The 57671-nt window shown below is 60.4% G+C and carries 49 protein-coding genes (2 of these 49 running past the window's edge); 13 read left to right on the forward strand and 36 right to left on the reverse strand.

Going from position 1 to position 57671, the window contains the following annotated elements:
• From clpB to rluD, 3 genes are all read right to left on the reverse strand, one after another.
• Positions 1–1156: the 5' end (the start) of an ATP-dependent chaperone ClpB gene (clpB, locus tag D3879_RS01150; RefSeq protein WP_119952311.1), read on the reverse strand. It extends 1409 nt beyond the left edge of the window; the window shows 1156 of its 2565 coding nt (coding positions 1–1156); the start codon lies at positions 1154–1156; its stop codon lies beyond the left edge, outside the window.
• A gap of 222 nt (positions 1157–1378) precedes the next feature.
• Complete coding sequence (gene pgeF, locus D3879_RS01155) at positions 1379–2116, reverse strand: peptidoglycan editing factor PgeF (protein ID WP_119952312.1); 738 nt, start codon at positions 2114–2116, stop codon at positions 1379–1381.
• Between the two features lie 10 nt (positions 2117–2126).
• Positions 2127–3101 carry a 23S rRNA pseudouridine(1911/1915/1917) synthase RluD gene (rluD, locus tag D3879_RS01160; protein ID WP_119952313.1) on the reverse strand — a complete coding sequence of 325 codons (975 nt, stop codon included), beginning with the start codon at positions 3099–3101 and terminating at the stop codon, positions 2127–2129.
• 146 nt (positions 3102–3247) lie between these two features.
• On the opposite strand from rluD, the gene D3879_RS01165 reads away from it, so the two are divergent.
• Both D3879_RS01165 and D3879_RS01170 read left to right on the forward strand, forming a co-directional pair.
• A complete protein-coding gene (locus tag D3879_RS01165) occupies positions 3248–4264 on the forward strand; it encodes an outer membrane protein assembly factor BamD (RefSeq protein WP_119952314.1) in 1017 nt (338 codons plus the stop codon).
• A 106-nt stretch (positions 4265–4370) separates the two neighbouring features.
• Positions 4371–5593 (forward strand): IS3 family transposase gene (locus D3879_RS01170; protein ID WP_119952315.1). Its coding sequence is split into 2 segments (ribosomal slippage): positions 4371–4722 and positions 4722–5593, totalling 1224 coding nucleotides; the frame shifts between segments, so codons are not numbered across the junction.
• Between the two features lie 160 nt (positions 5594–5753).
• Here the strand turns inward: D3879_RS01170 and D3879_RS01175 are convergent.
• A complete protein-coding gene (locus D3879_RS01175; protein WP_119952316.1) occupies positions 5754–7385 on the reverse strand; it encodes an NAD+ synthase in 1632 nt (543 codons plus the stop codon).
• 180 nt (positions 7386–7565) lie between these two features.
• Here D3879_RS01175 and D3879_RS01180 point away from each other — a divergent pair, with 180 nt between their 5' ends.
• From D3879_RS01180 to D3879_RS01190, 3 genes are read left to right on the forward strand one after another with little or no spacing between them, the layout of a single operon-like run.
• A complete protein-coding gene (locus D3879_RS01180; protein ID WP_119954845.1) occupies positions 7566–7802 on the forward strand; it encodes a PP0621 family protein in 237 nt (78 codons plus the stop codon).
• The gene (locus D3879_RS01185) at positions 7792–9384 is read left to right on the forward strand and encodes a sensor histidine kinase (protein WP_218567806.1); all 1593 of its coding nucleotides are present in this window, start codon (positions 7792–7794) and stop codon (positions 9382–9384) included. Before D3879_RS01180 ends, D3879_RS01185 begins: the two co-directional genes overlap by 11 nt.
• 2 nt (positions 9385–9386) lie before the next feature.
• The gene (locus D3879_RS01190) at positions 9387–10727 is read left to right on the forward strand and encodes a sigma-54-dependent transcriptional regulator (RefSeq protein ID WP_119952318.1); all 1341 of its coding nucleotides are present in this window, start codon (positions 9387–9389) and stop codon (positions 10725–10727) included.
• A 184-nt stretch (positions 10728–10911) separates the two neighbouring features.
• On the opposite strand, the gene thiO is transcribed toward D3879_RS01190, so the two are convergent.
• The 13 genes from thiO to D3879_RS01255 all read right to left on the reverse strand — a co-directional run bounded on the left by thiO (position 10912) and on the right by D3879_RS01255 (position 25054).
• A complete protein-coding gene (thiO, locus tag D3879_RS01195; protein ID WP_119952319.1) occupies positions 10912–12027 on the reverse strand; it encodes a glycine oxidase ThiO in 1116 nt (371 codons plus the stop codon).
• A 60-nt stretch (positions 12028–12087) separates the two neighbouring features.
• Positions 12088–12504, reverse strand: coding sequence for a type IV pilin protein (locus D3879_RS01200; protein WP_119952320.1), 417 nt, complete (start codon positions 12502–12504; stop codon positions 12088–12090).
• Entirely contained in the window at positions 12501–15839 is a 3339-nt protein-coding gene (locus D3879_RS01205) for a pilus assembly protein (protein WP_158592051.1), read from the reverse strand. The genes D3879_RS01200 and D3879_RS01205 overlap by 4 nt, the downstream gene beginning before the upstream one ends.
• 16 nt (positions 15840–15855) lie before the next feature.
• Positions 15856–16374 carry a pilus assembly PilX family protein gene (locus D3879_RS01210; RefSeq protein ID WP_119952322.1) on the reverse strand — a complete coding sequence of 173 codons (519 nt, stop codon included), beginning with the start codon at positions 16372–16374 and terminating at the stop codon, positions 15856–15858.
• 11 nt (positions 16375–16385) lie between these two features.
• Complete coding sequence (locus tag D3879_RS01215; RefSeq protein WP_119952323.1) at positions 16386–17417, reverse strand: PilW family protein; 1032 nt, start codon at positions 17415–17417, stop codon at positions 16386–16388.
• Positions 17418–17427: 10 nt separating this feature from the next.
• Positions 17428–17865, reverse strand: coding sequence for a type IV pilus modification protein PilV (gene pilV / locus D3879_RS01220; protein ID WP_119952324.1), 438 nt, complete (start codon positions 17863–17865; stop codon positions 17428–17430).
• Complete coding sequence (locus tag D3879_RS26850; protein WP_119952325.1) at positions 17865–18329, reverse strand: GspH/FimT family pseudopilin; 465 nt, start codon at positions 18327–18329, stop codon at positions 17865–17867. Before D3879_RS26850 ends, pilV (D3879_RS01220) begins: the two co-directional genes overlap by 1 nt.
• A 337-nt stretch (positions 18330–18666) precedes the next feature.
• Positions 18667–19206 carry a GspH/FimT family pseudopilin gene (locus D3879_RS01230; protein WP_119954846.1) on the reverse strand — a complete coding sequence of 180 codons (540 nt, stop codon included), beginning with the start codon at positions 19204–19206 and terminating at the stop codon, positions 18667–18669.
• 14 nt (positions 19207–19220) lie between these two features.
• On the reverse strand, positions 19221–22220 hold the full coding sequence (locus D3879_RS01235) for a pilus assembly protein (RefSeq protein ID WP_238474189.1): 3000 nt from the start codon (positions 22218–22220) through the stop codon (positions 19221–19223).
• Between the two features lie 146 nt (positions 22221–22366).
• Positions 22367–22861 carry a PilX N-terminal domain-containing pilus assembly protein gene (locus tag D3879_RS01240; protein ID WP_119952327.1) on the reverse strand — a complete coding sequence of 165 codons (495 nt, stop codon included), beginning with the start codon at positions 22859–22861 and terminating at the stop codon, positions 22367–22369.
• Positions 22858–24000: a PilW family protein gene (locus tag D3879_RS01245; RefSeq protein ID WP_238474190.1), complete on the reverse strand. Its 1143-nt coding sequence runs from the start codon at positions 23998–24000 to the stop codon at positions 22858–22860. Before D3879_RS01245 ends, D3879_RS01240 begins: the two co-directional genes overlap by 4 nt.
• Positions 23997–24581, reverse strand: coding sequence for a type IV pilus modification protein PilV (gene pilV / locus D3879_RS01250; protein ID WP_238474191.1), 585 nt, complete (start codon positions 24579–24581; stop codon positions 23997–23999). Before pilV (D3879_RS01250) ends, D3879_RS01245 begins: the two co-directional genes overlap by 4 nt.
• A gap of 2 nt (positions 24582–24583) precedes the next feature.
• A complete protein-coding gene (locus D3879_RS01255) occupies positions 24584–25054 on the reverse strand; it encodes a type IV pilin protein (protein WP_420800894.1) in 471 nt (156 codons plus the stop codon).
• Between the two features lie 280 nt (positions 25055–25334).
• Between D3879_RS01255 and D3879_RS01260 the strand changes: the two genes are divergently transcribed.
• The gene (locus D3879_RS01260; protein WP_119952329.1) at positions 25335–25850 is read left to right on the forward strand and encodes a GspH/FimT family pseudopilin; all 516 of its coding nucleotides are present in this window, start codon (positions 25335–25337) and stop codon (positions 25848–25850) included.
• A gap of 200 nt (positions 25851–26050) precedes the next feature.
• On the opposite strand, the gene ispH is transcribed toward D3879_RS01260, so the two are convergent.
• The 6 genes from ispH to murJ form a co-directional block, all read right to left on the reverse strand.
• Positions 26051–26998: a 4-hydroxy-3-methylbut-2-enyl diphosphate reductase gene (gene ispH / locus D3879_RS01265; protein WP_119952330.1), complete on the reverse strand. Its 948-nt coding sequence runs from the start codon at positions 26996–26998 to the stop codon at positions 26051–26053.
• Between the two features lie 236 nt (positions 26999–27234).
• A complete protein-coding gene (locus tag D3879_RS01270) occupies positions 27235–27687 on the reverse strand; it encodes an FKBP-type peptidyl-prolyl cis-trans isomerase (protein ID WP_119952331.1) in 453 nt (150 codons plus the stop codon).
• A complete protein-coding gene (gene lspA, locus D3879_RS01275) occupies positions 27680–28189 on the reverse strand; it encodes a signal peptidase II (RefSeq protein ID WP_119952332.1) in 510 nt (169 codons plus the stop codon). Before lspA ends, D3879_RS01270 begins: the two co-directional genes overlap by 8 nt.
• The gene (gene ileS, locus D3879_RS01280; protein WP_119952333.1) at positions 28182–31013 is read right to left on the reverse strand and encodes an isoleucine--tRNA ligase; all 2832 of its coding nucleotides are present in this window, start codon (positions 31011–31013) and stop codon (positions 28182–28184) included. Before ileS ends, lspA begins: the two co-directional genes overlap by 8 nt.
• Positions 31014–31023: 10 nt before the next feature.
• Positions 31024–31962 (reverse strand): bifunctional riboflavin kinase/FAD synthetase, encoded by a 939-nt coding sequence (ribF, locus tag D3879_RS01285; RefSeq protein ID WP_119952334.1) that lies wholly within the window; start codon positions 31960–31962, stop codon positions 31024–31026.
• Between the two features lie 138 nt (positions 31963–32100).
• Positions 32101–33639 (reverse strand): murein biosynthesis integral membrane protein MurJ, encoded by a 1539-nt coding sequence (murJ, locus tag D3879_RS01290; RefSeq protein ID WP_119952335.1) that lies wholly within the window; start codon positions 33637–33639, stop codon positions 32101–32103.
• A gap of 281 nt (positions 33640–33920) precedes the next feature.
• On the opposite strand from murJ, the gene rpsT reads away from it, so the two are divergent.
• A complete protein-coding gene (gene rpsT / locus D3879_RS01295; RefSeq protein WP_119952336.1) occupies positions 33921–34199 on the forward strand; it encodes a 30S ribosomal protein S20 in 279 nt (92 codons plus the stop codon).
• A gap of 124 nt (positions 34200–34323) precedes the next feature.
• On the opposite strand, the gene ltrA is transcribed toward rpsT, so the two are convergent.
• From ltrA to rplU, 6 genes are all read right to left on the reverse strand, one after another.
• Positions 34324–35745 (reverse strand): group II intron reverse transcriptase/maturase, encoded by a 1422-nt coding sequence (ltrA, locus tag D3879_RS01300; protein ID WP_119952337.1) that lies wholly within the window; start codon positions 35743–35745, stop codon positions 34324–34326.
• 469 nt (positions 35746–36214) lie between these two features.
• Positions 36215–36688, reverse strand: coding sequence for a CreA family protein (locus D3879_RS01305; protein ID WP_119952338.1), 474 nt, complete (start codon positions 36686–36688; stop codon positions 36215–36217).
• Between the two features lie 34 nt (positions 36689–36722).
• Positions 36723–37841, reverse strand: coding sequence for a glutamate 5-kinase (gene proB, locus D3879_RS01310; RefSeq protein ID WP_119954849.1), 1119 nt, complete (start codon positions 37839–37841; stop codon positions 36723–36725).
• Between the two features lie 98 nt (positions 37842–37939).
• Positions 37940–39160 (reverse strand): Obg family GTPase CgtA, encoded by a 1221-nt coding sequence (gene cgtA / locus D3879_RS01315; protein ID WP_119952339.1) that lies wholly within the window; start codon positions 39158–39160, stop codon positions 37940–37942.
• Between the two features lie 202 nt (positions 39161–39362).
• The gene (gene rpmA / locus D3879_RS01320) at positions 39363–39620 is read right to left on the reverse strand and encodes a 50S ribosomal protein L27 (protein ID WP_119952340.1); all 258 of its coding nucleotides are present in this window, start codon (positions 39618–39620) and stop codon (positions 39363–39365) included.
• Positions 39621–39658: 38 nt separating this feature from the next.
• Positions 39659–39970 carry a 50S ribosomal protein L21 gene (gene rplU, locus D3879_RS01325; protein WP_119952341.1) on the reverse strand — a complete coding sequence of 104 codons (312 nt, stop codon included), beginning with the start codon at positions 39968–39970 and terminating at the stop codon, positions 39659–39661.
• Positions 39971–40213: 243 nt separating this feature from the next.
• Here rplU and D3879_RS01330 point away from each other — a divergent pair, with 243 nt between their 5' ends.
• Complete coding sequence (locus D3879_RS01330) at positions 40214–41182, forward strand: polyprenyl synthetase family protein (RefSeq protein ID WP_119952342.1); 969 nt, start codon at positions 40214–40216, stop codon at positions 41180–41182.
• Between the two features lie 129 nt (positions 41183–41311).
• The gene (locus D3879_RS01335) at positions 41312–41572 is read left to right on the forward strand and encodes a PA4570 family protein (protein ID WP_119952343.1); all 261 of its coding nucleotides are present in this window, start codon (positions 41312–41314) and stop codon (positions 41570–41572) included.
• A gap of 75 nt (positions 41573–41647) precedes the next feature.
• Here D3879_RS01335 and D3879_RS01340 read toward each other — a convergent pair whose 3' ends face one another.
• The 6 genes from D3879_RS01340 to D3879_RS01365 all read right to left on the reverse strand — a co-directional run bounded on the left by D3879_RS01340 (position 41648) and on the right by D3879_RS01365 (position 47055).
• Complete coding sequence (locus tag D3879_RS01340) at positions 41648–42265, reverse strand: BamJ family beta-barrel-assembly machinery protein (RefSeq protein ID WP_119952344.1); 618 nt, start codon at positions 42263–42265, stop codon at positions 41648–41650.
• 201 nt (positions 42266–42466) lie between these two features.
• Positions 42467–42766, reverse strand: coding sequence for a DUF6482 family protein (locus tag D3879_RS01345; RefSeq protein ID WP_119952345.1), 300 nt, complete (start codon positions 42764–42766; stop codon positions 42467–42469).
• Positions 42767–42906: 140 nt separating this feature from the next.
• Positions 42907–43401 carry a TIGR00645 family protein gene (locus D3879_RS01350; protein ID WP_119952346.1) on the reverse strand — a complete coding sequence of 165 codons (495 nt, stop codon included), beginning with the start codon at positions 43399–43401 and terminating at the stop codon, positions 42907–42909.
• Between the two features lie 224 nt (positions 43402–43625).
• Complete coding sequence (locus D3879_RS01355; RefSeq protein ID WP_119952347.1) at positions 43626–43967, reverse strand: PA4575 family protein; 342 nt, start codon at positions 43965–43967, stop codon at positions 43626–43628.
• A gap of 208 nt (positions 43968–44175) precedes the next feature.
• Entirely contained in the window at positions 44176–46635 is a 2460-nt protein-coding gene (locus D3879_RS01360) for a Lon protease family protein (RefSeq protein ID WP_119952348.1), read from the reverse strand.
• A 96-nt stretch (positions 46636–46731) separates the two neighbouring features.
• Entirely contained in the window at positions 46732–47055 is a 324-nt protein-coding gene (locus D3879_RS01365) for a TraR/DksA family transcriptional regulator (protein ID WP_119952349.1), read from the reverse strand.
• A gap of 164 nt (positions 47056–47219) precedes the next feature.
• Between D3879_RS01365 and D3879_RS01370 the strand changes: the two genes are divergently transcribed.
• Positions 47220–49073, forward strand: coding sequence for an Lnb N-terminal periplasmic domain-containing protein (locus tag D3879_RS01370; RefSeq protein WP_119952350.1), 1854 nt, complete (start codon positions 47220–47222; stop codon positions 49071–49073).
• A 466-nt stretch (positions 49074–49539) separates the two neighbouring features.
• Here the strand turns inward: D3879_RS01370 and ettA are convergent, their stop codons facing one another.
• Positions 49540–51207 carry an energy-dependent translational throttle protein EttA gene (ettA, locus tag D3879_RS01375; RefSeq protein ID WP_119952351.1) on the reverse strand — a complete coding sequence of 556 codons (1668 nt, stop codon included), beginning with the start codon at positions 51205–51207 and terminating at the stop codon, positions 49540–49542.
• 443 nt (positions 51208–51650) lie between these two features.
• Between ettA and D3879_RS01380 the strand changes: the two genes are divergently transcribed.
• The 3 genes from D3879_RS01380 to D3879_RS01390 form a co-directional block, all read left to right on the forward strand.
• The gene (locus D3879_RS01380) at positions 51651–55790 is read left to right on the forward strand and encodes a bifunctional diguanylate cyclase/phosphodiesterase (RefSeq protein WP_119954850.1); all 4140 of its coding nucleotides are present in this window, start codon (positions 51651–51653) and stop codon (positions 55788–55790) included.
• A gap of 303 nt (positions 55791–56093) precedes the next feature.
• Positions 56094–57347: a serine hydroxymethyltransferase gene (glyA, locus tag D3879_RS01385; protein WP_119952352.1), complete on the forward strand. Its 1254-nt coding sequence runs from the start codon at positions 56094–56096 to the stop codon at positions 57345–57347.
• Positions 57348–57456: 109 nt separating this feature from the next.
• Positions 57457–57671 carry the 5' end (the start) of an IS1182 family transposase gene (locus D3879_RS01390; protein WP_119952353.1) on the forward strand. Its footprint extends 1210 nt past the window's final position, so the window shows 215 of its 1425 coding nt (coding positions 1–215); its start codon is at positions 57457–57459; its stop codon lies beyond the right edge, outside the window.

Genomic DNA, 57671 nt, shown 5'->3' on the forward strand with positions numbered 1-57671 from the left:
ACTGGCGGTCGGTGATGTAGCGGTGGCTCAACTTCGCCGCTGCAATGATCGCGCCGTCGGTAATCGCCACCCGGTGGTGCACCTCGTAGCGCTCCTTGAGGCCACGCAGGATGGCGATGGTGTCCTCCTCGCTGGGCTCATCCACCAGCACCTTCTGGAAGCGCCGCTCAAGGGCCGCATCCTTTTCGATGAACTGGCGGTACTCATCCAGCGTGGTGGCGCCGACGCAGTGCAGCTCGCCACGCGCCAACGAGGGCTTGAGCATGTTACCGGCGTCCATCGCACCCTCGGCCTTGCCCGCGCCGACCATGGTGTGCAGCTCATCGATAAACAGAATGATCCGCCCTTCCTGCTTGGACAGCTCATTGAGCACCGCTTTCAGGCGCTCCTCGAATTCACCGCGGAACTTGGCGCCGGCGATCAGCGCGCCCATGTCGAGCGAGAGCAGGCGTTTGTCTTTCAGCCCATCCGGCACCTCGCCGTTGACGATCCGTTGCGCCAAACCCTCGGCGATCGCGGTTTTGCCGACGCCCGGCTCACCGATCAGCACTGGGTTGTTCTTGGTTCGCCGTTGCAGCACCTGAATGGTCCGGCGAATTTCATCATCGCGGCCGATCACCGGGTCGAGCTTGCCTTCTTCGGCACGCTTGGTCAGATCGACGGTGTATTTATCCAACGCCTGGCGCGCCTCCTCGACGTTCGGATCATTCACCGCATCGCCGCCGCGCAGGTTGCTTACCGCGTTCTCCAGGGCCTTCTTGCTCACGCCCTGACCGAGCAGCAGCTTGCCGAGCTTGGTGTTCTCGTCCATCGCAGCGAGCAGCACCAGCTCACTAGAGATAAATTGATCGCCCTTCTGCTGCGACAGGCGATCCGCCTGATTGAGCAAGCGCGCCAAGTCCTGCGACAGGTTCACATCGCCGGTCGGGCTCTGGATCTTGGGTAGATGGTCGAGTTCCTTGGCCAGTGCCTGGCGCAGGCTGTTCACATCGAAGCCGACCTGCATCAGCAGCGGCTTGATCGAACCACCCTGCTGCTCAAGCAACGCCTGCATCAGGTGCAGCGGCTCGATCGCCGAGTGATCGAGGCCGACCGCGATGGACTGGGCATCGGACAACGCCAGTTGCAGCTTGCTGGTTAAACGGTCAATTCGCATAGAGTCATCCTTCGTTTAAGAGCAGGCCGGCACGATGAGCGTGCCTCTGACGAAAGCCTGCCGAGATACCAGTCTAGATGAGGACGATTGTGCGGGATTCAAGGCGAATGGGACTGTTCGAGAGCAATCGTAGGCTGGGTAGAGCGTAGCGAAACCCAGCCAGGCCCTATGCTGGGTTTCGCCGAAAACGGCTCTACCCAGCCTACATAAGAGAGGGAGGATTCAGGAAGTCAGCCAGACCAGCGAGGCGAAACGACCGGTACGCACACTGCGCCGGTAGGAATAGAAGCGTGGATCGCTGACGGTGCAGAAGCCGCCGCCATACACCGCGGTGACGCCACGCGCAGCCAGCCGCAGACGCGCCAAGGCATAGATATCCGCCATAAAGCGCCCGGCATTCCGACTCGGCAAGAACGCCGCCGCAGTTTGCGGATGAACCGCGACAAAAGCTTCACGGACTTCCGCGCCGACTTCGAAGGCTTGCGGGCCAATCGCCGGACCCAGCCAAACCAGCACCTCTTCGGCCGGCAGCGCCAGCGTATCCAGCGTCCCCTCCAGCACCCCACCGACCAACCCACGCCAGCCGGCATGCGCCGCTGCCACACGGCTACCGGCGCGATCGCAAAACAGCGCCGGCAAACAATCGGCAGTCATCGCCGTACAGGCGATACCCGGTGTAGCCGTCCAACTGGCGTCGGCTTCAGCGACCAGGCGCGGATCAGCCTCCGCCACGGCAATCCCATGCACCTGACGCAACCAGGCGGGCTGGCAGCCCAGTTGCGCAGTCAGACGCTGACGGTTTTCTGCAACGGAGGTGGGATTATCCTCGACATGCTCGCCGAGGTTGAAGGTATCGAATGGGGCAACGCTGACGCCACCCGCGCGCGTGGTGACGCAGGCCTTGACCTGGGCTGGCGCAGGCCAGTCCGGGGTCAGCCAATCGTTCGCCCAGGCGCTCATTCAGCACCACTCAGCCGACAAAGGCTTCGCGATCCTGACGCAACAGCGTCAGCAACCAGACGAAGTCATCCGGCAAGGGTGATTCCCACTTCATGCGCTGGCCGGTGACCGGGTGATCCAGCTCCAGGAAGCGCGCGTGCAGGGCCTGGCGTGGGAAATCCTTCAGCGCCTGAACCATGGTCGGGCTCGCGGCCGGCGGAATGCGAAAACGCCCACCGTAGGCCGGATCGCCGACCAGGGGGAAGTTCACATGGGCCATGTGCACACGAATCTGATGGGTCCGCCCGGTTTCCAGCTTGACCCGGGTATGGGTGTGCGAGCGGAAGCGCTCCAGCACACGGAAATGACTGATGGCTTGCTTGCCACCCTCCATCACCGCCATCCGCTGGCGCTGCTGACCATGCCGCCCAATCGGCGCGTCAATCTTGCCGCCCGCGGTGATCACCCCGATTACGATGCACTCGTAGATCCGACTGACCGAACGCTTCTGCAGCTGATCGACCAGGTTGGTCTGCGCCTGCAGCGTCTTCGCCACGACCATCAGACCAGTGGTGTCTTTGTCCAGACGATGGACGATGCCTGCACGCGGCACGTTGATCAGCTCCGGGATGTGGTGCAGCAGCGCGTTCAGCAGGGTGCCGTCCTGATGCCCGGCCGCCGGGTGTACGACCAGGCCAGCCGGTTTGTTCAGCACCAGCAACTGGTCGTCTTCGTAGACGATATCCAGCTCAATGTCCTGGGCGATCCATTCACCTTGGGCTTCCTGCTCAGCTTCCAGCACCAGCACGCTGCCGCCATGCACGATATCTCGCGGGCGCAACACCGCACCGTCGACCGTCAGGCAGCCGTCTTTGATCCAGGCGGAAAGGCGCGAACGAGAGTGCTCGGAGAAGAGTTGTGCGGCGACTTGATCGAGACGTTGCCCGCCCAGCTCGGACGGCACCTCGGCGCGCAGTTGAATCGCTAGTTTATTAATCGGAGGCATGCTCGGTAACGGCGGGGCGTAGCCTTTGGTTTCAGCTACGCGCTTGTGGTTAAATACGGCGTCTTTGTCCCGGGGTAACCGGGGCGCTCATCATAACAGGACGGCTCTGCTCAAGACAGCCAGCCGTCACAGGGACGCAAGCCGCCATGCAAGTGAAACACCTGCTGCTGATCGCCATCCTCGCACTCAACGTCGCTTGCTCGTCCAATGATGTGGTCGATGAAAACCTGAGTGAGACCGAGCTGTACCAGCAGGCACAGACCGATCTGGACAATAAAAGCTACACCAGCGCAGTCAGCAAGCTGAAGGCTCTGGAGTCGCGCTATCCGTTCGGTCGCTATGCCGAGCAGGCACAGCTGGAACTGATCTACGCCTACTACAAAAACATGGAGCCGGAGGCCGCCAAGTCCGCCGCCGAGCGTTTTATCCGCCTGCACCCGCAGCATGCCAACGCCGATTACGCCTATTACCTGAAAGGCCTGGCCGCCTTCGATGAGGATCGTGGCCTGCTGGCGCGCTTTCTACCGCTGGACATGACCAAGCGTGATCCGGGCGCGGCGCGCGATTCTTTCAACGAGTTCGCCCAGCTCACCAGCCGCTACCCGAACAGCCGCTACGCGCCAGACGCCAAGCAGCGCATGATTTACCTGCGCAACCTGCTGGCCGCCTACGAAATACACGTTGGCCATTACTATCTGAAACGTCAGGCCTATGTCGCCGCCGCCAACCGTGGCCGCTATGTCGTCGAGAACTTCCAGGAAACTCCCGCCGTCGGCGATGGCCTGGCGATCATGACCGAGGCTTACCAGCGCCTGGCCCTGAACGACCTCGCCGCGACCAGCCTGGAAGCCCTGAAGCTGAACTACCCGGATCACCCGAGCCTGGTCGACGGCCAGTTCGTACCGCTGGAAGAGGAAGCCGACAATCGCTCCTGGCTGAGCAAAGCCACCCTCGGCCTGATCGAAAGCGATGCGCCGCTGCCACCGGGCGAAACCCGCGCCAGCCAGGACGTGATCAAGCAGTACGAAGATGCCCAGGAAGAAATCCCGGACGAGTTGCAGCCGGAGAACCAAGGCGCAGAGGCAGAAGAACAACACGAGGCGGAAGGCAACAATGACGACCGCTCCTGGTTCAGCCGTATGACCTTCGGCCTCTTCGATTGAGGTAGCACGGAACAAAAAAGGGAGGCCATCGGCCTCCCTTTTTATTTTGCTTTTGTCTCGTCCTGAATAAGGTTTACACCTTCTGACCTATTTTCAGGAGGATGCAATGGATTCGGGGGAAAGGCGCAGTCAGCGCGATTACACACTGACTTTTAAATTGGCGGTCGTCGATCAGGTCGAAAAAGGCGAACTGAGTTATAAAGAGGCTCAAAGGCGCTACGGGATTCAGGGCAAGTCAACGGTGCTGGTGTGGCTCCGCAAGCATGGTCGGCAGGACTGGAGCCAAGGTGCTTCCATTCGCATCCAGAGGAACTGCCCCATGGGCGAGCCAAATCTTCCGCTGACACCTGAGCAGCGAATCAAAGAGCTTGAAGAGAAACTCGCGCTGGCCAACCAGAAGGCCCAGTTCTTTGAAGCCGTCGTTGACGTTTTGAAGAACGATTACGGTGTTTCTGTCGTAAAAAAGCGACCCGGCAAGTCCTCTCCCAAGGGCAAGTCAAAGACCTGAGCATCACCAGGGCTTGCCAATTCATGGGGATCTCCCGTCAGGCGTATTACAAGCGCAACCGGGCTTATGACGCTCGAGTCAGCCATAACCAGCAGGTGATGGGGTTTGTGCTGGAAACACGACGTCAGCAACCAAGGCTCGGCACTCGCAAGCTGCACAGCCTCATGCACGCTAAACCCGATGCGGCCTTGAAAGTCGGTCGGGATCGGCTATTCGATATTTTGAGAGATTGCCGGCAATTGGTTCCCCGCAAGCGGGCGTACCACAAAACTACCGACAGCCATCATCGCTTCCGCCGCCACCCCAACTTGCTCAAGGCGGGCCCGGAGCAAGTCGTCGCCACGGGCCCCGAGCAAGTCTGGGTGGCCGACATAACGTACCTGCCGACCCAGCAGAGCGTCGCTTATCTAAGCCTGGTAACCGACGCGTACTCGCGCAAGATCGTGGGGCATCATGTGCACGAAAGCCTGCACACCACCTCCGTAATCCAAGCGCTGAAGAAAGCCCTCAAGCAGAGAAGAACCGGCCAGCCGTTGATGCATCACTCGGATCGAGGTGTTCAATACTGCTCCGAGCTTTACCAGCGGCTGCACGCCAAACATGGCATCACATGCTCGATGACAGACGGCTACGACTGTTATCAGAACGCTCTGGCCGAGCGAGTGAATGGGATCTTGAAAACCGAGTTTCTGCTACACCGGCCGAAGGATCTCGCGGAGGCAACCCGGATGATTGATGAGTCAGTGTTGATCTACAACAGCAAACGGCCCCATCTTGCTTTGCAATACAAAACGCCCGATGCGGTGCATCGGGCGTTTTGAGTGACGCAGGTGTCAACCTATTTCAGGACTAGACATTTATTCGTAGGGTGGATAGCCGTAGGCGTAATCCACCATCAGCCGATACGGGGCGCTGCCTGGCGGCAGCGTTGGCGGGTTACGCCGCTGCGCGGCTAACCCGCCCTACATAACCGCTCCAAGCTCAGTCGCCCAAGCGCCAGCCGGAAGTAATCGGATAGCGCCGGTCGCGGCCGAAACCACGCTGAGTCACCCGCACGCCCACCGCCGCCTGCCGGCGTTTGTATTCATTGATATCCACCAGGCGCAGCACGCGATTGACCGTGTCTTCATCAAAACCCTCGGCGATGATGGCATTGGCCGACAGGTCGTACTCGATATACAGCTTCAATATCTCGTCGAGCACCGGATAAGCCGGTAGCGAGTCCTCATCCTTCTGATCGGGCGCCAGCTCGGCAGACGGCGGACGGTCGATCACCCGCTGCGGGATCACCGCACCGAGCGTGTTGCGGTATTCGCAGAGGCGGAACACCAGGGTCTTCGGCACATCCTTGAGCACATCGAAGCCGCCGGCCATGTCGCCATAGAGGGTCGCGTAACCCACCGCCATCTCGCTCTTGTTACCGGTGGTCAGCACCAGATAGCCCTTCTTGTTGGAGATCGCCATCAGCAGAGTGCCGCGGCAACGGGCCTGTAGATTTTCCTCGGTGGTGTCGCGCGCCAGCCCTTCGAAGACTGGCGCCAACGTGCCCATAAAGGCCTCGACCATCGGTGCTATCGGCAAGACGCGGTAAGTCACCGCCAGCGCTTTTGCTTCGGCTTCGGCATCTTCCAGGCTGATTTGCGCGGTGTAGCGATACGGCATCATCACCGCCTCGACCCGCTCGGCCCCGAGAGCATCGACCGCCACCGCCAGGGTCAGCGCCGAGTCTATTCCGCCGGACAAGCCCAGGATGACGCCCTTGAAGCCGTTTTTCTGCACATAGTCTCGCACCCCCACGACCAGCGCCTGATAGACGCTGGCCTCCAGCTCCGGCAGCGGCGCACAACTGGCAGGCCGTGGCGTCACTTGCTCACCATCGAAGGTGAGGTCGACCGGATACAGGCCCTCACTGAAGGCTGGCGCGCGCTGACTGATCCGCCCATCGGCGGTCATGACGCAGCTGCCACCGTCGAACACCAGTTCATCCTGACCGCCAACCTGGTTGACATAGACAATCGGCATGCCACTCTCGCCAACCCGCTCGACCAGCACTTCCTCACGCTCGCGCTGCTTGTCCAGGTGGAAGGGTGAGGCATTCAGGCTGAGCATCAGCTTGGCGCCGGCAGCCCGCGCTTGCGCCACCGGTTCGGCAAACCAAATGTCCTCACAGATCGTCAGCGCCAGCGGAATGCCTTTGATCTCCAACACACAGACCTCGTTACCGGGGACGAAATAGCGCTTCTCGTCGAACACCCGATAATTCGGCAGCTTCTGTTTGTAGTAAGTCGCCAGCAACTCGCCGTCGGCGATCGCGGCGCAGGCGTTATAGCGCTGCTCGCCGTCCAGCCAGGGGTAGCCCACCACCAGGTAAATGCCGCGCACCTCGTCTTTCAGGCGCTGCAGGCCCTGCTCAATCCGCCGCTGCATGCTCGAGCGCAGCAGCAAATCTTCCGGCGGATAGCCGCACAGGGCCAATTCCGGAAACACGATGACATCCGCTTTCCACTGATCGCGGGCGCTACAGGCGGCCTCGATGATGCGCTCAACATTGCCGTGTACATCACCAACTCGCAGATTCAGCTGGGCCATTACGACCCGCAGGGTTTGGCTCATCACCCGCCTCCACAGATAAAGTTGCACGCACTCCTCATCCATTGGACAAGTGCACGCTACAGATCTGTCATTCTCCCGCATCAACACTAGCGGAAACAACGCACAGCATGTGCCTTTGCCGTCTGTGCTGGCGCCCCGTCCTTGGCTAAACTGCCAGCCTTTAGATAAGAAGAGAGTGCCATGGGCCTGTTCCGCCTGCTGTTCTGGGTCGCCGTGATCGCCGCCGCTATCTGGTTATGGCGCCGCTTGAGCCGTCCCGCTCAGCGCCCCACCCCCAAGCCAGACAACACTGTGCCCATGGTTCGCTGCGCCCATTGCGGCGTGCATGTGCCACGCGAGCACGCCCTCCACCAGAACCAGCAGTGGTTCTGCAGCCAGGCCCACCTCGAGCAAGGTGCCAAGCACGGTGATCGCTGAAGCACTAGCCCTGAGCGGCAACCAGGGCCGACGGATTCTGCGGCTGTATCACCTCTACCGGCTGGTCATTGGCCTGGCTCTGGTGCTGTTGATTTCCAGCAACCTGGACGATCAACTGCTCGATCTGGCCAATGACAAGCTGTTCCGCTATGGCAGCTGGCTCTATCTGGGCCTGAATTGCGTAGTCGCGGTACTGGTGCGCCGGCCCCAGCACTTGCTGCAAGTCTTCAGCCTAGCCCTGGTCGACGTCACCCTGCTCTCGGGGCTGTTCTACGCGGCCGGCGGCACACCCAGCGGGATTGGCAACCTGCTGATTGTTGCGGTAGCCATCGCCAACATCCTGCTCCGCGGGCGGATCGGCCTGCTGATCGCCGCAGTCGCGGCCATTGGCCTGATCTATCTGACCTTCTACCTCAGCCTGAGCAATCCGGCCGCCACCGCTCAATATGTGCAAGCTGGCGCGCTTGGCGCGCTGTGCTTTGCCGCCGCACTCTTTGTTCAGGGGCTGACCCGCCGCCTGCACGTCAGCGAAAGCCTGGCCGAACAGCGCGCCGCCGATGTCGCCAACCTGGAAGCACTCAACGCGCAGATTCTGCAACGCATGCGCACCGGCATCCTGGTAATGGATGCCCAGCATCGCGTGCTGCTGGCCAACCAAGGCACGTTGAGCCTGCTGGGGCGCACCGAACTGGCCGGTAAAATTCTCGATCCACTCTGCCCGGAACTGGTTAAGCGCCTGCAACAGTGGCTGCATAACCCGACACTGCGCCCGGCAAGCCTGCAAGCGTTCCCCGACGGCCCGGTCTTGCAACCCAGCTTCGTCACCCTCCAGCGCGGCGAGCAACGCCACACGCTGGTGTTTCTCGATGACATCTCGCAAATCGCCCAACAAGCGCAGCAGCTCAAGCTCGCCTCGCTCGGCCGCCTGACTGCCGGCATTGCCCACGAGATCCGTAACCCACTCGGTGCCATCAGCCACGCCGCGCAATTGCTACAAGAATCCGAAGCACTGGAAGGGCCAGACCAGCGACTGGCGCAGATCATCCAGGATCATTCGCGGCGCATGAACCTGGTCATTGAAAACGTCCTCCAACTCTCGCGCCGCCGCCAAGCCGAACCGCAGCTACTGGACCTGAAATACTGGCTGCACCGTTTTGCCAGCGAATTTCGCAGCTCTACCACCGCGAATCAGCTACTGCATCTGGAAACCACCGGCAGCACCATCCAGACCCGCATGGACCCGCATCAACTGACCCAGGTGCTTACTAACCTGGTACAAAACGGCTTGCGCTACAGCGCGCTACAGCACCGACAGGGCCAGGTCTGGCTAAAGCTATTTCGCGACCAAGACAGTGACCTGCCCGTGCTCGAGGTACTGGATAATGGCCTCGGCGTGCCGCCCGAGCAGCTGCAGCATATCTTCGAGCCCTTCTACACCACGGAAACTAAAGGCACCGGACTGGGCCTGTATATTTCTCGTGAGCTGTGCGAAAGCAACCAAGCCCGACTTGACTACAAAACCCGTGAAGTCGGCGGCAGCTGCTTCCGCATCACCTTCGCCCACCCGCGCAAACTGAGCTAACCATGACCGCACGGCAAAGAGCCCTGATCGTCGACGACGAGCCCGATATCCGCGAACTCCTGGAAATCACCCTAGGCCGGATGAAGCTCGACACCCGTAGCGCGCGCAACGTCAAGGAAGCCCGCGAGTGGCTAGCCCGCGAACCCTTCGACCTGTGCCTGACCGACATGCGCCTGCCGGATGGCACCGGCCTGGAGCTGGTACAACATATCCTCCAGCGTCATCCGCAGGTGCCCGTGGCGATGATCACCGCTTATGGCAGCCTGGATACCGCGATCAATGCCCTCAAAGCCGGCGCTTTCGACTTCCTGACCAAGCCGGTAGACCTTGGCCGCCTGCGCGAACTGGTCGCCACGGCCCTGCGCTTGCGCCCCCAAGCCGGCGAAGAAATGCCGGTAGACAGCCGCCTGCTCGGGGACTCGCCGCCCATGCGCACCCTACGCAAACAGATCAGCAAACTCGCCCGCAGCCAGGCACCGGTGTATATCAGTGGCGAATCCGGCAGCGGCAAAGAGCTGGTCGCGCGCCTGATCCACGAACAGGGGCCACGCACCGAGCAACCGTTCGTACCGGTGAACTGCGGCGCGATCCCCTCGGAGCTGATGGAAAGCGAGTTCTTCGGCCACAAGAAAGGCAGCTTCACCGGCGCCATCGAGGACAAACAAGGGCTGTTCCAGGCCGCCAATGGCGGCACCCTGTTCCTTGACGAAGTGGCCGATTTGCCACTACCGATGCAGGTCAAGTTGCTGCGCGCCATCCAGGAAAAGGCCGTGCGCGCAGTTGGTGGTCAACAAGAGTTGGTGGTGGACGTGCGCGTGCTCTGCGCCACCCACAAGGATCTCGCCGGCGAAGTCGCCGCCGGACGCTTCCGCCAGGATCTCTACTACCGCCTGAACGTGATCGAGTTGCGCGTACCGCCACTGCGCGAGCGCCGCGAAGATATCGCCCAGTTGACCGAAGTCATGCTCAAACGCCTGGCCGTAGGTACCGGTCTGGCAGCCGCCAAGCTCGACACTGAGGCCTTGGAAAAGCTGAAGAACTACCGCTTCCCCGGCAACGTCCGCGAACTCGAGAACATGCTGGAGCGCGCCTACACCCTTTGCGAGGATGACCAGATCCAGGCCAGCGATCTACGCCTGGCGGACACCCCCTGCGCCGTCGATGCCGGCGAAGCCAGCCTGGCGCAAATCGACAACCTCGAGGACTATCTGGAAAGCCTCGAACGCAAACTGATCGTGCAGGCCCTGGAAGAAACCCGCTGGAACCGCACGGCAGCTGCTCAACGCCTGGGCATGACGTTCCGCTCGCTACGCTACCGACTGAAGAAGCTGGGCGTCGATTGAGGCTTTCGCCGGTAGATACCGTCGCTCTCCTGTAGGAGCGGGTTTATCCGCGATGAGGCCTTCCGACCAACGCGGCCGTCGCAGCGGAAGCCCCCTCCACAAAAGCTACGCAGGTATCCTTCTGTGGGATCAGCGCCATTTTCGAGCCCGGCTTCGCGGGTAAATCCACTCCTACAAAAGCCCCTCAGAGCGGAGCCTGGCAAGGGGGTAAAGCAATCCGCGCCTGTGGCGCATAGGGTGCAGGATCGACAATCGGCTCGCGCCCCAGCATCAAGTCCGCCAACAGCTGGCAAGATGCCGGGGCCAAGACCAACCCATTGCGGTAATGCCCGCAGTTCAACCAAAGCCCGGCCAAACCAGGCACAGGGCCAATAAAGGGAATGCCCTCCGGTGAACCTGGCCTTAACCCGGCCCAATGCCCCACCACCTCGGCATCGACCAGTGCCGGCAAGAGCTCAACCGCCGAAGCCTTGAGGCTGGCCAACGCATCTTCGGTAGGCGTCTTATCGAAGCCGGCATGTTCCAAGGTGCTACCAATCAGGATGTGCCCATCCTTGCGCGGAATGGCATAACGCCCTTTGGCCAGCACCATGCTCGGCAGAAAATCCTCGGCGCACTTATAGAGGATCATCTGGCCCTTTACCGGCTCCACCGGTAACTCGATCCCCAGACTGGTCAGCAGTTCACCACTCCAGGCTCCAGCTGCGACCACCACCCGATCAGCATGGATATCCCCGTCAGCGGTACGCACACCACAGATACGCGCACCCTCGCGAATAAAACCGCTAACCGCACACTGCTCGTGCAGGGTCACGTTCGGCATGCGCAACAACGCCTCACGCAACGCCTTGGTCAACCGTGGGTTGCGTACATTGGCCACACCAGGCATATGCAGCGCACGGGAGAAACCCGGCCCCAGCGGCGGCACCGCCTCGTGCACCGCGCCGATATCCACCGAATGTAGCGGCCGCCCCTCTCGTACTGCCCACGCCAAGGCCTCTGCCTCGTCGTCCAGATCCAGCCAATACAAGCCGGTGACATACACTTCGGGATCGATCCCTGTCTCGGCCAACAACTGCTCAGCCAAGCGCGGATAGAAATCCTGCGACCAATGTGCCAAGGCCGTAACTGCCGGACTGTAACGCCAAGGGTAAAGCGGCGAAACGATACCGCCGCCGGCCCATGAGGACTCCCCTCCCAGCGCTCCCTGATCCAGTAGGCACACCTCGGCACCGGCCTCGGCCAATAACCGCGCCGACAATAAACCGATGGCGCCGCCGCCAACCATCAAGATCCGCATATATCCTCCAAAACAAACGGGCCGCATAAGCGGCCCGTTATACGACAGCCCGGCGGTCGTCTACCAGCACTGAGCTACTGTACGAGTCGCATTTACCAGAGTGCGCTCACCGGTGTGGCTGATCTGGAAATCGCCGCAAGGGTCATCGGCCATGCTGTTAGCGCGGGTCGCGCGCAGTAGATAACTGGTCGCCGTCGGCGCCCCTTGTGCAGCCAGGGCGTAGTTGGCAACCCCTGAAGCCGGGGACTGAGTGGCGAATACTGCTGCAAAGTTGTCATCCGCATCCAAGTAGGAACTATGGGTCGAGTAATAGCGCTCCAGCGCTTGCGCCCCTTCCATCAAGGCGGCTTTTGCCTCGGCACGTTTGCCCTTCCTCACATACTCCGCGTAGTTGGGATAGGCAATCGCGGCGAGGATGCCGATCACAGCCAGCACAACCATCAGCTCGATCAGGGTGAAAGCTTTGCTACTTCTCATCGAATCTGGTTCCAGGATTGACGACCTTCAAGAATGTTCAACGTATTGGCGGCAGGGATGCAGTCCCCAATCCCGGTGCCGTGGCAAAGCCAATATTTCTGCGGGTCGATCAGGTCGAACGAGCCGGTCGGTATACCATCGGAGGATCCGATCCCCGAAGGGGGAAACTTCTGGTCGCCCACGCTGACCATATCCGCCTCGTTGAATTTGCCATCCTTGTTCAGATCCAGAAGCACGTAATTCAACCGCCCACCCGTTGCCAGATCGACCACCATGGTCCAGCCGGAACCGCCGGCCAGGCAGGGATCCGCGGAGGGGATAGCGGTTTCGAACACCAGGCGATTCAACAGAATTCGCGGTGCAAAGATCACCCGCTCACCCTGCGCACCGCTGACCGGTGATCTCAAGTCGAGGTACCAACCGCGCTTGCTGCTCCAGTCGATACCATCGGCGCTCTGCGGCGCATCCAACACCCGCACGTTGCGCTTGAAGGCCGCGCCCTCAAAAATAATCGAGCGCTGCTCAAGCGCCGAGCGACCGGTAAAGGCGATGGACGAACCGTCACTCGTCTTTTTATCCCAGACGCCATAGAACGTCTGGGGACTCTGGTCGCTCACATCGCCTGAGCTGTACATGCGGCCGGTGCCGAAGTAGATCACCACACCACTGGCGTCACCACTCGGGTGATAGGCGATTTCCGGTTTGACCGTGATCGGCTGGCGCTTGCCCTGTGCATCAGCCGCCACATACAAAGGTTGCGGCGCATTACCCGACTTGAGGCCGACTTCAAAGTCGCCAACCCCTGCGCCGTTGCTCTTCAGGTTGAACTTCCAGAGATTGCCGTTCAGATCACCGGCATAAACATCCTTCACATAGATGTTGCCAGCGCTATCCACGGCATAAACGAAGGAGGGGCTGGACAGACCACCCGTAGCGGTTCCCGCTCGGACCTTGTTCACCGCGCCGGTTTCCAGGTTAACAATGAAGAGCACCGAGTCGTCGCTGCTGCTGCCATAGCCGTTGCCGAAAATGGCGGCCCAGCTGCCATCCTTCATCCGCCCAACCAGAGGCTCGCCGAAATTAAAACCGAGATCGGCATCGTCCTTGACTTCCCAGAGCACCTTGTCGGCTGCGAAGCCTGTGCCCGCGGCATCGGTTACATCCAGAGCGAAGACGCTTTTACCGCCAGCCCCCAGGCTGCCCAGCAGAACGCTGCGCCACTGGTTATTGAGCACGGCATCGCGCACATGCAACTTGCCATCGACATAATAGCGGTGTCTGTAGTCGCTGCTGGCCAGATCCTTGACGTTCGGCAAAACCCCATTGGGCATATAGGCAAAAAGCTCATTCCCGGTATTGGCGTTAAACGCATGCAAGAAACCATCATTGGCACCGACGAACAGAGTCGGCGCGTGGCTCGCCTTACTCGCGACAAACTGCGAGTAAGTTTGGTTACTACCCGGGGTTGGTACCCGGCCATGGAAGCCCCAGTCCTGCTTGTTAGCAATCACCAGGGTGGAGTTGACAATATCGCCGAGCAGGGAGGAACGCTTGCGATACTTGAGGCCGGCTGGCGCCTCGTTACCGCGGCTGCCCATCAGGTAGTCGAACAGCGCCTGATTATTGTTGAAATGAGCCTGCATGCCCGTCGACAAACTGCCCCAGCTCAACGTCAATCCATGACCTGCACCCACGGCGCCATCATGAGAATAGAGACGGCGCGCGCCGCTCTTCAACTTCTGCCCTGCCTCCCAGACCTCTTCGAAGACAATCCCGGCACTGGTCTGGATCGGCTTCTTGGCCAACAACTTACCGGACCAATCGGCACTGGTGTAGAAGGCCTCGTAGACCAGGGTATTGCTGTCCAGCCGACGCGCGTTGGGTACGGCGGAGGTATTCGAGCCGGTGCGATCCGCAATCGAAGCCAGGGTATCGCTCAACGCTGTGGTGAACTGCTGCGGATTCTGTGCACTGAAGAAGCCGCCACGGCTATTGACCGCCGCATGCAGCAGATCATCAAGCTTGGCCGGCTCGCTCTTGGCGGGGTCGGGCCAATTGACGGAAGCGCCGGTCTTGACCGCCTCGAAGGCCGTATCCGGGTCAACCGAACCGCTCATGCCCAGGCCGACGCCAAAGGTCACCATGTGCTGCCAGAAGGCCGGATTCGCCGGGGCTGGCGGTACCCGGTTGGCCAGGTCGGTATGCAGATCACGCTTCCAGTAATACATGGCGACGTCAGCTAGCGTGTTCTTGTGGCTATCACTGAAAGGCGCCTTGGGTACATATTTATAAGATTGTCCATCTGGGCCAGTAATGTCCAAGCCATTGCTGTTATCCACGTGCTCCCGGGCACCGGGTTGAGACGCCTCAGCACCGTTCCAGTAGCCGTCCGTGGTCAGGATGGTGTAGCTCTGCCGGCAGGAATACTCCTTGCCCCCAGTCTGCCCAGGGGTCGAGCTCCAGGGGCCTTGCTCATCGGTTCGGCTGAAATATTCGCCGGCATCACCCAGGGCTTTGCGCAAGGGGGTGCCACCGCTTGCACTTACCCCGTACAACCATTGAAAAAAATTACTGCGGGCGGTGCTCTCGAAGCGCCTGACGCCGTCGACAACCGTTCCCGAGCGGTTGATTGCCCCATAGCCAAGCCGAATGTCGCCTGACTGCTTATCGAAGGCACTCCCTGTTCCCGCTTTCGCCGCCATAAGACGGGTACGGTAATAGGAATACCAGTTTGCAAAATTCTGCTTGTCGGCCTCTGCTATCGACTCTCTGACATAACAAGAATCACTAAAAACATCCGTGCACCCTGCGACTTTCCGATAATAAAACGCCGCCCGTGCACTCCCCACATAAAAGTAATCCATCCGCCCATTCGTATAGGCATCGCGATGGAAAATCATCTGAAACGCATTGGAAAGATCAATAACCGAGCTGATGCTTCTATATCCATCGACCTTAGCGGCGGTAAAGCTAGCTGGAGAAAAGCCCGGAGGGGGGGCATAAGTTGCAGCCGGGTCGAAGTAAATCTTATTTACAGCAGCAGAAAATAAATAACTCCTGGAGCTCTCCGAGCACCTATAGAAATAATCGCTATCGCTCCGAGAAAGGAACTCGCAGTCATTCCTGGAAATATCTATTTTAAGGTCATCAGGCATATACCCCCATTCCATCGAGCCTGAGTCATCCAGCAGGAACATGATATTGGGCTCGACCTGGCCGCCCAGAGCCAACGGCACCTGAGAGGGCACGAAAGCCGCCATGGCGCTATGACTAAACGCCGCAGTCAGCAAGCCCGCAGCCAGTGCCCGCCCTACAAACAAGAGTTGCGATATCATCTCAGGCTCCCTCTGATCAGTTCTGGCTACGAATGGCAATGGCAACGGTGGAACGCAGATGAACCTCGACATCGCCGCTGCCGTAACCGGTAGCCTCGACGTTGAACAGATAGGTTCGGCTCAGGCAGTCGAATGCCCGATTCTCGGCAATCGAGCCATCTGTTTCGCAAACAAAGGAGGTTGCTCCGCCCGAGTTGCCGTAGAAATTGCTTACTCGACAGATTGGCTGCTTCGGCTTGCTGTGCAGCTCGGCCGGCGCCGACCACTGCGCCGCGGTGACCGCCGGGCAGTCCGTACGGGCCTGGAACAGTAGGGTCGGGTCCGCGCTGGCCTCGACCTGCTGGCGTACATACGCCTCACCAACCCGCAGCGAAGCCTCGGCAGCCTGAAACGCCACGTTATAGTCCCGCGCCCCACCCGCCATGCGTTCCTGCAGGGTGCTCCCAGCCATTGACGTCACACCCAGTACCGTCAACACCAGGAGCATGATGAGGCAGACCAGCAGCACCGCCCCTCTTTGCTTTTGAATGTTCATCCTTCGCCTCGTTAATCGATCCGGTTACGCAGGGCCACCACGGTGCTGAACACCTGGCGCAAGCGACCATCCGCCGCCACCGCAGCGCCATCAAACTGAATGGCCTGATCCTGTGCGCCGGGTGCTCGCTCAGCAGTCACCAGCAGCAGATCGATCTTCACCGTACGCACATCGCCCCAGCGATTGGCCGCCTCTACCTCGGTGGCGCTCAAATAGGTCTGCACCCCGACACTCCCCGCCGCCGCAACGCCATAGTGGGTCCGCATGGACTCCACCCCCTCGACGATCTCCGTGCTTTGCGCCGGAATTTGCGCTACATCCCGCACAAACAGCGCGCGTATAGGCTGCCCCGTCACTGCGGCTCTATCGGTATCGGCCACGTAGAAGGTCTTGTGGCTGAAGCCCACCACGCGCGCCGGGCTGGTAAAGGCGATATCGGAAAACTTGAAGCCGCCACATTTCGCATCCTTGTTGTTATTCCCCGCGGCATGGGTCAGCGTCACTTGACCGGAGCCGGAGGAGTTCGGCTTGTTGCTGACGCGGATAATCACCGCCTTCTCCATGTCCAGCACCATCACGGCACGGTCCTGCTGCATGCTCGGGCAATAGGCGGTGACCTTGATATTCGCGTTAGCGCCAGGCTTGAGCAGCTCGCCTGCCGTGAGGAACGACTCGCAGCCATCATTCACGAACATCGATAGCTGATCGGTGCCCACTGCTCCGAGAGCACCGTTCGCAGTGATCCGCTGCCCCCAGATCGGCCGATTCATCGCATTCCACTCGGCCGCAGCACCACCGGTGGCGACCACGCAAATGCTCTCCTCGTCCAGACGGGCCCCAAGCCCAACACCGACTGGGCGGAGCTCCGCCGCCAGGTACTGCAGAGCGAAACGACCGTTTTCCTGCAGATGACTGGCCGCCCCCTGCATCACAAAGGTGTTTTTGTTGCTGATGAAAACCTGCATCACAGCCAGGCTGATCACCAGGCCGATCGCCATAGCCACCATCAGCTCGACCAAACTCAAGCCCTGTTGCTTACGCATAGGTACCCCGTCAAATCTGCGTCACGAATGAGAACTGCTGGGTGGCACCGCCCCCCACCCGCTCTTCGTTCCATTGGACGATGATGGTGAACAGATTGCCGTTCTGAACAACGCCACCGCTGCCGCCAGGCAATTGCCTGGCTAGGTTGTTGCGCCATTCGGCCAGGTCACGCTGAAAAGGCAGGCAGGTTTCCGCTGAGGGATTGCAGGGCAATGCAGCAGCGATGCCGAGGTTGTAAAACCCCGCCTGCGCATCCCCCCGCGCCGCTCGCATGCGATCAGCCATTTCATAAGCCAAGAAAGTCGCATGGGAACGAACGGAGGCCGTCTGGTTAGCCTTCAGCGCCGTCAACTGCATGGCGGCCAGGCCAAGCAACCCGATGGAGAAAATCAGCACCGAGACCATGACCTCCACCAAGGAAACACCCCGCTGGAATTTTCTGTTCATCAGCAGCCCGCCTTCTTAAGAGAAATCGCACCGGACAGCTCAATGGATACCGAGCGATTGAAGGTGGCGCAGGCGATGGAGGAGTCCTTTACTACCAGGTCGAAAGTGACCTTGGCCGCACTCACCAGACGACCCTGGGCATCGAACAGAATGCTTTGCTGGCCGGCAGGATCGACCACGAAGGATGACGAGGGGGCAAATCGGCGCAACTCCAGGCTGTCTCTATCCCTGAGCACCTGCCAACTGCCATCGGCCAGCAGCGGTCCCTCAAGCTTGACTGTCTGCGCGCCTTGCACCGCCTCGCGGCGTGCATAGTTGAGCATGCCGGCAAACGTATTCAGCTCAGCCGTTGCTCGGTTATCACGCAGCAACTGGGAAAGATTCGGCGCTGCCAAGCCAATCAACACCGCGAGCACGACGAGCGTGATCATCAGCTCGATCAGCGTGAAGCCTTTCTGCGACATACATCCACTCCATAGACGGCTCTAGACAGCGAACAAGGACCACGGAGCTCCCTCCCTGCTAACGCCCATCCATGGACAAACGGTCGAAAAAACCGACCAGCGACCTTTATCGCGCGACCGCATAGTAACTGAGGCGAACGTACGTTTTAAATTTTATGTGGCGAAAATTGGGACGTTGACCGCACTAAAAGCGCGGCGATCAAACCACTGGGAGGGAGACAAAGGCCCAGGATAGGCCTAAGAGGGAGGGAGCCAGCTATTTAACTGGCGAATCCAAGAAGGGAAAGCTTCGCGCACCAAATTAAGCCGAATCTACAGCGATGCGCGAAACGTCCAGTCACGAACAGCTTGCGTTTGTGGTCTTGGCTACCGAAGTGCGCCCGGTAAGACTGATGGTGACCACTCGCTCCTGACTGCCCACGCTCGGCGTTGCGCGACACACCGTAAACGTCGGAACAGCGGGGGTCGGCGTAACCCCAACACCTGTCGACTGAAAACTAAAGCTGGTATCCGCTGAATTGATATGAAAACCACCCGCAGCAGCGGGATGCTTCAGGATCACAGTGCCGTCCGAGCTGATGACAATCCAGCCAGCAGCCCAGCCTCCCGTGCAGGAAGTACCATTACTGGAAGCACAGAGGGTCACCGCCTGATTGCGCTTGATCGCCTCACTGCGCGCCAGTGTGGCTCCAGCCACCAGATCATTAGCCTGAGAACGCAACTTGCTCCCCAAGGTGACATCGGTGAAGGACGGTATGGCAATCCCCAGCAGAACCGCCATCACCGCGATAGTGACCATCAATTCGATCAGGGTGAAGCCGCGCTGCCGGGCTGACCGAGATGCAGGCAAGCTGGACAACTGCCGAGCGAACTTCATGGCCGTTGTCCAGGTCATTGCTCGATATTCCAGAAAACTCTCGATTTGGGCTGGCTAGCCACCGCCGGGGAAGGTGGCTCCCCACCTTCCAGTGCCGAGTTTGGATCGCCGCCGATCAGGAAGGGCACAGTTGACCCATCATCCAGCGTTACCATGCCGGCCACCGGTGAAGGCGGCAACCCGTCCCCGGCGATCCGCTCATAACGCTCGGTGGTGCCATTCTGGCTACTGGCATCCGTGTACTTGACGTTATAGACGCGGGCAGTCCCCAGAGTTGTACATTGACCTCCCTCTGGAGGGGTGGGCTGATGGGTGCTGAACGTCACCGTATCGAACACTGTCACCGCCGAAGTCACCGCCTGCTCGGCATCCTGTAGCGCCAGATACCAGCCTTTCTTGCCCGTCAGGTCAGTGGTGCTCGGGTTGGAGCTACCGATAGGGGTCAACGACGCCAGGCAGAGCCAGTTAGCGCCGCACCTAGTGTTCTCGCTAGTCAACCAGGAGCCATTGGTTGGCATGTCCTTCAGCATAAAGAAATGGTTATCCACGGCTCCGGCCGCCGCGTGACTGGCCAACGGCTTTTCCCGATCCCCCGAGCCGAGCATCAGGTGGTAGGTGGAGCCATCCTCCACCACGCTGGGCGCGAACATGAACTTGCGGTTAGCCGAGCAACTGCTCGAACCACCGCTGCACCCCAGGGACGCAATCTTGGTGATAGTCCAGCCCTCCTCTGCAGTCTTAACAAGGGCAGGAGGGGTACTGCCAACCGGTACATTCGCGGAGCCCCCGGAAATCCGGTAGACGTTCCCGCCCAGGTCAACGGCATAGGCGTACTTGATCAGCCCGGCACTATCCGGCACCACCACGACATCCGCCACCACGCCGCGCTCGGTATCAAAAGACTGCTTCAACGTCCCAGTTTGCGCGTCCAGCAAATAGATCCTATTGCCTTTGTTTGCAGAGGTGCAGTTGTTATTGGCCGCGCCGTTGTCGGTGTCCTCGCAAGGATCGTAGCCACCGCCCATGATCAGCATCGGCGTGGCGCCCGCGCCAGAACCAGCGGCTTTCACCACTTTCGGCGCCGACCAGGTTTGCCCGATTTCATCAAACCCGGTAGTGCAGCCGGTATCGCTGCAACCTTGGCGCCAGAGCAGACTTGGACTCCCCGGGGTACTGACATCGAACGCATACACATGCCGCCCGCCACGACGCATGGTGGCGTAGATCCAGGCATTGGAGCCTTGTTTATAGGCGGTCACCGGGCCATCCATTCCATAATCCTTGGCTACCGGTGCGGGCTCACCCTCAGCGACGCTGATGCCCGGAAAATCAATTTTCGGCGCATTGGTCATCAGGCGCTTTGCCTTGGCATGGAACTCGGGCGGCATAAAGGACCACAACTCCTGCCCCGGCAACTTGCCGCCAACGGCCGTACTGTCCTGATCCTCGCGATTGCCCTGCACGGCGTGCAGCAAACCGTCGTTACCACCGTAGAACACCACGACCTGACGCGAGCCGGCGGCATCGCCACCATAGTTGATGGCCACCGGGCGCGAATGCACGATGTCACCATGGACGGTAGGCCGCATTTCACCCAAGGTCACGCCGTCGCCTGCGGCGCTACCTGGCACACGATCTTCATCCAGCACATCGAGGCCACGGGCATAATTGATGATGGCCTCATGTTCAGTGTCGTTGCTTGCGCCAACATCAGCCGCAGAAACATTGTCGTTATTGAAGATCGGCAGCACTCCAGTGGGGCAACTGCTCAAACCACAAGTAAGCACTGTCCGCCCCGTCACGCTGGCGGCATCGCGAAGCTTGTAGGCCTGCGCGCCCTTCTCGACGACATTGCCGTCTGGCGAATTCGACGGGTCGGCGCCTGGCACCTTCATACAGCCGCCCAGGGGATCGAAGGCCCAATAGGTGTCCGTCCCCGTGGGTGTCCAGAAACTGCGCGCGCACTCGGTAATGAACCCGGTGCCATTGTTCACCGCACTAGTACCGCCAGCATCCAGAAGCTTCAAAACACCTCCGTCATAACCCAGCTTGTACTGCTTGAGATTGCCTGCCCAGCGCGGCCTGGCCTGCCCATCCGGCCGGAACATACCGATATAGACCTGATTCAGGTAGGTACCCTGGGTGTTCACGCTGACCGGCAAGCTCACCGAGGCAAACACGCTGTTGTGCGACTGGATTTCGGAAAAAACGGCGTTCAGCGCTTTGCTGATATTTTCCGTGGATGGATCGGACGAGACATCGAAATACTTGCCGCTACTGGCCCGAGCCATGCTATTGAGCAGCGCACTCCATCCCGGACCTTGTCCGCCGGTAGCCTTGACCACCTCGATCGTATAGGTGGCAATGCCCAGGCTGCTTTTCTTCATGAAACGCGCCCACTCGTCCGCCATATTTTCCTGCGAGCCTGTGGGGGAGAGGGGAATCGTAGTCGTACTGCCGCCGGCTACCTTCAGCGCTTCGCTCGCCTGCTTGGCGTCATTCTCGTTGTCCTGAGCCGCACTGTTACTGATGTAAATGACAAAGTTCTTCGCACAGCCATCGACAATTGGGCTCGTATAGGCTGCTCCATTCTTGGCCAGCAGCGCGTTGTCCCGCAGGGCATACACGGCGTTTGACTCGGTAGTTCCAGCGGCATTGCCCAAATAGTCGGTTTTTACCTTCTGGTTACCTGCGTGGGGAGCCCCATGGGAAAAATAGAGATAGGCCTCCTCCATGGTCTTGCCGGCCTTGCCGCCGTTCGACTTGTCATCATTGACATCGAAGTTGGTGATCAAACTCCCATAGAGAGGCTTGTTGGTCGCACTCATCGGGCGAATAGCGGCTCGCACATAGCCACCGTCATTTCCTTGATTGCCCTTACCTGTTTCCGTGAACATCATGAGGCCGACCCGGAACTTGTCCTCCGGCAGCCCGGCCACCACGGAAGCCAGCGCATTCATCTCCGCGGTGAATGCCTGGCTCCAGTTGGCCGTGTTATCCACGACAATCAGCACATTCGGCGCGACACCCTCTCCAGGAGGGTTGCCGACAAACAGGTCGATATCTTCGGCCTGAACAGTGGATTGACTGGAGAACGCCAGAGCCGCGAACAGACTGTAGTAAACGGACTTTTTCATCGCTATTCCTTTCTATCAGCCCGTCAGGGGCACACGGCATTCTTTTGCGCCTGGGTCAGCAGAACCCGGACACCACTACGCACCACAGAACTGGCCCCACTGGCTGGGTCCGTCACAGTCGCGCGCAGTTCCCAGACGGTGTTCCAGGTGTCGCTCGGGCACACCATGCCCACTTCACACTTGGGCGCGGCACCGGACACCACCGCCCGAATACACTCGGGCGTAGCAACAATAACGGTGTAATCATTCGTACCGTCATTGTTGACATCGAACGTACCCGTCTCACCCACTGGGGGCGTCGTTGTAGAGGCTTTGAGCATCGAACCCAGCACGCGCTCCATGATACTGTTCGCCGCCGCCAACGCCTCTTCGCGCATCTGCATATTACCCACCGACTTGAGGTTGACCGTGCTCAGGGTAAAGGCTCCGGAAACCATCAAGGTCAACAACAGCAGCATGATCAGTCCAACCACCAGGGCGGCCCCGCGCTCGCCCATCGCACCCGGTTTCTTGATCATGGCGTTTCCCTTCGTGCCGAGACATTGTTCAGGCGCACAGTTGTGGAATACACATGACGCTTGAAACCATCATTGAAAGGCCCGAGGGTGGTACTGCCCAAGGCGTAGGTCTTGCCGTCGGAATATCCAGACGTCGCCTGCAGGCTGCGCACCAACACATAGACCTTCACGGCCACCACATTGGCCAGCTGACCCACTGTGCAGGGTGACGCCGTCGTGCAACGCACAAACGCCCCGTCAGGAGCTCCATCACCTCGATTGGTCGGCGAGGTCTTGTTCAGCGGATTGGCCCAGCTGACTGCTGCGTTGTAGTCAACTGCGGCGCCGGTATCACTGCGATTGTCGATGCCCAGTTCTACCGCAAAGCCCTCGACGCCCTCGATTAGAGGCTGCACGCTCCACTCCGTGCCACCCGCACCGCCAAACTCGGCGCGCATCAGGGTGTTGTCATTCCGGATGAAATAGATATTCGAGACATACTTACGTCGGGCTGTCGGCTCACTGGCCAGACAGCTTCTCTTCTGCAGGGTGAAACCGGACGTGCCCAGCACATAGGCATAGGCAGATGCGCTTGCACACAACGAAGGCTGGAAATACACCTTGGGGGTGGCAGTCGCGACAGTATCGGCCTCACAGTTGGCCGCCCCCGGCAAACAGGTGTCGGCATGCCGGAGCACCAACACATCCGTCGCCGTCTTCTGGCTCTGCACCACCGTTGAACAACCCGATGGAGCAGCCTCATAGGTTTGAACCGGAATACCCAGGAGGGCCGACCGGTAGGCAACATCCCAGGAAGCAAATGCAAGGCACGGATCGGGTACTGCTGCCGGATAGTCTGCCGGCACATCCGTCGACGTCAGATCATCGAATTGCGGGACAAAACCATCCCAAAACCCGCCATGCACCAGATCATTGGCGATCAACTGGATGGCGAAGCGGCCATTTTCGATCTGCGCATTGGTCTTGGTCATTTCATCATTGGTGCGAGACACATCGAGGAACAACTGCAGAACGGCCACCATCATTAGCAGACTGATGGTGATGGCCACCATCAACTCGATCAAACTGAAGCCCACCTGCCTAACGCGCGCGCCGCCCAGCTTGCCGGCAGCACTGCCATACACCGCCATGTTCTTCATAGAGTGGCCACGCGCACTTTAGTGGTTACAACCCGGCGGCACTGGTCATTCGTACAAGCCGCTCCATCGTCATACTTGTCTACCCCGCAGGCGACGCCCGCAGGCGGAGCCGCCAAGCGAGTCAAACCCTGCCAAGCCACAGTGACCAGATATTCCCCCGAGCCGCCGCCTCCCAGCGCTACCACGCAGCCACGCCCTCCAATCATGGCGCCGACCATGACTTTGCTGGTGCCGGTGCCGCTGGTTTCGCCAGCGCCCTGCAAGGCATTGCACCACTCACTTTTATCGCGCTCCAACTGCGTAGAAGTAGCAGTGGCGGTCGGACAGGTCATGCCCGCACCGAGCGGGCCGGCGCTTGTGACATAGCTCGCAGCGGCGTTGCGATTGAGCGCAATGCGATTGGCCATGTCATTGAGCAGCAGCAGCGCCTGGGCACGCTGGTAGGCTTCCATCTCGGACTGCTGCAGGCGCGACTGCAGACCCGCCATACCCAGCAGACCTACGGCGAGGATGAAGATGGTCACCAGCACTTCGATCAGCGTCATGCCACGCTGGCTTCGGGTGAGAGGTCGCATTTGCATGATCACCACTTTCCTGTAGGGCCTTTGACCCCTGCACTGGTGAGCGTCAGGTCGCCATCGCTGACCTGGTTCCCTATCGCCGTGAAGGTGATGGTGTAGGACGGCACCGGCGCAGCAGTCGTAAGCGCAGGTACCGTGATGACGTAGCTGTAGTTCCTGCTCACCTCCGCCGGCAGCCTGTAACCACTGGCTTCAAGCGTGTCTTTGTCGGCATACGCACGATTGGCGAGCAGCAACTGCTGCTCGCGGTTGGCGATGTCCATCATCTGCGCCTGGGCGGCGGCACGTTTGCCTCTAATGACGTATTGCTGGTAACTGGGATACGCAATCGCCGCCAGAATGCCGATTATCGCAACGGTAATCATCAGTTCGATAAGGGTAAAACCGCGCTGTTTCGTTTGTTTCACAGACATCACCTTTTTACGAACCGAATTATCAGACTTCCCTGCCCAGAGAGCCGAACCATCGCGCATTGCCGTTAATTATTCACGGGCCCAAGCATTACACCGTCGAGTCGATCAGGAGAGTGGGTACTCGACGACCGGCTTATTCACCATTACAACCGGTTCTATTTCACCCCAGGGCATGACACATCAGGCCTACGCCCTGAGCTCGATGAGCCACTACCTCGGCTCATGGCCTTGCCAATCATGACTGAGCCAATACAACCACAAACTGATTAAACTCGGACGACGACAAGTTCACACCCTGCAGGATGCGGGGATTTGCTCCACACCATGAGGCACGGATGCCATGCTCAACTACGCTCGCGGCTTCACCTTGATCGAAGCACTCATCGTGCTTGCGCTACTCAGTCTACTGATCGGCATGGGGGCACCAGCACTTACTCATTTGCTTCAGAGCCAGCAACTGAGGACTGCCAGTCAGAATTTGGCTTCCAGCTTTACCCTTGCACGGCAAGCATCAATCACCCAGCGACGCCCTGCCCTGATTGACAATAGTGACGGCCGCTGGGAAAACGGCTGGCGGGTATTTGTCGATGCGAACTCAAACGGAATTTTCGACTCAGGCGAGCATGAACTGCAGCGTCATGGCTCCCTGCCGGCAGGTATACGGGTTGCTGCCAACTCCCCGGTACGCCTTTATATCCGCTATATGCCAACCGGACAGGCAAAATTGCGTAGTGGTGCATTTCAGGCAGGGACGCTCACGCTTTGCCACGAGAACGGTCAGCACGCAGTCAGGCACCTTATTCTCAGCGCAACCGGACGTTTACGCCGGGAGAAAGGGGCTGCTGGATCTTGTTGAGGCGATGTCTGCGTTAACTGTTGATGAAAATACCTTCGAACAGCACAGAACCTGTGGGAGAGGCCTTGGCCGCCGATGGGTTGTAGGGTGGGTTAGCCATAGGCGTAACCCACCATCCGGCCCGCAAGCGGCGGTGCCTGGTGGCACCGTTGGCGGGTTACGCCGCTATTCGGCGTACCCACCCTACAGAAATGCATGAATCACTCTATGCGGGTTACGCGCAGCTCCTTCGGCATCGAGAACGTCACATTCTCCGGCCGGCCATCCAGCTCCTCGGCGCCTACGGCCCCCCACTCACGCAATTGTTCAACGACCCCCCGCACCAACACTTCAGGCGCCGAGGCGCCAGCGGTGATGCCGATGTGGGCGCAGTTGTCGAACCACTCGCGTTGCAGATCTTCAGCGCCATCGATCAGATAGGCCGGCGTACCTAAACGCTCGGAGAGCTCACGCAGTCGATTGGAGTTGGAGCTGTTCGGGCTGCCGACCACCAGCACCACATCGCATTCGCTGGCCAGCTGCTTGACCGCATCCTGGCGGTTCTGGGTGGCGTAGCAGATGTCGTCCTTGCGTGGGCCGCCGATGCTGGGGAATTTGCTGCGCAGGGCGTCGATGACACGGCTGGTATCGTCCATCGACAGGGTGGTCTGGGTGACGAAGGCCAGCGCTTCAGGATTGCGCACCTGCAAGCGCTCGACATCCGCCTCGTCTTCCACCAGGTAGATGGCGCCGCCGTTGCTGGCATCGTACTGGCCCATGGTGCCTTCCACTTCGGGATGGCCGGCGTGGCCGATGAGGATGCATTCGCGGCCATCGCGGCTGTAGCGAGCCACCTCGATATGCACCTTGGTCACCAGCGGACAGGTGGCGTCGAATACCTTGAGGCCGCGCTGCTCGGCCTCCTTGCGCACTGCCTGGGATACACCATGGGCACTGAAGATGACGATGACGTTGTCTGGCACCTGCTCCAATTCCTCGACGAACACTGCGCCACGCGCGCGCAGGTCTTCGACCACGAACTTGTTGTGCACCACTTCATGCCGCACATAGATCGGCGGGCCGAAGACTTCCAGGGCGCGGTTGACGATTTCGATCGCACGGTCGACGCCAGCGCAGAAGCCACGGGGGTTGGCGAGTTTAATTTGCATGATGAGAGTCTCGGCGCGCAGGGCCTGGAAGTGGAAGTTTAACGCCGCCCGCAGCCCAAGGGCGAATCGGTACCTATAGGAGCCAGCTTGCTGGCGAATAGCCTTTGATCGTTCCCACGCACCCGCGTGGGAATGCATCCCGGGACGCTCTGCGTCCACCTCCTGAGGGTAGCGGGACGCGGAGCGTCCCCGGCGGGGTTCCCACGCAGGAGCATGGGAACCATCAGCCATACGACTCAGGCCGGTTTGACCGCGATGATCTCAACCTGAAAACTCAGCGTCTTGCCGGCCAGCGGGTGATTGAAGTCGATGGTCACCTGGGCATCATCGAAAGCTTTGACCACGCCTGGCAGCTCGGTATTCGCGGCGTCATTGAAGATCACCAGCAAGCCTTCGGACAGCTCCATATCCTGAAACTGCGCGCGCGGCATCACCTGCACATTCTGCGGATTGAGCTGACCAAAGCCGCGCTCCGGCTCAACCTGCAGGGTACGCTTGTCGCCCGCTTTGAGGCCGAACAAGGCGGCCTCGAAACCCGGCAGCAGGTTGCCATCGCCGACCTTGAAGGTCGCAGGTTGCTTATCAAAGGTACTGTCCACGACCTCGCCCGAGTCGAGATTCAGGGCGAAATGCAGGGTGACTTCCTTGTCCGGGCCAATACGCTGCTCAGTGACAAGAGACTCAGTCATGGGCGGGTTCTCCGGACTTCTTGGTTTTGAACATATCCACGGCCAGCAGGATGGCGCCGACCGTGATGGCGCTATCAGCGATGTTGAACGCCGGGAAGTACCAGCGGTTCTGCCAATGCACCAGGATGAAATCGACCACATGACCGAGCATTACGCGGTCATACAGATTGCCCAGCGCGCCACCCAGGACCAACGCCAGGGCGATGGCCAACCAGGTTTCTTCGGCTTTCAGGCGCTTGAGCCAGACCACCAGAACGGCACTTACGCCTAGGGCGATTAGCGCAAACAGCCAGCGCTGCCAGCCCGAACTGTCCGCCAGGAAACTGAAGGCCGCGCCGGTGTTGTACGCCAGCGTCCAGCTGAAGTAATCCGGAATTACCACGATTTGCTGGTAGAGGGTCAACGCGCCCTCGAAATAGAACTTGCTCGCCTGATCCAGCACGAACACCAGCACGCTCAGCCAAAGCCAAGCCAACCGTCCGAAACGACTAGCCTCAGGCATAGTGACGCACCTCACCTGCACCGCTGATGTTGTCTACGCAGCGACCGCAGATTTCCGGATGCTCCGGGTTAACCCCGACATCTTCACGGTGATGCCAGCAACGGCTGCACTTGGCGTGGCTGGATTTCACCACCTTGAGCTTGAGACCGGAAACCTCGGTCTCCACCGCGTCAGCCGGTGCACTCAGCAGCGGTGCAACACTGGCCGTCGAGGTGATCAGCACGAAGCGCAGTTCGTTGCTGAGTTTGGCCAGATCAGCGACCAACGCCTCTTCGGCATACAGCGTGACTTCCGCCTGCAGGTTGCCACCGATGGCTTTCGCCGCGCGGAGGTTTTCCAGCTCCTTGTTCACCGCCACTTTAACGGCCATGACCCGCTCCCAGAACGCCCGATCCAGCGCAATACCTTCCGGCAACTCGCTCAGGCCCTGGTACCAGGTATTCAGCATCACCGACTCATTACGCGCGCCCGGCAGGTACTGCCAGAGTTCGTCGGCGGTAAAGGCCAGGATCGGCGCAATCCAGCGCACCAGTGCTTCGGCGATATGGAACAGCGCCGTCTGGCAGGAACGCCGTGCGGTGCTATCCGCCGCAGTGGTGTACTGGCGGTCCTTGATGATGTCGAGGTAGAAGCCACCCAGCTCCTGTACGCAGAAGTTGTGCACCTTCTGGTAAACGTTCCAGAAGCGGTACTCGCCGTAAGCCTCTTCCAGTTCGCGTTGCAGCAGCAGGGCGCGATCCACCGCCCAGCGATCCAGCGCCAGCATGTCTTCGGCCGGCAGCAGGTGCTGAGCCGGGTCAAAGCCGCTCAGATTGGAGAGCAGGAAGCGCGCGGTGTTACGGATACGACGGTAGGCATCGGCGCTGCGCTGCAGGATCTGCTGCGATACCGCCATCTCACCGGAATAGTCGGTCGCGGAAACCCACAGACGCAAGATGTCTGCACCCAAGGTGTCAGTGACTTGCTGCGGCGCGATCACGTTGCCCATCGACTTGGACATCTTGCGGCCGTTCTCATCGACGGTAAAACCGTGGGTGAGCAGTTCGCGATACGGTGGGTGGTTGTCGATCGCACAGCCGGTGAGCAATGACGAGTGGAACCAGCCACGGTGCTGGTCCGAACCTTCCAAGTACAGATCCCCACGTGGCCCACTAGCGTGGCCCAGTGCGTGCGAGCCGCGCAACACGTGCCAGTGGGTGGTGCCGGAATCGAACCAGACGTCCAGGGTGTCGCTGATCTTGTCGTACTGGGCAGCCTCGCTACCTAGCAGGTCAGCCGCATCCAGCTTGAACCAGGCTTCGATACCCTCTTGCTCCACACGCTGAGCGACTTCTTCCATCAACTCGACGGTGCGCGGGTGCAGCTCACCGCTTTCCTTATGCAGGAAGAACGGGATCGGCACGCCCCAGTTGCGTTGGCGCGAAATGCACCAGTCAGGCCGACCGGCGATCATGCTGTGCAGGCGCGCCTGGCCCCAGGCCGGAATGAAATCAGTGTGCTCGATACCGGTCAGTGCCCGCTCACGCAGGGTGGCACCCTCGGTCGGCTGCTTGTCCATGCCGACGAACCACTGCGCCGTGGCACGGTAGATCAACGGAGTCTTGTGGCGCCAGCAGTGCATATAGCTGTGGCTGATGGTTTCGGTATGCAGCAGGCTGCCCACTTCGGCGAGCTTGTCGACGATGTTCGGGTTGGCCTTCCAGATGAATTGGCCACCGAAGAACGGCAGCGAGTCGACATACACGCCGTTGCTTTGCACCGGGTTGAGGATGTCGTCGTTAACCATGCCGTAGCGCTTACAGGTGACGAAGTCGTCCTCGCCATAAGCTGGCGACGAATGGACCACGCCGGTGCCTGCGCCCAGCTCGACGTATTCCGCCAGATAGACCGGCGACCGGCGCTCGTAGAAGGGGTGGCTGAAGTTGATCAGCTCCAGGGCTTCGCCTTTCGCGGTGGCGATCACCGAGCCTTCCAGCTTGTAACGCAGCAGGCAGGACTCGACCAGTTCCTCCGCCAGCAACAACAGCTTGTCGCCCACATCCACCAAGGCGTAGCGGAACTCCGGGTGCAGGTTCAACGCCTGGTTGGCTGGGATGGTCCAGGGCGTGGTGGTCCAGATCACGATGGACGCCGGCTTGGGCAACGCGGCCAGGCCAAAAGCGGCGGCCAGCTTGGCCTCATCGGCGCAGGGGAAGGCCACATCGATGGTCGCGGACTTCTTGTCGGCGTACTCGACCTCGGCTTCAGCCAACGCCGAGCCACAGTCGAAGCACCAGTTCACCGGCTTCAAACCCTTGAAGACGAAACCACCCTTGACCATTTCCGCCAGGGCGCGGATCTCACCGGCCTCGTTGACGAAATCCATGGTTTTGTAAGGATTGCCCCAGTCACCCAGCACACCCAGACGGATGAAGTCGGCCTTCTGCCCCTCGATCTGCTCGCTCGCGTAGGCGCGGCACAGTTCGCGAGTTTTGTCGGCGGACAGGTGCTTGCCGTGGGTCACTTCGACTTTGTGTTCGATCGGCAAGCCGTGGCAATCCCAGCCCGGCACATAAGGCGCATCGAAGCCCGACAGGGTTTTCGAACGGGTGATGATGTCCTTGAGAATCTTGTTAACCGCATGACCGATGTGAATACTGCCATTGGCGTAGGGCGGACCATCGTGCAGCACGAACTTCGGACGATCCTTACCGATCTCCCGCAGCTTCTGGTACAGGCCAATGCTGTCCCAGCTCTGCAGAATTTGCGGCTCGCGCTGCGGCAGGCCGGCCTTCATCGGGAAGGCAGTGTCTGGGAGGTTTAGCGTGGCTTTGTAGTCGGTCATCTCAGGCTCTTCACTTAAGCGGTTGGCCCTGCCAATGGGCACGGGCGGCGGCGACATCCGCGTCTATCGCCGACTTCAGCGCCTCCAGGGAGGCGAAACGCTGCTCATCACGCAGCTTATGGTGGAATGCCACCGTCAAACGCCGGCCATAAATATCACCGGAAAAATCTAATAAATGCACTTCCAGATGGGCACTACCGTCGCCCTCCACCGTGGGCCGCACGCCGATATTCGCGACGCCCGGGCAACGCTGGCCGTCCAACTCGGTGCTGACCAGATAAACCCCTGTCAGCGGCACCCGACGGCGCTTGAGTTGCACGTTCGCCGTTGGTGTACCCAACTGGCGGCCGAGCTTTTGCCCATGCAACACCCGCCCGACGATCTGAAACGGCCGCCCGAGCAAGCGTTCAGCCAGGGGGAAATCCGCCGCTGCCAGCGCCTCACGCACCCGCGTACTGCTGACACGCCGCCCATCGACCTCGACGGTCGCCGCCGCTTCCACGCTGAAACCCTCGGCCGCACCGGCTTGCAACAAAAACTCAAAATCACCCGCACGATCACAACCAAAGCGGAAATCGTCACCGACCTCCAGATGCTGCACGCCAAGCCCTTCCACCAACACGGCGTGGACGAACTCGGCGGCACTCAACTCGCGCAGGCGACGGTTGAATGACAGACACAGGACCCGGTCGACCCCTTCAGCGGCGAACAATGCCAGTTTGTCACGCAGGCGCGCCAAGCGCGCCGGCGCCAAGTCGGGGGCAAAGAACTCACGGGGCTGCGGCTCAAAAATCACCACACAGCTGGGCACGCCCAACTCGACCGCGCGCGCGCGCAGACGCGCCAGGATGGCCTGATGGCCGCGGTGCACGCCGTCAAAATTGCCGATGGTGGCGACACAGCCCCGGTGCTGGGGCCGCAAGTTGTGGAGGCCTCGAACCAGCTGCATAGGACGCTTCTTGCTCACAAAGTGGTCGATTATACGCACACCCGGCGCCAGACAACAGGCGACAGCCCTAGCAGGAGCGACAGACGCCTGATGGGCAAAAGGTGGGAGCCGTTAACTGAGGCTGACAACAACCCCAAATCACATTGCGGCCCTTCGGGCAAAATCTTTCAAGCGGAACCCCAGCAACGCCAGCATGCCGAAATAGGCGACAACTCCGGCAACCACAAGAATCCCCAAGCGAATCAACCGCGCCAGCATCTCCCCCCGCTCCCAGGCCGGCATAAAGTGCATGACGCCCAGCAATACCGCCGACATGACCAGCACAGCGGCAATCAACTTGGCTAAAAACACACCCCAACCAGGTTGCGGCTCGAACAGTTGTTGCTTGCGCAACTGCCAATACAGCAGACCGGCATTGATACAGGCGGCCAGACCGATGGCCAGGGCCAGCCCGGCATGACGTAGCGGAATGACAAAGGCCAGATTCATCAACTGGGTAACCGCCAGGGTAAACAGCGCAATTTTGACTGGGGTGCGGATGTTTTGCCGGGCGTAAAACCCTGGAGCTAGCACCTTGACCAGAATGATCCCCATCAAACCAACTGAATAAGCGATCAGCGCGCGCTGGGTCATCTGCGCATCGAGGGCGGTGAATTTGCCGTACTGAAAGAGCGAGACCGTTAGCGGCTCCGAGAGGATCGCCAGCGCCAAGGCACAAGGCAGCGCCAGCAAGAAACAGAGCCGCAGCCCCCAATCCAGCAGCCGTGAATACTCATGCGAGTCGTTACTCGCATAGGTTCTCGACAGTGCCGGCAACAGAATCGTCCCCAGCGCCACACCCAGAACCCCCGACGGCAGCTCCATCAGGCGATCGGCGTAATACATCCAGGAGATCGAGCCCGCGGCCAGAAACGAGGCAAAGATGGTGTTGATGATCAGCGAGATCTGACTCACCGACACCCCCAGAATGGCCGGCCCCATCTGCTTCAGAACCCGCCAGACTCCGCTATCCCGCACATTAAGACGCGGCAGCACCAACATGCCGATCTTCTTCAGGTGCGGCAGTTGGTAAACCAGCTGCAAAAACCCGCCGACCAGCACCGCCCAACCCAACGCCATCACCGGAGGGTCGAAATAGGGCGTAAGGAACAAAGCGAAGACGATCATGCTGACGTTGAGCAAAGTCGGCACAAATGCCGGCACCGAAAAGCGATTCCAGGTATTGAGTATCGCGCCAGCCAGCGAGGCGAGTGAGATCAGTAATATATAAGGGAAGGTCACGCGCAGCAGCGACGAGGTCAGCTCGAACTTTTCAGGGGTATCGGTAAAGCCGGGTGCAGTCACCCAGATCACCCAGGGCGCCGCCAGCATCCCCAGCACAGTGACTAGCGCCAACACCAAGGTGAGCAGGCCCGACACATAGGCGATAAAGGTACGGGTCGCCTCCTCGCCCTGCTGGCTTTTGTATTCCGCCAGAATCGGTACGAACGCTTGCGAGAATGCGCCCTCGGCAAAAATCCGCCGCAGCAGGTTGGGCAGCTTGAAGGCGACAAAAAAAGCGTCCGTGGCCACACCGGCACCAAAAATCCGCGCCACGATGGTATCCCGCACAAAGCCCAACACACGGGAAAGCATCGTCATAGAGCTGACTGCGGCCAGCGACTTGAGTAAATTCATAGGGCTAGATTTCTACCGCTCGATTAGGTGTCGCAGCACCTGGGCACAGCCACGTGGGCCGCTCCGGTCCCGCGCCAATGCTTGAATCAGCCATTAACACCAAGCCAAAGCCGGCGAGTGTAGAACTCGCGCATAAATAAATCACGCCCTCATCCAAACCGCACTCGTCGTCCGCCCTCCGTCAGACGGCCGAACCACACTTGACAAGGGCAGAACACATCGGCATGATTCGCGGCCTTATTTGTTTAGTCATTCCCCAAGGTTTTTCGAGGAGCTCGACGGTGGCCAATACACCTTCTGCCAAAAAACGCGCTAAACAGGCTGAGAAGCGTCGTAGCCATAACGCCAGCCTGCGCTCCATGGTTCGTACCTACATCAAGAACGTGGTCAAGGCTATCGACGCCAAAGATCTCGAGCTCGCCCAGACTGCCTACACTTTGGCTGTGCCAGTAATCGACCGTATGGCCGACAAAGGCATCATCCACAAGAACAAAGCAGCACGTCACAAAGGCCGCCTGAATGCCCACATCAAGGCACTCGGCGAAGCTGCTGCAGCTTAAGCCTGACGCGCTGAAAAAACCGACCTGATGGTCGGTTTTTTATTGCCCAGAGAATCGAGTAGGAGGCGGCTTCACAGCCGCCGTCCTCTCACACCACCGTACGTACGGTTCCGTATACGGCGGTTCAAGTTATGCGGCTAAGCCCGTTTATCGTATCCAGTATCGAGACCACTCCGAGTTGATCCCACAGCTTCTTCGGTAACGCCTGATTCATATGTGGCGCTCCCGAGTTCCACCATAGGCCTCGACCGTTGCCCGCTGATGTATAGGCCCGCGCTTCGCTAAGTCCTAGGTGCAACAGGTTGCGCGCCCTCGTAGAGGGCCGTTTCCATTGGCGCCAAATGACACAACGAAGTTTATGGCGAACCCAGCCATCAAGCTCCTCAAGTGGCCGCTTGCTCTGGCTCAGCTTGAAGTAGCCGGCCCAGCCGCGCAGCACTGGGTTTATCCGCTCGATGACAGTCGCCATCTTGCAGCCCCGCGCGCGGCGCAGCAGCCCCCTGAGTCGGTCGCGCAAGCGACGCAGGCTCAGGGGGGCCACTCTCAGTCTTGGTTGTTGATGCCAGCTCATCCCATAGCCCAGGTAGTCGCAAACCCACGAGCGTGCCACTCGGCTCTTATCCCGGTTCAGCACCAGTTTCAGTCGCTGACTCAGGAAGCGCTCAACGCTGGCCATCACTCGTTCGCCAGACCGCTGACTGCGCACGTAAATGTTCGCGTCATCGGCATAACGCACGAAGCGATGGCCCCGCCGCGTCAGCTCTTGGTCGAGCTCGTTGAGCAGAATGTTCGACAGCAACGGCGAGAGCGGGCCGCCTTGCGGCGTCCCTTCCTGCCGTCGACTGGCGATCCCGCCCGACATCACTCCGGCCTCGAGATAACGGCGAATAAGCCTGAGCACCCGTTTGTCTTCAACTTGACGCTGCACATGGGCCATCAACACATCGTGGCTGACCCGATCAAAGAACTTCTCCAGATCGAGTTCCACGCACCAGCGGTGACCCGCCGCCACATGGGCACGGGCTGTTTCGATAGCTTGGTGAGCGCTTCTGCCCGGACGGAAGCCGTAGCTGTAATCTGAGAACAGTGGGTCGAAGATCGGCGTGAGCTGTTGCAGCAGTGCCTGTTGGATCAAGCGGTCCACGACGCTGGGGATACCCAGCTGTCTTGTGCCGCCTTTGGGCTTGGGAATTTCGACGGCGCGTACACCTTGTGGGTGATACTCGCCGGCCAGCAGCCTTGCCTTGAGGGTTGGCCAATACTGTTTCACGTAGCCCGCTAATTCGTCGACCGTCATGCCATCGGCACCCGGCGCGCCCTTGTTGCTGACCACGCGGTGATACGCACGCTTGAGGTTGGCCGGTGCAAGTACCCGCGCCATCAGCGTGTCCGGCTCCGCTTTCGTCCACGCCACAGACGCCGTCGATACCTGCACGCTGTCAGTCGTTGCCCTCGGATTCTGTCCGGGACTCGGAGTAACAGTCTTCTCTGGGAGAAATTTCTGCATTTCGGTATTCAACGAGACTCTGACGCCTACTGGCGGCATAACCTGTTCGGCCCTTGGTGGCGCGGTTATTCGCCACTTACTATGGCCTCGGCTGACTTCTGCACGCTCATCCCGGCGCCTCGCGGCGCGAGGTAGCACAGTGGCAAACGTACAGATCTCCCAGGGTAATTCGCGCGACCTTCCTGCTTATGCCTGTCGGATCTACGTCGTAGCGTTCCGTGCAAGTATTGGGCTTTAGTGATCTTTGCCACCTCACCCCACCACGCCGCCTCTATCCGCTTCCTGTTCGTCAGGCCAGCATTTTGCCTAGGGCTTCCTTCAGATTCGCAGTCGCCCGCGACACCCTTGCCTTCGACTAACACTTCCCCTTGCCGGGTGTGCAGAGGACTTTCACCTCCAAGTCACCAGCGTGGCCACCACAGCCAAGCTGGCTGCGCTTACGCGCAACGCGCCATGCCTGGCGCACAAAGCAAAAACCCGGACCAAGATCCGGGCTAGCGATTAACACTTAAGGCTTTTCTGGCCAGGGCAGGATCGGGATCGCAGTCACCGCATTCTGCGGACTACCCTCGATCACGCGGTCGCTGTAGACCAGATAGACCAAGGTATTGCGCTTACGATCAAAGAAGCGGACCACCTGCATGGTTTTGAAAACCAAAGAGGTACGCTCTTTGAACACCACCTCACCATCCGTCAACTCAGAGACGAAGCGGATCGACCCGACCTGACGACAAGCAATCGAAGCCTCGGCCCGATCCTCCGCCAAACCCAAGCCACCTTTTACGCCGCCGGTCTTGGCACGCGACAGATAGCAGGTCACACCCTCCACCTTGGGGTCATCAAAAGCCTCGACTACGATCTTGTCGTTCGGCCCCACCCACTTAAACACCGTGGAGACCTGACCAACCTCCTCCGCACCCACCCCGAACGACAGCAGCGGCAGCGCCAGCAACACGCCCAGCAGTCCATTAGCCACTCGCATTACCAAACTCCTCGCCACCCGCAGGCAGACTTACTCAAACCAGAATCAAATTGTCGCGATGCACCAACTCCGGCTCATCGACGTAGCCAAGCAACCTCTCGATAGCATCCGAAGGCTGACCAACGATCTTTTGCGCCTCGGCCGCACTGTAGTTCGCCAAGCCGCGAGCCACTTCCCGCCCATCCGGCCCGACACAAACCACCATTTCGCCGCGACGGAAGCTGCCCTGCACGGTTTTCACCCCGACCGGCAACAGACTCTTATGCCCCTGCAGCAAGGCCTTCACCGCCCCCGCATCCAACACCAAGGTGCCGCGCGTCTGCAGATGCCCAGCCAGCCACTGCTTGCGCGCCGCGAGCAAGCCACGCTCCGGCGCCAACAGCGTACCGAGACGCTCGCCCGCCTTAAGCCGGGCCAATACGCGCTCGATGCCGCCACCGACAATGATTGTGTGCGCTCCGGAACGCGCCGCCAACCGCGCAGCGCGCAGCTTGGTCTGCATGCCGCCGCGCCCCAGCGCACCGCCAGTACCACCGGCCACCGCATCCAAAGCCGGATCATCCGCACGAGCCTCGTGAATCAATTGGGCATCGGGATTGTGTCGCGGATCGGCATCGAACATGCCATCGCGATCGGTGAGGATGACCAACAGGTCAGCCTCCACAAGATTAGCCACAAGCGCAGCCAAGGTATCGTTGTCACCGAAGCGGATCTCATCGGTAACCACAGTGTCATTTTCGTTGATCACCGGAATGGCGCCGAGCTCAACCAGGGTACGCAAGGTGCTGCGCGCATTCAGATAGCGCTTACGATCCGACAGGTCATCATGAGTCAGCAGAATCTGCGCCGTATGCCGGCCATGCTGAGCAAAACTGGACTCCCAGGCTTGCACCAAGCCCATCTGCCCCACCGCCGCCGCCGCCTGCAACTCATGGATCGCACTCGGCCGCGAACTCCAGCCCAGCCGGCTCATGCCCGCCGCCACCGCCCCGGAGGACACCAGCACCAGCTCGACACCCGCCTCGCGCAGCGCGACCATCTGCTCAACCCAAACCGCCATGGCCGCCCGGTCCAGACCGCGCCCATCAGCCGTCAGCAACGCACTGCCAATCTTCACCACCCAGCGCCGCGCGCCGCTCACCTTGTCCCGCATCATCGTCCAACCTTGGTCAGAGAGCGACGCGACCAGTCCGGCGCCGCCCTTGCGATTAGTCAGCACAACGCCGCTATTCAGCGGCGTTGTGGTTTCACTCAATCCCGGACGTAGATAATTTCCGGACCATCATCGTCATCTTCTTCGTCGTCGAAGTCATCATCACTGACATCATCGACACTCCTCACCCCGGCCCGACGCAGTGCCCGCTGGTCATCCAACGCCTGCAACTGCGCGCGCGCCTCATCCTCAATGCGCTGATCCAACTCCGCCAGCTCTTCAGCGTATTGCGGCTCTTCTGCGAGGCGCAAGGTACGCTCCTCAAGGTAGCGCATGATGTCATGGCAGAGCCTCTCGGTACCTTCGCGACCGATGGCGGAGATCACATATACCGGCCCTGTCCAATCCAAACGCTCGGCAATCTCCTTGATCCGAGCTTCCTGCTCTTCTTCCAGAATCTGGTCGGACTTGTTCAACACCAACCAGCGATCACGCTCAGCCAGCGACGGACTGAATTTGGTCAGCTCGTTGACAATGGTCTCGGCCGCATCAGCCGGATCAGTCAGATCCAGTGGCGCCATGTCGACCAAATGCAGCAACAGACGCGTGCGCGCAAGATGCTTGAGGAAACGGATCCCCAGACCCGCACCATCGGAAGCGCCCTCGATCAGACCCGGAATATCCGCGACCACGAAGCTTTTGTAGCGATCGACACTGACCACACCCAGGTTCGGCACCAGCGTGGTGAACGGATAATCCGCCACTTTCGGCTTGGCCGCGGACACGGAGCGAATAAAGGTGCTCTTGCCGGCATTCGGCAAACCGAGCAAACCAACATCCGCCAACACCTTCAACTCCAGCTTGAGATCGCGCGACTCGCCCGGCTTACCGAGCGTGGTCTGCCGCGGAGCACGGTTAGTACTGGACTTGAAACGCGTGTTACCCAGACCGTGCCAGCCGCCGTGCGCCACCAGCAGCCGCTGACCATCTTTAGTCAGGTCGCCGATGATTTCTTGGGTCCCAGCATCGATCACCGTCGTACCGACCGGCACGCGCAGGACCGAATCTTCACCCTTGCGCCCGGTGCAATCGGCGCTGCCACCATTAGAGCCACGCTCGGCATCAAAACGCCGCGTGTAGCGGTAATCGACCAAGGTGTTCAGGTTTTCGTCGGCCACCATATATATGGAGCCGCCGTCACCGCCGTCGCCACCGTTCGGCCCACCATTTTCGATGAACTTCTCACGACGGAAGCTCATGCAACCGTTACCACCATCACCAGCTTTTACAAAAATCGATACTTCATCGACGAATTTCATCGGCACGCCTCCCGCCGCAATAGCGGGCTAGATAACACAAGGAACATAAGACTTTTGCAAAATTTAGCCAAACAGTTCTGCCTAAGCACCCACAGGCAACGCCAGAAGGAACAACAGCACCCAGACAATTTTGCAAAAGCCTCAAGGATACAGAAACAAAAAAGCCCCGTCGCGAGACAGGGCTTTTCCAGCAGCATCGCGATTAGGCCGCGACGACGCTCACGTAACGACGACCGAAGGCGCCTTTAACTTCAAACTTGATCACGCCTTCCACTTTCGCGAACAGGGTGTGATCTTTACCCATGCCAACGCCATAACCGGCGTGGAACTGAGTACCGCGCTGACGCACGATGATGTTGCCCGCCTTGATAACCTGGCCGCCGTACATCTTCACGCCAAGGCGTTTAGATTCTGAGTCGCGACCGTTACGGGTAGAACCGCCAGCTTTTTTGTGTGCCATGAGTCAATACTCCAAATAAGGTATTAGGCCGAAACGAATCAGGCCTGAATGCCGGTGATTTTGATCTCAGTGAACCACTGACGGTGGCCCTGACGCTTCATGTGGTGCTTACGACGGCGGAACTTGATGATGCTCACTTTATCGTGGCGGCCTTGTGCAATCACTTCAGCCACAACTTTAGCGCCTTCAACAACTGGAGCGCCGATTTGAACGTCGTCACCCTTGCCGACCAGCAGAACACGATCAAAAGTCACGGCTTCGCCGGTGGCGATTTCGAGCTTTTCGATCTTGAGGAATTCGCCTTCGGTGACCTTGTATTGCTTGCCACCGGTAACAATTACTGCGTACATAATTTTGCTCCGTTAAATCCTGCTCACCCAGCGCTTTATAGGAATAGTCGTCGGCTGGCATGGCTGCTTGGGGCCGGAAGGACGCCCTTGCAATTGCGTAAGGCAGGTGCTGCCCAGGGAAGTTCAGGGGCCGCGATTGTACGCAAGCCGAGCTCGCTCCGCAAGCACCAACGGCGCTTGCCTTGACAGCCTCCACCCTGCCCCCTAGCATGCCGCGCAACCTTCGAGGAGCACTTGTCACTGATGCAACCACAGGCCTTCTACCGCGTGGTGGCGGACGATTTTACCGCTGTCGATGACATTATCAGGCGGCAACTGGTTTCCCGCGTTCCGCTGGTGGAAAAAATCGGTGACTACATCATCTCCGCGGGTGGCAAACGCCTGCGCCCGCTGCTGGTGCTGCTCTGCGGCAAAGCCCTGGGCCGCCACGGCGACGATCTGCGACTACTCGCCGCCACCATCGAATTCCTGCATACCGCTACCCTGCTGCATGACGACGTCGTCGACATGTCCGGCATGCGCCGTGGCCGTTCGACGGCCAATGCACTGTGGGGCAACGCACCGAGCGTACTGGTCGGTGACTTCCTCTATTCACGCTCCTTCGAAATGATGGTCGAGCTGGGCTCATTGCCAGTGATGCAGATCCTTTCCCGGGCCACCCGCGTGATTGCCGAGGGCGAAGTGCTGCAACTGTCGAAGATTCGCGACGCCAGCACCAGCGAAGAGACTTATATGGAAGTCATCCGCGGCAAGACTGCAATGCTCTTCGAGGCCTCTACCCACAGCGCCGCGGCCTTGGTCGGCGCGTCTGCCGAACAAACCGAAGCGCTGCGCACCTTTGGCGACCATCTCGGCGTGGCTTTTCAGTTGGTCGACGACCTACTCGACTATCGTGGCGATGCCGAGACCCTGGGCAAAAACGTCGGTGACGATTTGGCCGAAGGCAAACCGACGCTACCGCTGATCTACACCATGCGCGAAGGCAGCGCAGAGCAAGCCGCCCTGGTGCGCAAAGCCATTCAGCAAGGCGGCCTTGAAGATCTGGAAAGCATCCGTGCCGCCGTCGAAGCCGCTGGCGCATTGGACTATACCGCCCAGCAAGCCCGTGATTATGCCGCTCGCGCCATCGCCTGCCTGGACGCCCTGCCTCCTGGCGAATATCGCGATGCTCTTGTCGAGTTGAGCCAGTTCGCCGTAGCCCGCACCCACTAAGGGTTCGCAAGCCTCACACAGCCCGTCACGACGACGGGCTTTTTTATACTCCGACAGAAAGTGCAAATTACGGCTTGCTATTAATTGAATAGGAATTATTCTCATCAACTCAAGAGAAGGAGATGAGCCATGACCTATTTGATCGACGCTTGGCTAGACCGCCCGCATCCTTACCTGCGCATCCTCCATCGCGACACCGGTGAAGTCTGCGCCGTGCTGGAAGAAGAGGCTCTCGATGAGCTGCGCGAACAGGGCGATCTTGATTTGATCGGCCTGAACTCCAGCGAGCCGCTGGTACTCAAGGAGTTGGTGCGCAGCCTGTTCCTGTTCTGCTACGCCCGCGCCCTACGCCCGGCTGGCGACACGCAACAGATCATGAACAGGCTCTGAGCCACAGCCCAGAAGGCAAAAAGGCCGAGAATGCGTGAGCGCTCCCGGCCTTTTTGCTACATCGGTGCTGGCTCCTTAGAGGATTTCCAGCAGCTCGACGTCAAACACCAGCACGCTGTGCGGCGGGATGCTGCCGACGGCTTGACCACCGTAAGCCAGCTCGCTCGGTACGTACAAGCGCCACTTGCTGCCAGTGCCCATCAGTTGCAGTGCCTCTGTCCAACCAGCAATCACGCCGCCCACCGGAAACTCCGCCGGCTCGCCACGATCATAGGAGCTGTCGAACACCGTGCCGTCGATCAGGGTGCCGTGGTAGTGAGTACGCACGGTATCTTCGCGAGTCGGCTTGGCGCCCTCACCAGCGCTCAGCACTTCGTACTGCAGGCCGGAAGCCAGTTGGGTAATACCGGCACGCTTGGCGTTTTCAGCCAGGAAGGTCAGACCTGCGCCAGCAGCGGCTTCAGCCTTGGCCTGCGCCTCAGCCTGCATAATTTCGCGGATCACCTTGAAGCTTGCGGACATTTCGTCCTGGCTGACCCGGCTTGCCTTACCGCTAAAAGCGTCAGTCAAGCCCGCCAGAATGGCGTCCAGGCTCACACCCGGCGGCGGGTTGTCGCGCAACTGGTCACCCAGCTGACGGCCAATGCCGTAGCTGACGCGGGTTTCGTCAGTAGAGAGGTTGAGTTCGGACATAGCACGGCTCCGCTGCGGGCAAAAAAAGGTCGGCCAGACTAGCACAGATACCCCTCTCGCCCTACCGCAACAACGACCGCTGGCGCAGCCAAGCTCACAGCCGAGTCACTCCCGCACCCGACCTAGAATGCGCTTTTTCGCAGTAAAACTCCCACCGCAGCCCCTTGGTAAGGCCAGGCAAGCACAACTCCCTGATGGAGTTCAGCGAGTTGAGGTCGGCCCCGGAGTTTTCTGGGAGTCATCGGACATACCGCACATTTCGTCATGCACCTCTGCCTGCACCAAATGGAACGGCGGTAGCTGCGGCAATGAGTGCAGCACCTCGCGGGCATGCTCAACCGAGCGTAGGTGCAGGATGTGGCCCTGGCCATCTTTCAGCGTGAAGGGTCTACCGCCCACGCGCGCTTCCAGCAGGTAGTAGTTGCCCCCCTCGATGGAGATCAGGTTCAACTTGTCGATCTGCCCCGCGCGGGCATGACTGGAAAGGTCGTGCAGATTCATAACAGTACCTCGCACTAGCAGTTGGTACGAAATCCATACAACTACAGTCTTTGCAGAAGGGCCAAGAAGCACAAGGCAGAAACGCAACCGCCCGTCCGCTTCACAGCAGCCGGGCGACTTAGGCCGTAGAAGGCTGGCTACTAGTGATCGTGCTTGGTCAGCTTATCCAGATAACCCATGGCGAAGGCAGAGATCACAAAGGTCATATGAATGATCACGTACCACATGATCTTGTCGTTCTCGATTCTCTGCGCGTCCATGAACACTCGCAGCAGATGAATTGACGAGATCGCCACGATGGAGGCGGCTACCTTCATTTTCAGCGAGCCGGAATCCATCTTGCCTAGCCAGTTGAGCTTTTCCTTGCCCTCATCGACATCCAGTTGCGAGACGAAGTTCTCGTAGCCGGAAATCATCACCATCACCAACAGGCCACCGACCAGCGCCATATCGATCATCGACAGCAACACCAGGATCAGGTCGGCCTCCGCCAGCGTGAAGATGTTCGGCAGGAGATGAAAAACCTCCTGAAAAAACTTGAACGCCAACGCCAACAGCCCCAAAGACAGGCCAAAGTAGATCGGCGCCAATAGCCAACGGGAGGTATAAAGAGAGTTTTCGATTAAGCGTTCCATGGTGTCTCGCAGCTAGGTAAAAATTCGCCGCGAGTATAACCACCCCCGTCGCGAGACAAGCAAGAGGGGCTGGCCTGATCCTGAGACACTCGACTGATTAATGCCTTTTTCGGTTATCCACGGCCGCTGTGGATAACCTTGTGGAGGGACTCAGGATAGAGCGCGCTCCACGCCTTGGCGCGGGGGCTGGCAGGGATTGCTCAAAAGCTGAGCAAAGCTGCTATTCACGTCTCCGGGCGGAACTGATAGTCGCCCAAATGACGGCCGCGCTCAGCGTTCAACCGGCGCAATTCGGCCTGCATATGCAGGCACCAGATAGAAGGGTCGGAGGATTCGACATAGCCCAGCACCGCAAGGTTGTCGGCGATTGCCGAGAGTACCGACTCTGCCACAAAAGGCCCGTGAAATGGGCCTTGCGCCTTAATCGCAGAGGGCTGAGCGCCGGCCACCCCGGCGGCGCAAAGAAGAGTCCAGAGTCCATTTTCGCCAGCCAGAGGACGAATCACACACTCGATGCGTGTGGCCAGTCCCAGGCATTGGCGGGTGAGGCAGAGGCTGCGCGGCATAACTGCGGCCCTCCCAAGGTCTGGCTTTCAGACTACACCCCGTCAGGCGGTTCAGGGAAGCCTGCGATTATCCCCGTTCGCTGTGGATAACTCTGTGGACTACGCGTGGGAAAGCCGGGCTAGATGCCAGCCGCCGTAGCTGGCACCAATCTGCTCAATGACTGACCAGCCATTGAACGGCCAGCCGGGTCATTGAGCGCCCTAAGGCTCATCCAGCGGCTTTGCTGTCCTGCGGTTTGGCGGCCTGCGCCGGACTCTTTGGCTGCTTGTCCTGCTCTGCGTTTTTCTCATCGTCTTCCAACTCCAGCTCGGCAATCTCACGCAGTCGCTCGACCACCCGAGCATTGACGCTGCCCTCGGGAAACTGACCGTCGGCATCCGGCGCACCGACGGCCTCGCCCACCAACAGACCGAGCGCTTCGTCGACCTGGCGCACCGCATAGACATTGAACAGGCCGGCGCGCACTGCCTGCAACACGCGCTCATCGAGCATCAGCGTGGCGACGTTGGCGTGCGGGATAATCACGCCCTGCTCACTGGTCAGGCCGCGCGCTTCGCAGAGCCGGAAGAAACCTTCGATCTTCTCGTTAACCCCACCAACCGCCTGCACTTCCCCGAACTGGTTGATCGAACCGGTGATGGCGTAGCACTGCTTCAACGGTGTACGCGATAACGCCGAGATCAGCGCGCAGACCTCACCCAACGAGGCGCTGTCGCCGTCGACATAGCCGTAGGATTGCTCCAGGGCAATGCTGGCGGAAATCTCCAGAGGGAATTCCTGGGCGTAACGGCTGCCGAGGTAGCCGGTCAAGATCATCACGCCCTTGGAGTGGATCGGCTGGCCGAGATTGACCTCGCGCTCGATGTCGACGATACCGCTGCTGCCTGGATACACCGTAGCGGAAATCCGCGCGGGCACCCCAAAGGCCGAGTCGCCGACCTCCAACACCGTCAGACCGTTGCACTTACCGACTGTGGCGCCGGCGGTGTCGATCAGGATGATGCCGGCCAGCATGTCATCGAGAATGCGCGCCGAGACTCGGCCCGTGCGCGTGGCCTTGGCCTTCAGCGCGCGCTCGATATGCCCGGCGTCGGTCACCGTATCGTTGGCCAACTGACGGATAAAATCGGCTTCGCTGACCAATTGGAACAGATCGCCGATACGGGCCGACAACCGCCCCTGATGCTCGGCCAGGCGCGCGCTGTAGGTCGCCAGCCGCGCCACCGCGCCAGCTGTCAACGGCGCCATACCCTCTTCCGAGGTGCGGGTTTTCAATAGTTGAGCGAACTGCTCCAGGCTGTCGTCGGCCAGCGGAATGTCTTCATCGAAATCCACCAGGACGCGGAACATCTCCTGGAAGTCTGGATCATGGTCCTGCAGGGCGTAATACAGCTGGCGCGAACCAATGATGATGACTTTGATCTGCAGCGGAATCACTTGCGGGGTCAGCGTAACCGTCGCCAAACGCCCCAACTCGCCGAGCGGCGACTCCATCTTCAACTTGCGCGCATGCAGGGCGCGCTTCAGCGCATCCCAGACAAACGGCTCACCGAGCATTTTTTCCGCTTCCAGCACCAGGAAGCCGCCGTTGGCTCGGTGTAATGCCCCCGGCCGCAACTGCCGATAGCTGGTGTAGAGCGCGCCCTGGTCGGTGCTGTACTCGATGCGACCGAACAGGTTGTCGTAGGTCGGGTGCGACTCGAACACCACCGGCGCGCCGCCGCTGACGTGATGGCCTACCACCAGGCTGGGGCTGTACTGCTCCTCCAGCAACTTGCGGGCTTGCGCATCGAGCTTGTTTTCATCCACCAACTGCTCGACCACGGTTTTCAGCAGATTGACCTGCATGGCTTGCAGGTAGGCGCAGACCCCGGCATTTTCCGCGTATTTTTCCGACAGCGGCGCGAGCAGCGGCTGCAGGGCGATGGTGATGGTTTCCTCATTCAGATGACGCAGCTGATTGCTCGACTCGCGCTTCCATTGCGGCAGGCTGGCCAGCTCTTCGTTGAGGCGTTCCTCCAGCGCCGAAATATCGGCGTGGTAGCGGTCACGCTCGGCCTCCGGCAGTTGCGCGAACTCGGCCTCGTCCAGCGCCTTGCCGTCTTTCATCGGGGTGAAGGCGATGTTGCTGCTGTCGCGGAAGAGGGCGATTTCCTTTTCCAGCGAAAGCCGCTCAATCACATCCAGCGCACGGTCGTAACGCTGGTTGAACGCGCGGTCGATGGCACTTTTCTTCTGCTGATAGGCCGGGTGCTCGAACACCGCCGGGAAGGTCGCCAGCAGGTTATCGATCAATACCTCGATATCGCTGATACAAGCGCTCGCGGTGCCCGGCGGCAGTTCCAGCGCACGCGGTTCGCGCGGCTCGTCGAAATGATTGACGTAGACCCAGTCCGACGGCGTTTCCAAGCGCTTGGCCTCAGCCTTGAGGTAACGCTTAACGAATGAGAAGCGGCCGGTACCCGGCTCGCCCATGACAAACACGTTGTAACCGGGGCGCGGCATCGCCACGCCAAACTGCAGGGCTTCAACCGCACGCTCCTGACCGAGCACGCCGCGGAAGGGCTCCAGGTCATCGGTGACGGTGAAGTTGAACTGGCTGGCATCGAAGGGACGAGTCAGCGCATCGGGCGCCAGGCGCAGGCCGGCAGCAACGGGATCAGGCATCGGGAATCCTTACATCGGGCGGGGCAAAACCGCGGGAGATGGCCGCATTCTGGCGCTGGCTGATTACACCTGGCAAGGCGTTCACAGTGAGTGGCGTCAATTGCCCAGATCAGCACAGGCCAGGCAGTACTCGGCAGCCGGCATAATGGCCAAGCGTGCCGGCTGAATTGGCTCGCCGCAGCGCAGACAGTAACCATAAGTACCCTCCGCCAGCCGTAGCTTGGCCAAGCCCGCCAGCCGTAAAGCCGCCTCGCTCTCGGCCAGCAAGGCCTCCAGCACTTCGTCATTCTGCCGCTGGAGGGCCTGTTCGGCGAAATCCGGCGAGTGACTACGGGCCAGGTCTTCGCGAATGGCATTCGCCCGCGCGCCGTTCTCAGCGAGCATGGCATCTAGCGCGGCCCGAGGGTCGAAGGCAGTCATGGTGCACACTCCTAAAGCAAAGCCTCCTGTAAGTGTGGACGCTGCTGCACAGCCTGCACGAGACGCAGAAAAAACTTGCGCAATTGCCTTGGACCGACAGCCTTGACACCCGCATAGGGCATCCTCAAAGTTTCGCGCATTGCCTTAGAAGAAGAACGCTCACGTTGAAACGGATTTTATTCTCTCTGGCCCTATGCACTTGCACCTTTCTGCAGGCCGCCCCAAACCTGCCTGATGAGCGCCTGAACGCACTGGCCGCCGATCCGTATTGGATCGCCCTCGGCCACTATGAAACCGGCAAGCTCGGTGGTTGGCGCAGTTATGTCGATGACGAGCAGTTCTTCCTCGCCGCCAACGGCGACAGTGACCCCACCGCGGAGTTGGCCGCCACGCTCAAAGCCCTGTACGCCCCCGCTGGCAGTGGCGATAAACACGCCCAATGCGTTTACCCCGCCCGCACCCGCTGGCTTCGCGAGCAGTTGCAACTGCGCGATCTGCCGCAACCCGCCTGCAGCGAGTTCACCGCCTGGTTCAAGGACATCGCCCCGCACAGCAGCGTGCTGATCTTCCCCGCGGCCTACCTGAACAGCCCCTCTTCGATGTTCGGCCACACCTTGCTGCGCATCGATCAGGCCGACGTACAGAGCAACAACACTGCCCTGCTCAGCTATGCGCTGAACTTCGGCGCCTTTATCGAGGGCATGGACAACAGCATCCTCTATGCCTGGAAAGGCCTGATGGGCGGCTACCCTGGGCTGTTTGCCCTGGTGCCCTATCGCGAGAAACTCGCCGAGTACCGCAGCCTGGAAAACCGCGACCTGTGGGAATACCGGTTGAACCTGACGCCAGAGGAAACCGCACGGATGGTCGAGCATGTCTGGGAATTGAAACAGATCCAGTTCGACTACTTCTTCTTCGACGAAAACTGCTCCTATCGCCTGCTTGAACTGCTGGAAATCGCCCGCCCCGGCCTCGAGCTAACCGAGCAATTCCCCCTCACCGCCATCCCCACCGATACCGTGCGCGCGGTGAAAAACGCCGGTTTGGTGGAACGCACCGACTATCGCCCGTCCCGAGAACACGAACTGCTGGCCCGCGCCAAGCCCCTCAGCTCGGAGGAACAGGATTGGGTGCTGTTGCTCGCCGATGGTCAAAGCCAGCTGAACAACCCTGAGCTGCAACGCCTGCCGAAAGAGCGTCGAGCGCTGATTCAGGACGCAGCGTTTCGCCTGACGCGCTATCGTGCCAATGGCGAAGCGCGGGACAGCGCAAGCGCCCAGCGCAGCTTCGCCCTGTTGCAGTCGATCAACCAGAACCCGCCACCAGCGCTTGAAGTGAAACGCCCCGGCCTGCCGGAAGACGGGCATGAATCGCGCACCTGGCAACTGGGCGCCGGCAGCCGTGATGACCGCGCTTTTGCCGAGTACGGCCTACGCATGGCCTATCACGACTTGAACGACAACATGTACGGCTTCCCGCTGGGCGCGCAGATCGAGATCCTGCAGCTCAAATTGCGCCAATACGAGAGTAACCACTGGCAACTGCAACGCCTGGACCTGGCCACCATCCGCTCACTGACGCCGCGCAATCAGTTGCTCAAGCCATGGTCCTGGCAAGTCGCCAGCGGCCTGGAGCGTGTCCACGGTGAAGACGGCGACGAGCGACTGGTCACGCACCTGAATGGCGGCGCCGGCGGCACCTGGCAGCTGAGCGATGAGATGCTGGGCTTTGCCTTGGGCACGCTGCGAATCGAAAACAACACAGACTTCGCCACCTTTATCGCCCCTGCCGCCGGCTTCAATACCGGCCTGCTCTGGCACAACCCGCTGGGCAACCTGAGCCTGGAGGCTGCCGGCGACTACTTCTACAACGGCGAGGTACGCCGCAAACTCAGCCTCAATCAGCAGTGGGAAGTCTCGCGCAACCTCGGCCTGCGCCTCTCCGCCCAGCGTGAATTCAGCCAGCTGAGCGCGCCGGAGAATGAAATCAAACTGGAACTGAAGTGGTATCACTATTAGCAGTGTAGGGTGGATGGCGCTTCACCCATCCACCTTTGCGGCGCCGAACGCCACTTGGTGGGCAAGAAAAAAGGTTCTTCACGGAACTCGGGGGCGGAGTCCTGCCGCGCGCCGCCCCTTGCAGGAGCGGATTTATCCGCGAACAAGAGCGACTCGGTGCTACCCCATCGCGAATAATTTCGCTCCTACGCCCAGCAAAGCCTCGCCCGAGAGGGCACAACCAGAAGCATCCACCAGCGCGATAACAGGCTCGGGCACAACGTCAAAGCCAACAAACCGCAGGACCAGCAGCCAATACCCATTTGCCTATCTGGTGTTAACCGCCACCTCTGCCCCCCCAAAAAAACATTGCCCACCCTACGCATCTCCGTTCCCTGGATAGATAACCTGTTATCCCTCCAACTCGCCAAGAAACGCAGGCATAAAAAACGGAGCCCGCAGGCTCCGTTTTTTATTCCACTGGCGCTTACTGCACGAGCTTCTTGTGCCGTACCCGGTGCGGCTGGGCTGCGGCATCGCCGAGGCGCTTCCTGCGGTCGGCTTCATACTCGCTGTAGTTGCCTTCGAAGAACACCGCTTGCGAGTCGTCTTCGTAGGCCAGGATGTGCGTGGCCACCCGGTCGAGGAACCAGCGATCGTGGGAAATCACAATCGCCGCGCCGGGGAAGTCGAGCAACGCTTCTTCCAGCGAACGCAGGGTTTCCACGTCGAGGTCGTTGGATGGTTCGTCGAGCAGCAGCACGTTGGCTCCCTCTTTCAAGGTCAGCGCCAGGTGCAAGCGGCCACGCTCACCACCGGACAGGTCCTTGACGAATTTCTGCTGGTCGCCGCCCTTGAAGTTGAAGCGGCCGACGTAGGTACGCGAAGGAATCTCGTAGTTGCCGATGCGGATCACATCGGAGCCATTGGAGATCATTTCCCACACGGTTTTGCCACCGTCGAGGTCATCGCGACTTTGGTCGACGCAGGCCAGCTTGACGGTTTCACCGATTTCGATGCTGCCGGAGTCCGGCGCTTCTTTGCCCATCAGCATGCGGAACAAGGTGGATTTACCCGCACCGTTACCGCCGATCACACCGACGATGGCGCCTTTGGGCATGCTGAATGACAGGTTGTCGATCAACCCCTGGTCGCCGTAACCCTTGCAGACATTGTTCAAGTCGATGACTTTGTCGCCCAGACGCGGACCCGCCGGGATGTAGATCTCGTTGGTTTCGCTGCGCTTCTGGAATTCCTGCGACTGCATTTCCTCGAAGCGTTGCAGACGCGCCTTGGATTTCGACTGCCGCGCCTTGGCGCCTTTACGCACCCACTCCAGCTCTTCTTTCATCGCCTTTTCGTGAGCCGACTGCTGCTTGGACTCCTGGGCCAGACGGTCGGACTTGGCCTCCAGCCAGCCGGAGTAGTTGCCCTCGTAAGGAATGCCGGCGCCGCGGTCGAGTTCGAGAATCCAGCCGGCGACGTTGTCGAGGAAGTAACGGTCGTGGGTGATCGCCACCACGGTGCCGGGGAAGTCGTGGAGGAAGTGCTCCAGCCAGGCCACCGAGTCGGCGTCCAGGTGGTTGGTCGGCTCGTCCAGTAGCAGCATGTCCGGAGCGGACAGCAGCAGGCGGCACAGCGCGACGCGGCGTTTCTCACCACCGGAAAGGTGCACCACCTTGGCATCCCAGGCCGGCAAACGCAGCGCGTCGGCGGCGACTTCCAGCTGGCGCTCGAGGTTATGACCGTCGGAGGCCTGCAGAATGGCTTCGAGTTTGCCCTGCTCGGCGGCCAGCGCATCGAAGTCGGCATCCGGCTCGGCGTACGCGGCGTAGACCTCGTCCAGGCGCGCCTGGGCGTTCTTGATCACGCTGACGGCCTCTTCGACCACTTCTCGCACGGTCTTTGCCGGGTCCAGCTGCGGCTCCTGCGGCAGGTAACCGATGTTGAGGTCCGGCATCGGTCGCGCCTCACCGTTAAATTCGGTATCGACGCCCGCCATGATTTTCAACAGCGTGGACTTACCCGAACCGTTCAGGCCGAGCACACCGATCTTGGCGCCGGGGAAGAAGGACAGGGAGATGTTCTTGAGGATTTCCCGCTTCGGCGGCACAACTTTGCCCAGCCGATGCATGGTGTAGACGTATTGAGCCATGAGGAACCTAGCTTCTGTGACAGACATTGATGACTAGAGCGCGAGCCAGGAAAGAGCTCGCGCAACAGGCAATGAGCAGGCTTTTGCAGCTAAAGAGCCTAACCACTGCTTGGGCGGGGACCAAGCGTCTCAACAAGCCGTTGAGTGCTGGAGGCCGGCGCTCCCGCGCGCGTGCGGCAAAGCTACCGGAATGTGCCCCGCAGGGCAAACCGACGCTCGTCGGGCCAACTGGCACTTCGCCACATTTATAGGCATGCTAGCCGACCCGCGCGCGCCCGACTTAAGGTCGGCGGCGCGCCACCTGCCCAATTTAAGCCGTTACTGCAGGATCTTCGTTCGTGCCCAAGCCCAAGCCATCCACCTCCAAGCGCGCGCCTGGCGACCCGCTCGCCACCCCCTTGCCGGGTTCGGTGAAAGGCGTCCTGGTGCTGTTGGTGCTGCTCATGCTCGGGCTGTTGCTGGGGCAGTTGTACCAGGAGCTCCAGCAACGCCAGGCGCATCGCCAGCAACGCGAGCACGAATTCGGTCAGCAGTTGGCCGAGCACCTGGCCCTGAGCATGGAATACAAGGCCCACGCCGGCCTCGCCCTGCTGCGCCAGAATGCCCTGCGCCCGCCGGAGCTCGAGCAGCGCAGCAGCCTATTGAACAGCCTGCGGGAGATCTTTCCGGCACTGCGCAGCCTGGTCTGGCTCAGCCCGCGTGGCAGCGTCCTCGCCGACAGCCAGGCCGCAGCAGATGACGCGCCCTTCCTCGCCAGCCTGCTGCAGCGCAACCTCGGCCAGCCCTATCACTTTGCCTTCAGCGGTCGTGACGGCGGCCAGATCTATCTGCTGTTGCGCCAAACGGCGGATGCGCAAACCAGTGGTTACTGGGTCGTGCGCATAGGGTTGGAAGCGCTGCGCAATGGCTTGCGTGGCTTTGACAACGGTGAGCACTCCTGGCTGCTCGAGGATCGCCTGGCCCAGCGGGTGATCCTCCGTCAGCCGGAGCTGCCGCACGACAGCTCTATCGCCATGCCCGTCACCGCCGCTGAGCAGGCACAAAGCCTGCTGCTGCCCCCCCTGGCCGGCAGCGACTGGCAGCTGCGCAGCCTGTTCGATGAGCGCCGGGCAACGGCTGAACTATTGCCTGAGCTAGCCGGCAAATTTCTGCTGTTTATCTTCTGCGCCCTACTCACCTTGCTGGCACTGCTGCGTCTGCTGCGCGAACAACGCAGCCTGCGCGAACTGAATGCTGCCTCGCGCCGCTCGCTGCAGCATGCCGACAGCGCCCTGCGGGCCATCGAAGAGCGCGTGCTGGTGACGCAGAGCGATGGTCAGCTGCGCTACCTCAACCCGCAAGCCGAGCAGTTGTTCGGCCTGCGCGCTAACGAGGCGCACGGCCACCACTTGCTCGAGCTGCTGCCCGGGCTCGACCCGCTGTTGCTGCACGGCCCGAGCCTGCACAACGACCTCGCCCCGGAGCTGGTGGAGCTCCTGCAGGACGGCCAGCGGCGCCTGTTCACCGTGACCCGCAGTGATCTCAGCGAGGGCTCCAAGCACCTTGGGCATGTCTGGGTGCTGCGCGATGTCACCGAGCAACAGCAAGCCCTGCGCGTGCTGCAGGAAACCCGACGGCGCTACCAGGACATCTTCGAAGGCAGCGGCATCGCCCTTTGCGTACTCGATCTGGCCGGTCTGCGCCACTATCTGTTGCACCAGGGCTTGCATGACCACGGCAGCCTGAGCCAGTGGCTGGAGGGCCATCCCCAGCGCCACCAGGAATTGCTCCAACAGTTGCGGGTTACCGAGAGCAATCAAGTGGCCTTGCGCTTACTCGGCGTCCGCTCTGCCGAGCAGGCCTGGCAGCACCTGATTGACTGCGGCCCAGTGCGCGCCGACGGCATTCGCTTCCAGCTGATCGCCGCCGTGCTGGGCGGCCAGAGCCAGCTAGAGCTGGAGAGCCGGGTCGTCACCCCGCAAGGCCACGAGCGCCATCTATGGCTGGTTCTGCGCTTACCTGAGTTGCCCGAGGATTACCACGCGGTGACCCTGAGCATCAGCGACATCACCAGCCGCAAACGCGTCGAGCTGTCACTGATCGAGCGCGAGCGCTTCTGGTCGGAGGTGGTACGGGCGCTGCCGGACACCCTATACGTGCATGACATGAGCAACAAGCGGGTGCTGTTCAGCAACAACCGCCTCGGCCAGCAGCTGGGCTACAGCAAGGCCGAACTGCTCGAGATGGGCGAGCGCTTCTGGGAGGTCGTGCTGCACCCGGACGATATCGAACAATACCAGCGCTTGCGCAACCTGCAGCAGGTGGTCGGCGACGGCCTGCTGCTGCAATGCCACTTGCGCTGTCGGCACCGCGACGGCAACTGGCACTGGTTCGATATCCGCGAACAGGCCTTGAGTCGCGACTCGGCTGGCCGCGTCAGCCGCCTGATCGGGGTGGCCAAGGACGTCACCGAGCAGATCGAAGCCAGCGAACTGCTACGCAACAACGAGCGGCGCTACCGCCTGCTGGCGGAAAGCATCAGCGATGTGATTTTCTCCACCGACAGCAGCCTGCAGCTCGACTACGTCAGCCCCTCGGTACAACCCATGCTGGGCTACAGCGCCGAATGGCTGATCGGCAACAACCTCCACAGCGTCGCCGCCGACCCGCGCCAGCTGGCTGGCTTCTATCTGCTGCTGGAGCGTGTGCGCAGAGCGCTCGGCGATCCGCAGCGCCTGAGCGAGTTGCGCAGCCAACTGCCGACGCAGCTGTTCCTGTTCGACTGCATGCATTTCGATGGTCGCAAGATTCCGGTGGAGTTGCGCCTGACCCTGATGTGGGACGAGCACGGGCGCTTCGAAGGCTTGCTCGGTGTTGGCCGCGATATCAGCCAGCAGCGCCGCGCCGAGAAAGACCTGCGGATGGCCGCGACGGTGTTCGAACACTCCACCGCGGCCATTCTGGTCACCGACCCGGTCGGCTATATCGTCCAGGTCAACGAAGCATTCAGCCGTGTCAGCGGCTATTCCAGCGCGCAAGTGCTCGACCAATTGCCCGGCATGCTCACCGCCGACCGCCAGCAGGCCCACCACCTGCGCTACATCCTCAGCCAACTCAACCTGCACGGTAGCTGGGAAGGCGAGGTCTGGCTGAAGCGGCGCAACGGCGAAAACTTTCCGGCCTGGGTCGGGATCACCGCGGTGCAGGACGAAGAAGGCGATCTGGTCAGCTATGTGTGCTTCTTCAGCGACATCAGCGAGCGCAAGGCCAGCGAGCAACGCATCCACCGTCTGGCCTACTATGATGCCCTGACCCACCTGCCTAACCGCACCCTGTTCCAGGATCGCCTGCACACCGCCCTGCAGCATGCCGAACGGCATCAGGAGTGGGTGGTGCTGATGTTCCTCGACCTCGACCGCTTCAAGCCGATCAACGACTCCCTCGGCCACGCCGCAGGCGACCGCATGCTCAAGGACGTGGCGCTGCGCCTGGCGGCCTGCGTCGACGAAGACGACACCGTGGCGCGCATGGGTGGCGACGAATTCACCCTGTTGCTCCAGCCACGCGGCACTCGCGAGGGCGCGCTGAACCGGGCGATTCATGTCGCCGAACAGATTCTCTCCAGCCTGGCGCAGCCCTTCATCCTCGAAGGCCGGGAGTTCTTCGTCACCGCCAGTATCGGCATTGCTCTCAGCCCGCAAGACGGCAACGAACTGAGCCAGTTGATGAAGAATGCCGACACCGCCATGTATCACGCCAAGGAGCGCGGCAAGAACAACTTCCAGTTCTACCAGGCGGCGATGAACGCCACGGCCCTGGAGCGCCTGGAGCTGGAAAGCGACCTGCGGCATGCCCTCGAACAGCAGCAGTTCGTGCTCTATTACCAGCCTCAGTTCAGTGGCAACGGCAAGCGTTTGACCGGTGTTGAGGCATTGCTGCGCTGGCGGCACCCGCGCCGAGGTCTGGTCGCACCCGCTGAATTCATCCCGGTGCTGGAAGAGCTGGGGCTGGTGGTACAGGTCGGCGACTGGGTCCTGGCCGAGGCCTGCCGCCAGCTCAAAGCCTGGCACCACGCCAAGGTGCGGGTGCCGAAGGTGTCGGTCAATCTCTCGGCCCGGCAATTCGCCGAAGGCCAGCTGGGCCTGCGCATCGCCAGCATCTTGGAAGACAGCGGCATTCCGCCGGCGTGCCTGGAGCTGGAGCTGACCGAAAGCATCCTGATGCGCGACGTCGATGAAACCATGCAGATCCTCGCGGGCTTCAAGCGTCTCGGCCTGAGCATCGCGGTCGACGATTTCGGCACCGGTTACTCCTCGCTGAACTACCTCAAGCAGTTCCCGATCGACGTCCTGAAGATCGACCGCAGCTTCGTCGATGGCCTGCCCGCCGGCGAACAGGACGCGCAGATCGCCCGCGCAATCATCGCCATGGCCCACAGCCTGAATCTGGCGGTGATTGCCGAAGGGGTGGAGACCCAGGAACAGCTGGATTTCCTCCGTGAACACGAGTGCGACGAAGTCCAGGGCTATCTGTTTGGTAAACCCATGACCGCCAACCAGTTCGCCGCCCAGTTCAGCGGCCCCGCGCTGTTTATGCTGAGCTGAGTGCTTTTTCGGTACGAACTCAGCTCTTCGTAGGTTGGCGCTAAGCGTGGCGATGCCCAACAAGGAGTCGCCCTGCGACGCCCTATTCGCGGTCTCGAACTTGAACGCCCGGCCTTGCAGGCCGGTTGTTGGGCATCGCCTTTGGCTCAGCGCCAACCTACGCGCCAACCTACGCGCCAACCTACGCACAATGAGCCCCGCTTATCCGTCACATGACCGACCGTCATGTGCCAGGTAGCGACGGATGCGGTAGAATCCGCCCCCTCTTACAACCGCCCAGCTGATTTTTCTCAGGGGATTGCCATGTTCAGCCGTGAAACGACTCTCGCCAACTACGACGCCGACCTGTTCGCCGCGATGGAGCAAGAAGCCCAGCGCCAGGAAGAGCACATCGAGCTGATCGCCTCGGAGAACTACACCAGCCCAGCGGTGATGGAAGCCCAAGGCTCGGTACTGACCAACAAGTACGCCGAAGGTTATCCGGGCAAGCGTTATTACGGCGGTTGCGAATACGTCGACGTGGTCGAGCAACTGGCCATCGACCGCGCCAAGCAGCTGTTCGGCGCCGATTACGCCAACGTCCAGCCGCACGCTGGCTCGCAAGCCAACAGCGCGGTGTACCTGGCCCTGCTGAACGCCGGCGACACCATCCTCGGCATGAGCCTGGCCCACGGCGGTCACCTGACCCACGGCGCCAGCGTCAGCTCCTCCGGCAAGCTCTACCACGCCGTGCAGTACGGCATCGACAGCAACGGCCTGATCGACTACGACGAAGTCGAGCGCCTGGCTGTCGAGCACCAGCCGAAAATGATCGTGGCCGGCTTCTCCGCCTACTCGCAGGTGCTGGACTTCCCACGCTTCCGCGCTATCGCCGACAAAGTCGGGGCTTACCTGTTCGTCGACATGGCCCACGTCGCAGGCCTGGTGGCTGCTGGCGTGTACCCGAACCCGGTGCCGTTCGCCGACGTGGTCACCACTACCACCCACAAGACCCTGCGCGGCCCGCGCGGCGGCCTGATTCTGGCCAAGGCCAACGAAGCGATCGAGAAGAAGCTCAATTCCGCGGTATTCCCTGGCGCCCAGGGTGGCCCGCTGGAACACGTGATCGCCGCCAAGGCGGTGTGCTTCAAGGAAGCCCTGCAACCGGAGTTCAAGGCCTACCAGCAACAAGTGGTGAAGAACGCCCAGGCCATGGCCGGGGTGTTCATCGAGAACGGCTACGACGTGGTCTCCGGCGGCACGCAGAACCACCTGTTCCTGCTCAGCCTGATCAAGCAGGACATCACCGGTAAGGACGCCGACGCCGCCCTGGGTCGCGCCTTCATCACCGTGAACAAGAACTCGGTCCCGAACGATCCGCGCTCGCCGTTCGTCACCTCCGGCCTGCGCATCGGCACCCCGGCTGTGACCACCCGCGGCTTCAAAGAAGCCGAGTGCCGCGAACTGGCGGGCTGGATCTGCGAGATCCTCGCCAACCTCAACGATGAGTCGGTAATCGACCGCATCCGTGGCCAGGTCAAAGCCGTTTGCGCCAAGTTCCCGGTCTACGGCAACTAAGCGTCAGCGCTCACCAAAACGCCCGGCAATTCAGATTGTGTGAAAACCTAGCGTTCTGATTGGTAGTTGAAGAAAATGCCCGCATCGAAAGATACGGGCATTTTTCGTTATGGCGTACATCCAAGGAGAGGCGCGAGACCAGACCAGTCTGTTTCCGGTTTCGCTGGAAGAGTTGATTCCCGACGACCATCTGGTCCGTGTGATCGATGCCTACGTGGCTCGACTGGACCTCAAGCTACTCGGGTTTGCCAAAGCCACTCCCAAGAGTACGGGGCGTCCTGCCTACGATCCGGCGGACCTGCTCAAGCTGTACCTGTATGGCTA

The organism is Pseudomonas cavernicola, assembly GCF_003596405.1.
In the GTDB taxonomy this organism is placed as follows: domain Bacteria; phylum Pseudomonadota; class Gammaproteobacteria; order Pseudomonadales; family Pseudomonadaceae; genus Aquipseudomonas; species Aquipseudomonas cavernicola.

Excerpts from the sequence above, each read along its gene's own strand:
- pilV (WP_119952324.1), bottom strand. The coding sequence starts at position 17,865 with ATGAACAGAAAATTCCAGCGGGGTGTTTCCTTGGTGGAGGTCATGGTC.
- proB (WP_119954849.1), bottom strand. The coding sequence starts at position 37,841 with ATGCGGGACAAGGTGAGCGGCGCGCGGCGCTGGGTGGTGAAGATTGGC.
- D3879_RS01365 (WP_119952349.1), bottom strand. The coding sequence starts at position 47,055 with ATGACTGCCTTCGACCCTCGGGCCGCGCTAGATGCCATGCTCGCTGAG.
- D3879_RS01350 (WP_119952346.1), bottom strand. The coding sequence starts at position 43,401 with ATGGAACGCTTAATCGAAAACTCTCTTTATACCTCCCGTTGGCTATTG.
- D3879_RS01190 (WP_119952318.1), top strand. The coding sequence starts at position 9,387 with ATGACCGCACGGCAAAGAGCCCTGATCGTCGACGACGAGCCCGATATC.
- D3879_RS01180 (WP_119954845.1), top strand. The coding sequence starts at position 7,566 with ATGGGCCTGTTCCGCCTGCTGTTCTGGGTCGCCGTGATCGCCGCCGCT.
- rpmA (WP_119952340.1), bottom strand. The coding sequence starts at position 39,620 with ATGGCACACAAAAAAGCTGGCGGTTCTACCCGTAACGGTCGCGACTCA.
- D3879_RS01255 (WP_420800894.1), bottom strand. The coding sequence starts at position 25,054 with ATGCGCGATGGTTCGGCTCTCTGGGCAGGGAAGTCTGATAATTCGGTT.
- ileS (WP_119952333.1), bottom strand. The coding sequence starts at position 31,013 with ATGACCGACTACAAAGCCACGCTAAACCTCCCAGACACTGCCTTCCCG.
- lspA (WP_119952332.1), bottom strand. The coding sequence starts at position 28,189 with ATGCCTGAGGCTAGTCGTTTCGGACGGTTGGCTTGGCTTTGGCTGAGC.
- D3879_RS01330 (WP_119952342.1), top strand. The coding sequence starts at position 40,214 with ATGCAACCACAGGCCTTCTACCGCGTGGTGGCGGACGATTTTACCGCT.
- ispH (WP_119952330.1), bottom strand. The coding sequence starts at position 26,998 with ATGCAAATTAAACTCGCCAACCCCCGTGGCTTCTGCGCTGGCGTCGAC.
- D3879_RS01215 (WP_119952323.1), bottom strand. The coding sequence starts at position 17,417 with ATGCGTAAGCAACAGGGCTTGAGTTTGGTCGAGCTGATGGTGGCTATG.
- D3879_RS01305 (WP_119952338.1), bottom strand. The coding sequence starts at position 36,688 with ATGCGAGTGGCTAATGGACTGCTGGGCGTGTTGCTGGCGCTGCCGCTG.
- D3879_RS01245 (WP_238474190.1), bottom strand. The coding sequence starts at position 24,000 with ATGAAGAACATGGCGGTGTATGGCAGTGCTGCCGGCAAGCTGGGCGGC.
- D3879_RS01175 (WP_119952316.1), bottom strand. The coding sequence starts at position 7,385 with ATGAGCCAAACCCTGCGGGTCGTAATGGCCCAGCTGAATCTGCGAGTT.
- D3879_RS01340 (WP_119952344.1), bottom strand. The coding sequence starts at position 42,265 with ATGTCCGAACTCAACCTCTCTACTGACGAAACCCGCGTCAGCTACGGC.
- ribF (WP_119952334.1), bottom strand. The coding sequence starts at position 31,962 with ATGCAGCTGGTTCGAGGCCTCCACAACTTGCGGCCCCAGCACCGGGGC.
- D3879_RS01345 (WP_119952345.1), bottom strand. The coding sequence starts at position 42,766 with ATGAATCTGCACGACCTTTCCAGTCATGCCCGCGCGGGGCAGATCGAC.
- D3879_RS01360 (WP_119952348.1), bottom strand. The coding sequence starts at position 46,635 with ATGCCTGATCCCGTTGCTGCCGGCCTGCGCCTGGCGCCCGATGCGCTG.
- cgtA (WP_119952339.1), bottom strand. The coding sequence starts at position 39,160 with ATGAAATTCGTCGATGAAGTATCGATTTTTGTAAAAGCTGGTGATGGT.
- D3879_RS01200 (WP_119952320.1), bottom strand. The coding sequence starts at position 12,504 with ATGAGAAGTAGCAAAGCTTTCACCCTGATCGAGCTGATGGTTGTGCTG.
- thiO (WP_119952319.1), bottom strand. The coding sequence starts at position 12,027 with ATGCGGATCTTGATGGTTGGCGGCGGCGCCATCGGTTTATTGTCGGCG.
- D3879_RS01355 (WP_119952347.1), bottom strand. The coding sequence starts at position 43,967 with ATGCCGCGCAGCCTCTGCCTCACCCGCCAATGCCTGGGACTGGCCACA.
- pgeF (WP_119952312.1), bottom strand. The coding sequence starts at position 2,116 with ATGAGCGCCTGGGCGAACGATTGGCTGACCCCGGACTGGCCTGCGCCA.
- glyA (WP_119952352.1), top strand. The coding sequence starts at position 56,094 with ATGTTCAGCCGTGAAACGACTCTCGCCAACTACGACGCCGACCTGTTC.
- rluD (WP_119952313.1), bottom strand. The coding sequence starts at position 3,101 with ATGCCTCCGATTAATAAACTAGCGATTCAACTGCGCGCCGAGGTGCCG.
- D3879_RS01230 (WP_119954846.1), bottom strand. The coding sequence starts at position 19,206 with ATGAAGTTCGCTCGGCAGTTGTCCAGCTTGCCTGCATCTCGGTCAGCC.
- D3879_RS01210 (WP_119952322.1), bottom strand. The coding sequence starts at position 16,374 with ATGAACATTCAAAAGCAAAGAGGGGCGGTGCTGCTGGTCTGCCTCATC.
- D3879_RS01270 (WP_119952331.1), bottom strand. The coding sequence starts at position 27,687 with ATGACTGAGTCTCTTGTCACTGAGCAGCGTATTGGCCCGGACAAGGAA.
- D3879_RS01380 (WP_119954850.1), top strand. The coding sequence starts at position 51,651 with ATGCTCGGGCTGTTGCTGGGGCAGTTGTACCAGGAGCTCCAGCAACGC.
- D3879_RS01165 (WP_119952314.1), top strand. The coding sequence starts at position 3,248 with ATGCAAGTGAAACACCTGCTGCTGATCGCCATCCTCGCACTCAACGTC.
- D3879_RS01335 (WP_119952343.1), top strand. The coding sequence starts at position 41,312 with ATGACCTATTTGATCGACGCTTGGCTAGACCGCCCGCATCCTTACCTG.
- D3879_RS01260 (WP_119952329.1), top strand. The coding sequence starts at position 25,335 with ATGCTCAACTACGCTCGCGGCTTCACCTTGATCGAAGCACTCATCGTG.
- D3879_RS26850 (WP_119952325.1), bottom strand. The coding sequence starts at position 18,329 with ATGTCGCAGAAAGGCTTCACGCTGATCGAGCTGATGATCACGCTCGTC.
- rplU (WP_119952341.1), bottom strand. The coding sequence starts at position 39,970 with ATGTACGCAGTAATTGTTACCGGTGGCAAGCAATACAAGGTCACCGAA.
- ettA (WP_119952351.1), bottom strand. The coding sequence starts at position 51,207 with ATGGCTCAATACGTCTACACCATGCATCGGCTGGGCAAAGTTGTGCCG.
- D3879_RS01240 (WP_119952327.1), bottom strand. The coding sequence starts at position 22,861 with ATGATCAAGAAACCGGGTGCGATGGGCGAGCGCGGGGCCGCCCTGGTG.
- ltrA (WP_119952337.1), bottom strand. The coding sequence starts at position 35,745 with ATGCCGCCAGTAGGCGTCAGAGTCTCGTTGAATACCGAAATGCAGAAA.
- D3879_RS01205 (WP_158592051.1), bottom strand. The coding sequence starts at position 15,839 with ATGATATCGCAACTCTTGTTTGTAGGGCGGGCACTGGCTGCGGGCTTG.
- pilV (WP_238474191.1), bottom strand. The coding sequence starts at position 24,581 with ATGCAAATGCGACCTCTCACCCGAAGCCAGCGTGGCATGACGCTGATC.
- murJ (WP_119952335.1), bottom strand. The coding sequence starts at position 33,639 with ATGAATTTACTCAAGTCGCTGGCCGCAGTCAGCTCTATGACGATGCTT.